The following is a 57671-nucleotide window of genomic DNA, read 5'->3' as shown; positions in this document are numbered from 1 at the left end:
TCCAATGGCTGCAGGATAAGCTTGGTCAACCAGTCTTTATTGATAATGATGTCCGGGTTAATCTATATGGCGAAATGGCGTTTGGTGCTGGAAGAGGTCATCGAAACGTTGCTTTGGTCACGATTGGTACCGGGCTCGGGGTAGCTGTCCTGATTAATGGTGAAGTATTATATGGTGCATCCAACAGTGTTGGCGAGATCGGTCACATGAACATGTATCGTCACGGTCGCCCCTGTGCCTGTGGTAGTACCGGTTGTCTGGGGCGTTACGTTTCCGCCCGTGGGATCGTCAAAACCATGCAGGAAAAATTGGCTGACGGAAAAAGCAGCATAGTGGGTGATTGGATGGCCCAAGGGCAGAAATTGACCACCAAATTGATTTCGGAAGCGGTGGCAAAAGGAGATCTCACCGCTATTGAAGTTTTCAAAGAAACTGGAGAGTTGCTTGGATTTTGTTTGGGCAACGTGATTAATCTGTATAATCCGGATACTTTAATCTTGGGTGGTGGCGTTTCGGTTGCTGGAGAACCACTCTTTAAATATACGCGAGAAACCTTGGCGCATCATTCACTACCCGTCGCGCGTGAAGCCTGTGAAATGACGATGGCACAGCTGGGAGATGAAGCTGGAATGGTTGGAGCTGCGGTGTATGCGGGGCAAGGTCTGAGTGCGAAGAGACCCGGGAAGCACGGTTTCTAAGAATAGTATAAATTAGGAATCGATATCGGCTTATTCGGTTGTCTGAAAAACACGTTTGTTAGGCTTTTTTGAGGTTCCTTCTGCTTTGAAAATACGTTCCGACGACCCAGGACCCGGCCACATAAGCAAAAAAATTCAACGATGAACGGTCTTCGTTCATCGTTGAATTTTTTTGCTTATGTTCTGGGTCCTAACCGGGTCTTGTCACGCTCTCACTTCTACCAAATTTTGACCCGATCTTCAGGCTTCAAATACATCCCATCGCCATCTTTAACATCAAACGTCGAATAGAAATCATCCAAATTCTTCACCTGAACATTGGCTCGTAATTCCGCCGGAGCATGAACATCGATATTCAACAGCAGTTGCTTATACTGTTCTGTGGCCTTCATTCGCCATACTTTAGCCCAGTTGATGAAGAAGTCATACAAGTTGTAATCATCCTCATTCTTAGCGGCTTCATTTGCACAGCTCAAGCCACCGCCGTCAGCGATGTTTTCCGAAACTGTTAATTTACCATTTACTTTGCCGCCAGCGTAGGGGATGCCGTCAAATTCGTTAATCATTTTGTCGGCCAGCTTGGAGAAATGGTCATGATCTTCCTTAGTCCACCAGTTGTTCAAGTTTCCTAATTCATCGAATAACGAACCGTTGTTATCAAACGCATGCGAAATTTCATGCGCAATGACAGCGCCAATTCCACCGTAATTCTGGCTGGAAGTCTGCTTCAAGCTATAGAACGGTGCTTGAAGGATTGCTGCCGGAAAGACGATGATGTTCTTAAATGGTTCATAGTAGGCGTTGACGGTCGCTGCACTCATTTCCCACTTGGTTCGATCAACTGGTTTACCCAATTTCTCGAAGGTATCTTGGACGGTGATTGCCCCAAATTTGGACATATTGTCGAATAAGGTTCCACCTTCGTTTTCGGGGGTCACCTTGAATTTGTATTCCAGTTCGTCAATATGGTCTGGATAACCCACTTGAAGCTCCAGCTTATCCAGCTTGAGAATTGCCTTCTCACGAGTATCTTTGCCCAGCCAAGTGTTATTGCTTAAGCGATTCTTGTAAACATTGATCATGTTTTTGACCATGTGTTCAACGTCGGCCTTGGCTTTAGGGCCGAAATATTTCTTGGCGTAATAGTCACCAATCGTTTGGCCGAAGGTTCCTTCTGCGAGATAGAAGGCCGACTTCTTTTGTGGCGTTGCTTCTTTCTTACCGGATAGGGCACGGCTGAAGACGGAACCGGTCTGACGGAATTCTTCTGATAAGTAACTGGATGCGGAGCGCACCATGTTGACCAGCATCCAGTTTTTCATGTCTTTGAAGCTATCACTATTAACCAAGCCGTCAAAGCGTTCGTAGAATTTCGGCTCAGTGACGATTATTTGATCTGGTGCCTTGCCAAACAAAGCGTCCGCCAGATTAACAAAGTCAAGATGAGAACTTGATTCTGAGAAGTAAGCAAACTTCTGGGGGTTGTACATTTTGCTATAGTCTGCTGACTCTTCGGCCGATTTAACGTTGGGGGCAATTTTGGCGTCGAAGCGTTTGGCTGATTCGACAATCTCGTCAGCTTCATTACTGCTGTAATCTGCTAATACCAACAGCTGGCTGGCCATCTTGGTGAAGACCGGCATTAATTGTTTGTAGGCTGGATTATTATTTTCGTAGTAAGTTCGATCGGGCAAAAACAAGCCCGGAACACTGGCAAACAAGGCATTAACCTGAGTATTTTTCATGTCAGGTTCGACCCAGAAACCAAATGGGAGTGGGTAGCCTTCCTTAACTAGCTCAGGCAAAAGTTTATTCAAATCATCAAAATTGGTGATGTTTTCAATTTTTTCCAAATATGGCTTGAGTGGTTCGCCACCATCCGCATCCCGCTTCTTATAGTTGCGAGCTAGTTCGTATAACTTCAAGAATTCGGAGAATGGTGCCTCGTGGGGCTGGTTTTTCTTGATGATATCATCGAGGTCACTCATTAATTGTTTGTCGATATTGTCATTGAGATCCATGAAGCCACCCGTTGATGAATGATAGGCCGGAATCTTGGCCGTCTTTTCCCAACGGCCGTTGACGGCTTTGTACAGATCGTCCTTTAATAATGACTTGTCGATTGAATCATCAGTCGGTTGGTCGGATTGACCACCAGTAGTTGCGTTTGCTTGTAGTAAGTTCAAATTAAAGTCCTCCTTCAAAGAGCGTTGATAGATGTTTCAAGGCGCCACAAAACAGCATTATATGAAACTAATTCTATGTAATCTAGTATACTCAATATGAGAAATAAATGTGGGAAATCAACATTCTCTTAGTTATTTTTCTGGGATTTAAGCTATTATAAAGTTGTTACTAATGATTCCTTAGGGGGCAACACTATGCACGAGAAGAAAATTTTTGACCGTGAGAAATCTTTTCGATACAACGGGGATCGGGATCTAAAAATTGAAAAGATCCCAACTTCCGCCACCGTTGAAGATTTGAACAAGGATGACATCAAGGCACGCATCGAAAAAAACATTGCGACACTTCAGGATCTGCAGGGAAAGTTATATGCACAAAACCACTTTGGCGTACTGGTGATTTTTCAAGGAATGGACGGCTCGGGTAAAGATAGTATGATTCGCCACATTCTAAGCGGCGTCAATCCACAAGGAATTGAGGTTACCAGCTTTAAGTCGCCAACCTCAATTGAGTTAAGCCACGATTATCTGTGGCGGATTCATCGACATGTGCCAGAACACGGCATTATTGGGATTTTCAACCGCTCTTACTACGAGGACGTCCTGATTAGCCGGGTTCACCCGGAGATGATCGTTAACGCCAAGATTGGCGCCATCACCAAGCTGGATCAGGTTGATAACAAATTCTTCGATGGGCGATTCAAGGATATTAATTTCTTTGAGGACTATTTAACCCGAAATGGCTTTATGGTGTTGAAATTCTTCCTCCACATGTCGGCCGATGAGCAGCGGGACCGGTTCAAACGGCGAATTGAGCTGCCCGATCATAATTGGAAATTTGCCTCAGCTGATATTAAAGAGCGCCGTTACTTCAACGACTATCAAAAGGCCTATGAAGATGCGATTGAGCATACGGCCAACAAGACCAATCCATGGTACATTATCCCTTCAGACGATAAATGGTACTCCAGACTGTGTGTTTCGGATATTATTGATCGCCGGATGAAAGAATTACCATTGAAATACCCTGACCTGCCCGAATCAGAGAAGGCTGAATTGGAAAAGGCGCTGGCCGAATTGGAAAAGGTGCCGGAAAAAGCAAAAAAGCGAAAGTAAAATTGAAAACGTTGTCAGAATGTTAATGTCACAAATTGCATTCTGGCAACGTTTTCATCGTCTTTTAGCTTGCACAATGCGATCTACGAGCTAAAATGAAAATTAGTAGATGATTAATCAAGACCATTTACAGAAATAAATGTGCGTTGTTATTTGATTAGACACAATTTTGAGAGAAAGGGAGTCTTACGATGACAGTCGCAACTCAAACACAATTTAAAGAAGCACTGAGTTCAAAAGAGAAGTTCAATGATTTTATTTCGGACTACTTTGCCACTCACAAGTTTTTGTCCGGTAGTTATGATGATGGGATCTACTTTGAAAACTACCAAGTTCATTTGGACAGCAAGAATGGCTTGGTTATCACGCTGGTAACCGGTTCGTATACCGGTCAGGCATTTCCAATCAAAGATACTGAAAATATCTCGGTTGAAGATTTCCGTCAGTTGATTTTGAACAAGAAGTTTGCTGACAAGACAACTTCACTTTCGGATGTTTTCCATATGACTGCGGATACGATTGACCGGTAAGTTTGTTTTTTCCAAAGGTACCATTTTCCCTAATGAAGCGATCCTGCCATTTGGTGGTAGGGTCGCTTTTTGTTTTGGTACTAAAAATGTTTATTACTATCTTCTTGATCCTTTGAATACTTTGAAAAGAAGTAAAGAATTCCAATTAGTGCAATGACGACGATTAACAACTGCAGCCACCAAATGATGCTGTATTCGACCGCGTTGCCAAGAAAAATTGACATCAAGCCAACCGCAACGGCACAGACACTCAGCCAAAACGCCGGCTCTCGATAGAAGTTCTTATTGTATGACATGGTTGCCATCTCCCTCAAAAAGACAAACAGACAGCTTATTAGTTCGCTTTAATTATAACCTGTTTGTTATTCATGAGGGGGAATGATCACCTGGAAATTCACTGCTTGTTCTGGGATTGGTTGCGCTCTTTTAGTGTCTTGTTAATTCGGGTAATTTTGATATTACCTGAGAGGAAGACAATCAGCCAGGCAACTGCATAGATGATCAGAAATTCAATCAAGAATTCAACCCAAAACAGTGGGTTTATCCACTCGACCCAGCCGTTGAAGGCCATCATTGCTAGGACCGCCAAAAAAGTGACCATAAAATGAATGGGCAATTCAAGTCGGAGGCTATCGAGACTGAACAGGCCACTGAAGATGCCAATCACGCCAGCCATCAGCATGATGCTGAGGATATTTTTGGCAGTTGGGGAACTGGGTTGGACGCCCACTGCCAGTAAAAGTAAGTAAATGACTGATCCAGTTTTGATTCCTGATAGGAAAAGCTTGCCGATTAATTGTGCCTGTTTTTTCATGATTTCACCCTCATAATCCGAGTCGGTGTTCCAAGTCGCCAAGATATTTGCGACTGATATCCGTCTTTAATTTACCGGTTAAAATGGCCGTCATTCCCCCCGTAAAGCTGGCCTCCAATGACTGAAGGTGATTGATGTTTACGGCAGCGTGCTTGGATACCTGAATAAAGTTGGGATTTTTCAACCTATCAATGAGTGCGTACAAACGCCCCTTGGTGGGAATGACTCTTTCTGGCGTATAGACGTTTAGATCGTTTCCAGACACGTCAATTAATATGATATTGTCTGGGTTGATCAAATACACATGATCATCTGATTTGAATGGCATGACCGCTGGGGGCATTGAACGGTAATTCTTGAGGTATTCAATGAGTTCGTCAATCTCGAGGGAACGTGTCTTAGCCGAAAGGGTGATTTCAGTTTCGCCATCCTTCAAATGTTCATTTTGTTGAAAATGGATTTCCATTCAAACCGCTCCCTCATCGTTAATTGGTCATTGTGACTGCAGCGTGGCTTTTCCTTATCAATTCTGTCACGAAGATGAGCAAAATGCCAGCTAAAAATATCCAACCAATGACTTGGTAGGTTTGATTAATGTCGAGTAAGTGAGTCCAATCCAACTGGACACCCATTTGCTGGTTAAAGACTGTCAGTGAATGACCAGTGCCAAAAATCGAATGGGTTTGGTCGTTCATCATAATCTGGCGGTACAGGGATGACACGTATGCGCCGGGAGTGAGCTTGATAATGACTTGAGCAAAATGGGGAAGCACACCGATTGGAATATAGGTGCCGACTAGGAAACCAGCGGCCGCACTAATCACTGAATCGATTGCATTCATTGTTTCTACTCTGTGGACAAATTGCACAATGAGCATGTTGACTGCGACGGAAACTAAAGCGCTGATCAGCGCTAAGATGACCAGTGGCACTGTCTTTGGCCAGAGAATTGCCAGGCCATCGGCAAGGGCAAAGTAGCCGAGCATGACAGCAAGCATCATCATCTGCATCATAAAACCAATCATGGCTGCGCTTAACATGTAGCTGATTTTAATTTTAAAACGAGAAACATCAGTCAAGTAAAAGTCATTCAAGACGCCCCTTGATTCGTCGATGATCATTCGCCCCAGAGTTGTTAAGGTAGTTGTAATCGCAGTGACGGAAAGCGTGCCGCCGATTAGCCACAAGTCCATCATTTTAATGGAATCCGGCATGTGATGCCACTCTTGGACCATGTTTTGTTTCAGAAAGACAACGAAGAGAATAAATGAGATCATGGCGCCGAGCAAAGAGAAGAAAACGCTGGTTTTATTTTTAAAGTAGAGTAATAAATTTCTACTGCAAAGTGATCGCATGTTAACGCATCTCCCTTCCTGTAAGTTTAAGGAACGCATCATTCATGGTTCCGTTTCGATACTCAAAGTTTGTGATATCACTTTTAACTGATTCCAATAGTTTGAGTGCTTGAAGATAATCTTTGGGCCAGCAAATAATTTGTCCCTTGGATACCTGACAGGTCGTTGATGCCGATATCAGGTGGCTGATTTGTTCGGGATGGTTGGTCTCGATCATTAATTTATTGTAGGCGTATTGCCGTTTAATTGTTGCTGCTGAGCCTTCTGCAATTACCCTGCCATGGTCAATGATGTAGATTTCATCTGCATGATCGGCCTCTTCAAGATAATGAGTGGTCAAGATGATTGTCAGTTGCTGCGCTTTTTGAAGTGTGTGTAGTAAGTGCCAAATAGCTTGTCGGGTTTGAATGTCCAATCCGGTTGTTGGTTCATCTAAAAATAAGATGTCGGGCTGGTTGATCAGTGCCCGGGCAATATCCACCCGTCGGCGTTGACCACCGGATAAGCTACCATAATTTTGATTTAGTAGCTTGGAGAGTTCAACTTGGTCAATCAGCCTATCTAGTCTGTTATTAGCAGCATTGCGGTATAATCCCTGGCGAATTCGCAAGTTTTCTTCAACCGTCAAATTGTCATCCAGGATGCTTTGCTGAAAAACCATACTAACCTTGGTATGCCTGGCCATTTCAATTGAGCCAGAAGATGGTGTTAGCAGGCCCGTCAGCATTGACATGACCGTCGTTTTGCCAGCCCCATTTGGTCCCAGAATCGCTGTGAGAGTGCCTTTATTAACCGAAATATTCAAGTGATTGACGGCAATTTGGTTGCCAAACGTTTTAGTTAGTTCCTTAGTTTGAATCAGCATGGTGCTCATCTCCTTTTGATAGGCCCATGATAGTCTGTTTGAGATGAATTGTGAGTGAAATTTGGATGAGTAGTTCAAATCTGGCCATAAGTTGCAAAATTCGCCCAATGAAAGCCAAGTGCGCTAAAATAAACGTAGAGTTGACGCTTAGAACACACGTTCGTATAATGGGCATATACATAGTAGTTTCACTTGTCAGGAGGTGCATCATGAAACAGGAATCTTTATTTGCTGGCAAACAGGACGGCAATCAGCCCTTAGCCAGTCGGGTCCGGCCAAAGGCACTGGACCAATTTGTCGGCCAGCATCAGCTGGTTGGCAAAGGCAAGGTCCTGAGAGAAATTATTGAAAGTGACCAGTTGCCCTCAATTATTTTCTGGGGACCGCCTGGTGTCGGGAAGACAACCTTGGCAGAGATTGTTGCCAGAAAAACCCAGGCCAAGTTTATCACCTTTAGCGCCGTTACCAGCGGTATTAAAGAAATCAGAGATATCATGAAAGATGCTGAGGCCAACCGGGAGATGGGCGGCAAAACCATTGTGTTCGTGGATGAAATTCACCGGTTCAATAAGGCCCAGCAGGATGCCTTCCTGCCATTCGTGGAGCGGGGCAGCATTACGCTGATCGGAGCGACCACGGAAAATCCCTCGTTTGAGATCAATTCAGCTTTGCTATCGCGGTGTAAGGTATTCGTGCTCCAACCTTTGGAAACTGACGATATCATTCAGCTGATTCACCAGACCTTAAAAAATCCAGCAGCCTTTCCAAAAGAAACAATTGAGATCGATGACCAAGCCGTTAAAGAAGTCGCCAAATTTGCCAATGGCGATGCCAGAGTTGCCCTGAACACCCTGGAAATGGCTGTTAATAACAGTCAAAACGAGAATGGCGAGGTGACGGTATCGACGGATAATTTGCACCAATTGATGAATACCAAGTCATTTCTGTATGATAAACACGGCGAGGAACATTACAACATCATTTCTGCGCTGCACAAGTCAATGCGAAATAGTGACCCGGACGCTGCCGTTTATTGGCTGACTCGGATGCTGAGCGGTGGCGAAGATCCCTTGTACATTGCTCGGCGGATGGTTCGGTTTGCCAGCGAGGATATCGGGCTGGCAGACACCAATGCTTTGAACGTTGCAATCAACGTTTTTCAGGCCTGCCAGTTTTTGGGGATGCCGGAGTGTAACGTTCACTTAACTGAGTGCGCAATTTATCTGTCGCTGGCACCCAAATCTAACGCCGCTTATAAAGCAACCATAGGAGCGGAAACGGATGTTAAGCACTCGATTAACGAGCCGGTTCCACTTCAGCTGCGGAACGCGCCGACCTCGTTAATGTCCAAGCTGGGCTATGGGAAGGGATACCAGTATGCCCACGAATTTAAAGATAAACTGACCAACATGCAGACAATGCCGGATTCACTGATCGGCCACACGTATTACGAGCCGACTGAACAAGGCAATGAAGTTCGCTTTAAAAAACGGTTGGAACAAATTAAAGCATGGGAAAAAGCCCATAGAAAGTGATGTGGTTATATGGCACAATTTAGGCTCATTAAAGGAGACATCACAACAATGCACGTTGATGCCATCGTTAACGCCGCTAATACGGCTCTGAGTGGCGGTGGCGGGGTCGATGGGACAATCCATCGGGCTGCTGGTCCAGAACTTGATGAGGCCTGCAGGAAGCTCAACGGCTGTCCAACTGGTGAAGCTAAAGTAACACCAGGGTTTAGACTCCCAGCTAAGTTTGTGATTCACACCCCAGGGCCAATCTGGCGTGGTGGGGACAACAATGAACCGCAATTACTGAGAAATTCGTACGTTAATAGTCTCAAACGGGCAGTTGAAAACCATTGCCAAACGGTGGCCTTTCCTTCGATTAGCACGGGAGTCTATGATTTTCCGCTTGATAAAGCCACTAAGATTGCGATTGACGCCATTCGAACGTTTGATGCACCGCTTGATGTGACGATGGTGTGTTTTGATACCGGAACGTATGAGGCCTATCAAAGCGCACTGGCTAACTAGTAAAATCCTGAAATTCAGTTATTATGCTGAATTTCAGGATTTTATTATCTAAATATCATTGACTTTAAATTAGAACGCCATTAAAAATTTACTAATACTACTAAGTTACATCCGCATGTAACAACGAAGGAGTGTGTTAAATGAATGGTGATTTGACTGTTTCCGCCGCTTCAAAGGATACGTTGCCAACGGTATTTGGATACATAGGAATTGGGGTCGCTTTCGGGATTGTCGGCAAGGCCGCTGGATTAAGTCCACTATTGGTTACGTTGATGTCGATTATTACATATGCTGGGTCGGCACAGTTTGTCATTGTCAGTATGCTGGTGACCCACAGTCCCATCTTTTCAATTATATTTTCTGTATTTTTAGTTAATTCACGGATGATTTTGATGAGTACGACGTTGGCGTCTTATTTTAAACGTGAAAGCATGGTCAAGAATATTTTGGTGGGTACCCTGCTAACAGATGAAAGTTTTGCGCTAGGAATGAATAAGCTGAATTATTCGGATAACCACCTGAACTTCGCTTGGTTCAACACCGCTAATGTTATTTCTTACATGACATGGATCCTTTCGTCACTGGTCGGTGCCGTTTTGGGGAATTTTATCAGTAACCCTGAAAAATTCGGATTGGATTTTGCCCTGGTTGCGATGTTCATTGGCCTGCTGTATCTGCAGTTGATTAGCGATAAATCAATCAACTTTAATTTACAGCTGATCGTGGTTGGTTTTGTTCTAGTAGCGATCTACTTTGGCTTGATTTTCATTCCAAGCAGTTTATTAATTTTGCTGGTGACCCTTGTGGCCTGCAGCTTTGGGGTGGTGATGAAACATGCCTTCTTTTAATTTTGTTCTGCTGACCATTGTCGGCACCGGTGTGGTGACCTGGCTGTCTCGAATCACCCCATTTGTGTTATTGAAGAAGTTCCAACTGTCTAAGGGTGTCGTGGAATTTCTGAGCTTTGTTCCAATCGCCATTATGTCAGCGCTGTGGTTTGAAAACCTATTTGTTCAACATATTGGTCATCTGCCGTCGATTGATTGGGCAAACTTGCTGGCATCACTCCCGACCGTCCTTTCAGCGGTGATTTCCAAAAACCTATTGGTGATCGTGGTGGTGGGCGTTATCTCGCTTGGCGTGACTCGATTGATGATGGGAATGTAAGTTGCTTTCAGATACCAGATAATAAACGGATCAATGAATTGGGAGTACTCCCTTTTGCATTGGTCCGTTTATGGTGTCCTGAGACAATTTATTTGCCACGGCCTTCCTGACAGGATTCCCATCCTTCGCTGGCAATAAAATAGACTAGAATCAAGGCAGCAACGGAATCCGCCCACCACCAATTAAGCAGGGCAGTTAACAAGGCACCGATTAAGACGGTGGCCGCCATATAGGCACAGGTAATGTTGCACATGCCATCTTCAACTAGTGCATCGGATTGCAGCGCTTTTCCTAAGGACCGTTTCCGAAATGTCAAAATGGGCATTAGGAAAACGGATGCGATGGCGATCGCGATTCCAGAGTAGCTGGTGTCCGCTGCTGCGTGGGTGAATAAATTAAACAGTGACACGGCGGTGACATAAACCGCCAATAATAGCAGGACGATACCAACGATTAATGAGGATCGTTTTTCTGCCCGTTCAATTTCTGCAGGACTGGCACCGGTATTTTCTTTTCTCAAGCGCCAAATTAAGGTACTTCCAGAAATGATCTCCAAAAAGCTGTCTAAACCAAACGCAATTAAAAGAATTGAGCCAGCCTTAAGACCTGAATAGAATCCGACGATGAATTCAAAAGCCATCCAAGCGGTCGAAAAGTATTCAGTGTGTAGGCTGCGGTTAACGAGTGTTTGTGAATCTGTATTACTGGCCATGTTTTTTACCCCTTATAACGTGATCGGCATGCTCGAGCATCTCGTTGATGACGTCGAGGATGTGGGGATCATCTAATTGATAGTAATTTGATTTGCCTTCGCGGTGGGATGACACCAGCTGATGTTTTCTTAATAATGCTAATTGGTGGGAAACATAGGACTGTTCCAGACCAAGCAAATGTCCCAGCTCACTGACGTTAAGTTCCTGCTGCTCTAGGACTTTAAGCATCTGGAGTCGGTTTGGGTTGCTAAGTAATTTAAAAATACGTTCTGATTCCGATAAGTGTCGATTATCAATGAGAATGGTTTGTTTGGTGGAAACTGAGCGTTCAGCCATATATGTCATTCCTTTCATATGAAAATTATAACATATGTTTTCGCTGATGGATTGAATTTCTGTTTGATATTTTTTTAGAGAATTGAACAACTTCTCCAACTAAGAAAGAGAATGGGACATAACTCTTTTGCGTTTGTAATGGCAACTTTGATCCCCACTTTTATCTTGCCAAAAGCTGCGACAAACGGCAGATCCCTTCCGCTTAACGAGAAAGTGCAACCATTCCAAAACCAGAAATGGTTGCACTTTCTCGTTAAACTCTGGGATCTAAACGCCTATTGCCCCAGTCTCTTTCAATTTTTTGTTAACTTGATTGATGCTTAAAGGGAGGGATCAATCACAATCTTAACCTGCGATTTATCGGCCGCGAGGGCTTTAATTCCGTCTTCCAATGCGTTATCCAAACTAACCTTCTTAGTGACAACTTTCTTGAACAAATCTTTATGGTTATCAATAATGCCTAATACATTTGGGAATGAGTTGTTGTAGCAGAGGGTGGTAATCACGTCTTTACCCTGCATAATCAGGTCATCAGTCATATTCATGGTAACTGGTTTTGCATAGAGAGCAACAACCTGGATGATTCCGGTTCGTTTAGTGACCTTCAAAGCTGAATCAAAGGTTGCCTGCACGCCGGCACATTCGAAAGTAATGTCCACACCGTTTGGCAGATCTTGCTTGATGATCTTTTCCACATCGTCATGGGTTGGATCAAGGACATGCTCAATGCCTAATTCCTTGGCTTTGTCCAAACGCACCTTGGAAACATCAACGATATATACGTGGTTGGCACCAGCGATTTTTGCTAAGACCGCTTCCAGCAAACCAATTGGGCCAGCTCCCATGACAGCAACATTTTGGCCTTCACGTAAATGACTCTTCTTGATAGCCTCATACACAACGGCGGTTGGTTCTGCCAAAGCGCCTAATTCAAAGTCCATATCTTTTGGCATCTTGTGGGTGAAGACACCCTGAACGTTTGCAAACTCGGCCATCCCACCATCTTCTGAGAAGCCTAGGAAGTTACCGGCACCATCAGTTGACACGGCACGGTTACAGAAATTGTAGTTGCCGGCACGACAGTTTTCACATTTGCCACATGCCAACAGCGGTTCAACAGCTACATGGTCACCAACTTGTAAGTCGTCAACGTCTTTGCCGACCTTGACAATCTCACCTGAAAATTCGTGGCCTAAGGTGATTGGAACGGTTTTGCCGGTCAGTGGATATGGAACGGTTGGCAGCCCCCCAGCCTTCGAGGTAAGCGTGTAAATCGCTGCCACAAATCCCACAATATTTAACTTTGATTTGAACTTGATCATCTTTTGGTTCTGGAATCTCAACGTCTTCAACCCGGATATCCTTTTCACCATAAATACGTACTGCTTTCATGTTATGACCTCCTAGAATGAAAAAAAATCTTATCATCAACACCCTAAGTTTACACCTATGTGAAACCGCTTACAATAAGGAGCTGAATAATTTAATATTTTGTTCACAATCCAATTCTCGGCTACTCAAAAAGCTTGCTATTATAGGCATGAAAAGGTTATCATGGTATGTGTCCATTTTATTAGCAAGTGACGACAAATCCGTTGATTTTGGAGGGAATTATCATCGAAACGATCAAGTGCTCAGACACCAGGGCAATTCATGAAAGCTATGTGTTTCCTGCCCAACTAAACAACAGTCGAATTCAATTTGGCGGCGAAACTTTGCGGATTTTAGACGCCAATGCCGGCCTTTCCGGTGTGAAATTTCTACCGGGAAATCTGTCATTCGTGACCGCTGGGTATGACCACGTCCAGTTTTTGTCACCCGCCCGTCCTAACGATATTTTGACGTGTATTTCTTATGTGACCGGCAGCAACAAACGTGCTGTTGAGGTTTTTACCAAGTTTTTGACCACTGATACCAAGACTAAAGACGTTGAAGTGGCCTTTATAGCATTTTGCACTTTGATTGTGACCAATGAAATCAGCGAGATTCATTTTCCCGAGTTGGTTGGGGAATCAGCAGAAGAAAAGTTTCTGCTTGCCACTTACCATGACCGGCTGAAGGAACGTCACACCGAATTGGCAGATAACAAAACAATTATTTCTCATTTGAACTTGGCCTAGCTATCGCCAGACTAGATTTCTGTTTATTCCATCACACAATGGTATGATTAATTTAGATAGTCAAATTTGGAGGTGCTTGCGATGTATGACACAATTTTGGTTCCAGTTGATGGTAGTGACAATGCGATGAGGGCGGTTGAAGAAGCCGCTGACTTGGCTAAATCCCTTGACGCGACTTTGCAGATTGTCTCGGTTGCCAGTGACCAGCGTTACGTTCAGTACGGTGTCACCTTAGGCCAGGACGTGATGGAATCGTTCCGTGATCGGGCAGAAGAGATCTTAGATGATGCCAGAGACATTGCCGCGAAGAAGGGTGCTAAGGTCGAAACCCACTTTGTTGTTGGCGTTCCAAAAATTCAAATTGCTAAAGAATTACCTGAAAAATACGATGCATCCTTGATTGTGATTGGAAAGTCAGGGGTCAATGGCATCTCCAGAGCAATTCTGGGGTCGACAACTGCTTACGTGGTCCGTCACTCGACGGTTAACGTGATGGTAGTCGATTATAAAAAATAGTCCGTAAAGTGGTGCGAAAAAGCCAAGCAAACAGCTAGTGATGAAGGGGTTATCCTTGTCACTAGCTGTTTTTATGAATCCAGGGAATCCTTTCACTTTCCTAACGATTCTAAATAAATCCACGCTTTCATTTCCGCAGATGTTACAATAATTTTAAAATAATCTGAAAAGATGTGCAATATGAACGATAAACTAACGAGTAAAATGACGTGGCTTCAGATTGCTCTGGTCGTTGCCTTTTGTTTTTTAGCCGCCTTTTTTTGTCAGCATAATGACGGCTTGTATCAGCAAACCATCTATCAAGTGAATCAAGTTCAAAACGGCAAGGCAACCAAAATGACCGATGAGTTTCAAAACGTTGACCACTACCATAATCAGCGATTTTTCGGGACAATCACAAACGGAAAGTATGCCGGTCATCATTTAAGCATTAAAAATGCCTATTCAGATTCTCACGCAATGGATCATCAATACACCAAGGGCCAGAAACTTTTCATTACGTTACATACCCAGCCTAAACTCCACGCAACGGTGAAGGATATTAAACGGGATGCGCCAATCGCCTTTCTACTTGCGATTGCCATTAGTCTACTATTTGTCATTCTCAAATTGCGGGGGGTGACGGTGATTTCCAGTATCTTGATTAATACAATTCTGTTCTGGGTAGCTGTCAAGCTTGACCACAATAATAATGGGGCCGCCGTTATCTGGATCTTTAGCGTTTTGGCAGTTGTTTTTTGCTTTGTGACCTTACTACTGGTCATGGGCTGGAGTAAGAAAATGCTGGTGACCTTGTCCGCGGTGCTGTGTGCGACGGCAGCAACCATTTTGATTACGTTAATTGTCTTCGGACTTACCAATGAGCGGGGTATTTATTATGAATCGATGCAGTACGTCACTCAGTTGCCCAAACCGCTATTCATCGCCGAGGTCTTGATTGGCGTTCTGGGAGCCGTCATGGACGAGGCCACCGATATCGTGGCTTCTTTGGCGACTCTGAAGCAGGAGCGGCCGGAGTTGTCGTCAATGGCGATTTTTAAATCAGGCCGTGCGATTGGCAAGTCAATTATGGGGCCTCTGATTAATGTCCTGTTCTTCATTTTTATGGCTGAAACGCTGGCGATGACCTTACTTTACTTAAAGAATGGCAATACCTGGCACTATTCGTTTTCGATGAACATGTCGCTGGGGATGACTTCCAGTCTAATTAGCGGCATTGGGATCGTCTTGACGGTGATTTTATCAAGTGCCTTTGCTGGGCTTTGGATTAAGGGGGATGAGCGCTAATGGGAGCAATTACAGCCTTAGGGATCGTCTTGCTGGTTTTGATGATCATTGTCGGTGGCAAACAGGGAATTACCTCGTTTCTCAGCTTGGTGGTTAATTTTGGTATTCTGTTCTTCACCATTGTGTTGATTGCCTTTCATCTCCCGCCCATCATTGTCACGATTGTCGCCAGCGTGATTTTACTGTCAATTACAATTTTCTGGAGTAGCGCCAGCGATAATGCTTCAACAACGGCTTTTCAGGCTTCAGTGATTGTCCTGATCTTGATTGTGATCATTATTATTCCGATTGAATATTGGGCCCAAGTAGGCGGTTTTGGTTTGGAAGACAGCGAAGAGCTTGAGGGCTTATCAACGTATGTTGGCATTGATTTCACAAAAGTTGCAATTGCGACAGCCATCCTGAGTTCATTAGGAGCGGTGGCCGAGGCTGCGATTGCGATTGCCTCTGGCTTAGACGAAATTATTTTGCAACACCAGGCCATTAAAAGTGATCAACTTTTTTTGGATGGGACTGTGATTGGCAAACAAATTATTGGAACGGCCGTCAATACCCTGTTCTTTGGCTTCTTTGGCAGCTCATTGGCCTTGTTTATTTGGTTCTATGGATTGAACTATTCGTTCGGCGACATTCTTAACGATAAAGTATTTGCGGCTGAGCTGATTGCCATTGTGGTTTCCTTAATCGGAGTGGTCACAACGATTCCGGTCACGACCTGGTTAATGAGTTTTAAGCTTAAACGGCTGCATAAGGCGCAATTGAAGCGGTGAGTTGTGTTCGATTGTCAAAATGAGTATAATTAAAACACCATGGATTTTACGGGGTGAACGACATTGATTGAATTTACGAGTGTTTCCAAAAAGTTTGACGGCCAATTCGCCTTAAAAGATTTAAATCTCACCATTGACGATGGTGAGCTTTTTGTGTTGGTCGGACCTTCCGGGAGCGGTAAGACAACCCTTCTAAAGACGATTAACCGTTTAGTGGTGCCAACAAGCGGGACGGTCAAGATTGACGGGGAGGACGTCGCCGACAGTCACTTACAAAAATTACGCCGCCACATTGGTTACGTGCTTCAAACGGGCGCATTGTTCCCAAACATGACCGTTGAACAAAATGCCACCATTCAACTTGATAACCTGGGGTGGGCCCCTCAAGAAAAGCACGACCGGATTGTCGAATTGATGACCAAAGTCAATTTGGATCCGGACCAATTTCTTAACCGGATGCCTGATGAGTTATCCGGTGGAGAATCCCAGCGTGTCGGGATTGTCCGGGCACTGGCGGCGAGGCCCAAATTAGTCCTGATGGATGAACCCTTCAGCGCGCTTGATCCGGTATCCCGTCGACAAATTCAGAAGATTATTTTGAACCTCCATCAACAAATTGACACCACGATTGTTTTTGTGACTCATGACATGCACGAGGCTTTTTTACTCGCTGATCGACTGGCGGTTATTCATAACGGGGTGCTCCTGCAGGTGGGTAAGCCGGATTATTTGATGGCTAACCCCGCTGATGAGTTTGTCAAACGCTTTTTTGACGTTGATAATTCTGGCACCAGACTGTTAAAACAAGTTCTGAATGCAGGTTTGGGCCGTCCGGTTGGTAAAAGTGACCACCCGATTACATTACAGAATAGCCAGACGGTCTACGAGTGGGCAGGTCTACTGGAAAAAAATCCCGGTCAATTAGTGTTAGTTGACGGGGAAATTCTCACGCAAAGTGACTTAATTGCCTATGTCGCCGATTTGGGAAAGGGGCCGACAAATGATTGATGAAGTCATGGCTTACGTCGATAAAAATGCCAGTGCCATCAGTCAAGCACTTTGGCAGCATATCGAAATCTCACTGATTGCAATCTTAATTACGATTGCCATTGCGATTCCTTTAGCAATTGGGTTGGTGAACCGGCCAAAAATTGGTGAACTGATTTCACAAATTGCCGGGGTGATTCAGACAATTCCCAGCTTGGCCGTTTTGGGAATTTTAATTCCCTTTGTTGGCATTGGGACGGTTCCGGCAGTGATTGCACTGGTGCTGTACGCAATTATGCCAATTTTTCAAAATACGTATGCCGGTCTTACTCACATCGATCCGGTCTTGTTGGAAGCCGCCGATGCGTTGGGCGTAACCAAGCGATTCAAATTATTTCGAATTGAGCTGCCATTAGCGATGCCCATGATCCTTTCTGGCATTCGAATTGCCACCGTTCTAGTGATCGGGACTGCCACTTTGGCTGCGTTGATTGGCGGTGGCGGCCTGGGAACTTACATTCTGTTAGGAATTCAGACCAACAACAATGCCGCGTTAATCGTCGGGGCAGTTTTATCAGCTATCTTGGCATTAGTGGCGAGTTGGTTAATTAAAGTGTTATCTCAATTCTCTTTCAAAAAGCTGGGAATTGGTGTCCTAGTGGTGCTGGTCCTTGGTGGCGCCGGCCTAGGCTGGTCACTATTCAATAAGCCGGCTCAAACAATCACAATTGCTGGAAAGATGGGCGGTGAGCCTGAGATTTTGGTGAATATGTATAGGGACCTGGTGAAACACGATAATCCCAGGACAAAAATCCAGCTCAAGCCTAACTTTGGCGGAACCAGCTTTCTCTTCAAAGCATTGCAGAATGGCCAAATTGACATTTATCCTGAATTTACCGGTACGGTTCTCCAATCCTTGGTTCACTCACCCAAAAAGATGAACGCACAACCGAAGCAGGCTTACCAGGATGCTAAAACCGCACTAAGTCAAAAATTCCATATGCGTTATCTACAACCTATGGCCTATCAAAATGGTTATGCGATCACCGTTCGCAAAGCAACTGCCAAGAAGTATCACTTACACACAATTGCAGATTTGCAAAAGGCTGGCAAGCAGTTGCGGGGAGCCTTTGATCCCGACTTCTATCAGCAGACTGACGGTTATCCGGGACTGCGAAAAGCTTATCATTTCCAATTGAAATCTGTTCGAACAATGGAACCCTCTTTGCGCTACGTTGCCCTGGCAGATGGGCGGGTTGACATCACTGACGCCTATACAACTGATCCCCAAATCAGGGAGCATCATTTAGTGGTACTGAAAGATTCCAAACAGTTCTTCCCACCTTATCAGGGAGCACCATTGATGACCGACCAATTTGCGAAATCCCACCCGGAAGTGGTTCACTCTCTCAGTCGATTGGCGGACAAAATTACGACTCGCGACATGCAGGAAATGAACTATCAAGTGACGGTTAAGCATCGTTCTGCAGCAGCTGTGGCTAAGGCGTATCTGATACAGCATCATCTGCTAAAGTAAGTTATGTGAGCTTAAAGAAGACCGGACGTCAGGATTTGCCTGTGCTCCGGTCTTCTTTGTGTGACGTATTAAATTGAACGTTAGTGTTTCTTGGACTTTTGCTTGTCGTCTTTGGCTATCAACCGAATTACTTTCTGACTTGCCCATTGCCCCGAATGACATATTTGGTGGTCGTCAATTCGTTCAAACCCATTGGGCCTCTCGCATGGAGCTTTTGAGTACTAATCCCGATTTCTGCGCCAAATCCAAACTCGAAGCCGTCGGTGAATCGAGTGGAGGCATTCACGTAGACACAGGCGGAGTCGATTTTATTCAAGAATTCCTGACCGCTTTGATAGTTATCAGAAATAATCACTTCGGAATGTCCCGTAGAGTACTCGTTGATGTGGTCAATGGCTTGCTGCTCGTCGTCAACCACTTTAACGGCCATGATTAAATCATTGTATTCGGTTGACCAGTCTTCTTGGGTAGCCGGGGTGATTGAGGAGACAATTTTTCGGCTGGCCTCATCACCGCGAAGAATAACGCCGTGATCTTCCAGTGCCTGAGCGATTGCCGGCAGCATCGTTTCGGCCACGTCCCGGTGGATTAACAGCTTTTCGGCAGCGTTGCAGACGGATGGTCGTTGAACTTTGGCATTGACGACGATGTCGATCGCCATTTGTAGTTCAGCATCCCGATCAACGTACACGTGACAGTTGCCGGCACCAGTTTCAATCACGGGAACTGTCGAATTTTTAACAACGGCGTTAATCAGACCAGCACCGCCACGCGGAATTAAAACGTCGACGTATTTGTTTAGATGCATCAAATCGTTGGCCGTTTCATGGCTGGTATCGTGAAGAATCTGAATGGCATTTTCGTCTAATTGATTCGCTTTTAGGACCTGGCGGAGAACTTGAGCAAGTGCCAGGTTGGTGTTAATTGCTTCCTTGCCACCTCGTAAGATAACGGCGTTACCACTCTTAAATGTCAGGGCAGAAGCATCGACAGTGACGTTGGGGCGGGCTTCAAAAATCATTGCGATGACGCCTAAGGGCACCCGCTTTTTCTCAATGTTTAAGCCGGCATCGTTCTCCCAACCCTTATCGATATCACCGATTGGATCGGCAAGAGCAGCCACCTGGCGCAAACCTTCAGCCATATCAGCAATCCGTTGTTGGGTCAGCTTTAATCGGTCGGTAAATTTGCTGGGCATATCGGTGGCATCGGCCAAGTCTTGTTGGTTGGCGGTAAGGATGGTCCCAGTGTTCTCAGTTAAAGCGTTGGCAAATTCATTGAGAATCCGATTCTTGGTCACGGTGTCCAGCAGGTTTAGTTTGTAAGCAGCAGCTTTGGCATTCTTGCCAATTTCGATTAGTTTGTCATTCATGAGCTACACTCTCCTTTTGAAAGATCGTTCCCACGTCGTTACCGGCTAAAATTTTAAAAATAATTCGCGGATCGGATCCGTTGGCCAAAACCATGACCCGGTCTTCATCAAGCATTCGTTTGGCGGCAAGTAGTTTGGTCTGCATGCCACCGGTACCAAAGCGGCTGCCCGTGCCGCCGGCAACACCAAATTCGGTTTCATCCACCTGATTGACCGTGCTGATGAGCTTGGCGTCAGCAACTTGATTAGGATTTTGATCATAGAAGCCGTCGACATCCGACAAGACGATCAGCAAGTCTGCATCCACGTGACTGGCCACAATTGCGGAAAGTTGATCGTTGTCGCCAAACGTGGTCTTGTGATCCAACTCGTCCGTTGCGACCGTATCATTTTCGTTAACAATCGGGATGACGTTGTCCCGCAACAGGCAATTGAAGGTATTCATAACGAATTGATTGCTCTTTGGATAATCAAAAATGTCGTGGGTCAAGAGCACCTGCGCAATGTCTGTCAGGTAGTGGTCAAAGCGTTGGGTAAACAGCGTCATCAACTCCGATTGACCAATTGCAGCCAAAGCCTGTTGCGCACCAATTTCTGTCGGCCGCCTTTTGAGTTGCATTTTGTTTAGGCCAACCCCAATCGCTCCGGAAGAAACCAGAACGAGTTGCTTGCCTTGATTATTCAGTGCACTTAAGGTGTATGCCAATTCGTCAAACGTCTTTAAGTTGACAGCGCCACTTGGATGGATCAGGCTGCTGGTCCCGACCTTGACCACGATTCGATTTGCGTTAATAATGCGTTTGTCCATCTGCTCACCCCATATTTTTGTATAAAAAAAGCCTACTTTAAAATTGAGACACCCACAACGGGCGGTACCATTCTCATTCAAAGCTAGGCTTCACACTTTTGATTTATAACGGAAAAATCCGTGCCTGATTAGGGCAATCGTATTGAAGATAGGATTCGTGTTCTTAAATGTCTTTCAGCCAGCGACATTTTCTCTGTTGGCACACTACTTGGTCTTCTAAATTGACATCATCATATATTAATTCAGAAATGATGTCAATTGATTAGGTCAAGGGCTTTTTCGTAGACCCAGTATTTTTTTGCACCGCTATCAGTTGAGAAGGTAATGCGATACCAGTCGTGACCGTTTGATTTAGTCCCGATGTTATCAATATGAACCTGCTTACCAACAGAAGCATCTACTGATGACCACGAATATGACTTGATCCCTGATCGTGAATTTTTGACGTGATTGTACAATTTGTATGACTTGTAGCTGTCTCCTAATGACGCCTGTGTATCTGCTTTGGCGTATGTGACCTTGTCATACGCTGTTTTTGCTGACGAAGCGGTTAACGACCCATGAGCTGCGCCATCGGCTGCCAAATTATTGTAGGTTGTTTTAACCAATTGATAGAATTGGGCAAACGTATAGCTGGCGCCGAAATATTTCTTTCCTGCAGACGCATAGTAGCCGGCTGGATCGGTGTGATTGGTACCGCCCAGATATTTGGAGACACCCCCGTGAGACCAAACAGTTCCCTTGCCATCATAGGCTGCATCATTTGGGGTCAACCCATATTTATCCAAAATATAAGCCGTGTAGTAAGCCGCGTTGGCAATTTCGTGGGCAAAGGCGGACTTACTATGAACCTCAACCTGCTCGAATTGAACAAAACGGGCATTGGCTGGATAACCGGCACCCCAAGCCAAGTAATTGGTGTTGGCAATGTTGATAATGCGGCTGGCGTCAACGAAAGAATGAACGAATGCATTATTGTAATTCTTCTTCATGTAGGCAATTTCGTTATAAATGGTTGAGTTGGGGTTGGCAGTTTCATGAACCACAACGCCCTCGGGCTTGCCGGTTCCTTTACGGTAGGCGTTCTTTGGAAAGCCACTCCAAACCGATGATGTAACACTGGCATGGCCGATGTTGTTATTGGCAATGTAGTCGTTAACACTGCTAGCCCCCGCAGTGTTGCTTAGTCCAAACATGCCGATTGCCGCCAGTGTCAGCGAGCAAAGGGCAGTTACAATCGCTCTTTTTTTCAAATTAATTATTCCCTTCAGAAGTGTTTATGGCAATTTTTTTAAAGTTTCGTTTTAAATGTTTATTTTATTTTTACATAGTAGTAATTAGCTACGACCACTAATATATACGATTTGCATGATACAATTCAACCAGATAAAAAGCCCGCGGATAGCGATTTAACGCGTACCCGTGGGCTTTGTGGTACTAATTGTCAATCATATTAAGAGTTCTTGACAAAAGTTTTAAATTGTTGGACAAATGACTGATATATCAATGCTTTGACCCTGTAATAATCATTTGTTGGCTAGCTTGGCCAGGTGTAGTTTCCGCTGACAATCCGGACAGATTCCGGTGACCTCTAATTGGGTACCGGTCACTAAAAAATCCGTTTTTTCTCTGGTCCTCTGTTGTACGTGTTTGACCAACTCAGGATAGTCGTCGTCGAAAATATCGATAATTTTACCGCAATTTTCACAAATGGCATGGTAGTGGGGAACGCCGAAGTAGTCGTAGCGAATGCCACCATCGTTATTGGGTAATTCAATGACTAGGCCATTGTCGACCAGCATTTTAAGGGTGTTGTAAATGGTTGCAACGCTGAGGTTGGGTAATTTGTCCTCGATGCCGTCACGAATCGTTTCAACATCCGGGTGATTATGATGGGTGATCAAATAGTCCAAGATCACTTCTCGTTGGGGCGTAATTCTGACCCCCTGCTTTTTAAGTTGACCCAGGGAACGTTTCAAAGTTGTGTTTGTCATTAGGTGACACCTCCATGAGGAGCATTCAATTATTCAATATTATTATAATCCATTCAGCACTTTAGAACAATTCTAATATGCTTGGATGAGATATGCAACAATTCTGAATCAGAAGAGATTGCTGGGATTCTCTAATTTAAAATTGGTTTAAAGTTGAATGGTAAACGTGTTTGCTTGGTTACTTTCAAAACCAAGCCCACCGAGTTCTTTGTTGGTTTGTGCAGACGCATCACTAAATGTGATAGAAAGCTGACTGAATGCAAAATGATCCTGGGAGAACCGGACTGCTCTTTCGACAACTTCTGCCAGGTCCGCACGATAATTCTGGTCAATGATGAATTCAATCGATCCAGAGGGGGACCTGTCTTCAAAGCCGCGGAGGCTGATGATACCGACAAAAGCGTCTGAATTTGAGTCAGTAATTCCCCAGGTTAACTCTTTGTCATTCATGACGCGGCCCATGATGTGATTGATGGCCTTAACGGTGTCCAGAATTTGCGTGGGCATTTTTTCAGCTTTGGCCGTTGTAATGGTCGGCTTGGAAAACAGGTCGTCAATGGCTTTAACTGGCGTCTGGGTCAGCCAATCAAGGGTTAAATGGGCGGTCAGGACGGGATGAAATTTTTCAAAAGATGTCATAAAGTTCGTTCCTTTCGTGAAAAAGCTTTCAAAGGTGTTTTGGTTGGGTTTTATCTGTGGCATAATGAAGACATAAACTTTTATTGGAGGGAAAATTTTGATAGAAAAATACTTGCTTGGAACCTATACCAGAAGAATTAGTAAAGGCGTTTATCAATTAGAACTCGACACTGAAAACCAAAAATTACAAAACTTAACGTTTGTCGGCAGTGCGATTGACCCGACCTACGTTGCAGAATCAACTCAAAAGCGTATCTACGCCATTACCAAAGTCAAAGATGACAAGGGAAACGTCACTGGTGGCTTCGTTGAATGGGACGGTACAAGTAATGACTTCCCACTGAAGCCAATTGCTTCAGTTCACGATCAGGAAACATCACCGGCCTATATTGCGGTTGATGAAGACAAGCAGCTGGTGTTCACGGCGAACTATCATGCCGGTACGGTCAACACCTACCGAATTGCCGATGATGGGTCAATCTCGAAGGCTGATCGGATCATGGATAAGGGAACTTTGGGCTTTCGTAAAGAACAGCAGGACGGTCCCCATCCGCATTATATCAACTTAACCCCAGAAGGCCGAATTGTTGCCGTTGATTTGGGCGTCGACAAAGTCTTTATCTATGACTTGGAAGACAGTGGCAAATTAGTGCCGGTTAGCGAATTACAGATGCAGGATGGTTATGGCCCACGGCACATTTACTTTGATGCCAAGAAGAAGGTTGCCTACCTGGTCGGCGAATTAAGCAGCAACGTTGCCGTGTTGGACTACGATGCCGACAAAGGCGTTCTATCACTAAGAGACATTCACTCAACGATTCCAGATGACTGGACCGAACATAATGGGGCAGCAGCCATCAGGGTGTCTAAAGACGGGCGCTTCGTGTACGTTTCTAATCGTGGAAACAACTCAATTGCCGTCTTCAGTTCGGATGAGTCAGGCAATTTATCATTGGTTCAGCGGATTTCAACCGACGGCGATTTTCCGCGTGACTTTAATCTGAGTGACGATGAATCCTTTGTGATCGCTTTGAACCAAAATTCTGACAACGCAACATTGTACACGCGTGACTCTGAATCTGGCAAGTTGACGATGATTCAAAAGGACTTTATGGTACCGGAAGGCGTTTCGATATTACGGAAGAAGTAGTCGTTCGTTAAATAAGTTGTAACTAAAATTAACAAAGCTGAAGCTAAATCACAACGATTTAGCTTCAGCTTTATTTGTACCATTAGTGTTATTTGGACACCAAACTAAATTAGTTGACCTTCGTCTCAATTGTTCCCAGCCCATCAATTTCACTGGTAAACACATCGCCAGACTTCAAGAAGACTTGGGGATCCCGGCCTACGCCAGTACCACTCGGGGTCCCGGTAAAGATTAGGTCGCCGGGATAGAGCTCAATGACACCGGAAATGTATGAAATCAGCGTTTGAATGTCAAAAATCATTTTATCAATGGTTGCCTGCTGCATGACGTCACCATTAACCTTGGTGATGACGTTTTTAGAAACGATATCGTCCACGTCGGCGATGGTGGTTATGTAAGGGCCAACTGGTGAATAATTCTTGTAGGATTTTCCGAGGTCGAACTGGGTGCTGGGACCATCGATTGATTGAACGGTTCGATCGGAAATATCTTGGCCGACCATGTAGCCGGAAATCGCGTCTTCAGCATCTTCACGACTAATGTTTCTGCCGCCGCGGCCGATGACCACAACCAGCTCGGATTCCCAGTCAACGGTGTCGCCGCTCAAATGAATCGAGTTCTGAGGGCCGGCCAATGAACTGACAAATTTGTTAAAAATATTGGGCCGCTTGGGTTTGACAATGTCCATTTCTTTCATATGGTCGAGATAATTGAACCCGACGGCAGGCAGTTGTCTGGGATTTCGAACGGGCTGCTCAAAATGAGTTGGATCAAGTTGGGCGGCATCGTCGTTGTCGATGATTTTGTCGTCATTAATATTAATGAGTACGTTAGCCAAAAAGTTCTGCCAATCGTTTAAAATATCGTCGATTGAGTCGTAACCAGTAATTGGAATGCCCCAAAACTGACCGTTTTGCAGCGCCACAAATGTTGGCTGATGATTATACATTGCTAATTTCAAGATTACCCCTCCTGGCTTTAATTCGATTAACGAACAGCGTTATTAGTATACACCCATTCGCTTTTTTTGGCACGAGAACACTTAATGATTGCCGTTTCGCCAAAAGTTTTGCAGTGCATCGCTTAATTGGGCTGAATTATTGGTGACTTTAATATTCGTCCAATTTTTAGGAAAAATTTGGCGATAACGGGCCTGATTGAAACGTTGATCCATTAACACGATCACACCCTTGTCCTCGTCGGTGCGAATGACCCGTCCCGCCGCTTGGCTGACGTTGTTGAAGCCTGGCAGCTGGTAGGCAAACGAGAATCCTTGCCCGTTCAACGAATCGAAATAGTCCCTGATGAGATCGGATTCCTTGTTCATGCCGGGAAGGCCAACGCTCACGATCCCAACGCCAATCAGCTGATCATTTTTTAGATCAATGCCTTCGGAAAAAATTCCGCCAAGCAAGGCGAAACCAACTTTTGTCTGGTGATCTTGCGTACGAAAGGTATCCAGAAATGCTGTCCGTGCCGTATTATCCATTTCTGGCTGCTGGTGAATGACGTCAACGTCTGGATACAGCTCGACAAATTTACTCAACGTCACATTTAAGTAAGCCATTGAGGGGAAAAACATCATGTAGTGACCCATTTTTTGACGAATCATTGTGTAAATATTCTCACAGATGGGCTGCAGACTTTTTTCCCGGTTCGCGTACCGTGTATTGATATTATTTGCGATGATGACCTGACAATTTTGCGGCGGAAATGACGAGTGTGAAATCATTCCCAAACTGTCTTCTTCATTACCCAACACTTGCCGATAATATGCCATCGGACTCAACGTGGCCGAAAACAGAATTGCTGCGCGACCAAGGTCTAGACAGGCTTTAAGCTGCTTACTGGGATCCATACAGAACTGGCGGAAAATGATGGTGTGATCGTCAATGATGATCCGCATGCGGTAGGTTTCATCATAAAAAGTGCTGATGAGGTAGTAACGCCGGCATTGTAGATAATAGTCGACCACCGCATCGACAGTATCACTGGGAGTCTGAGTGGCCAGCCACTGGTGGATCGTTTCGATTAGGTTCTCCAGGGTATTATTGAAATTATTCAGTGGTGCCAATTGAGCAATCTGCTTATCGGCCGTCTCTGAAGCTGGCTTGCTATACCGTTTAAATGAGCGCTTCAAGGATTCAAGCCGTTTGATGACTTTTTGATTAGCGGCCTTTTTCTTGACCAACTGTTCCAACAACGGATTGATCGGTGCTGATTCCAAAGTTGCCGAATACATCTCCCGCGAGCGCTGAACGAGGTTATGAACTTCATCAACTAAGAAACAGTTGGTTGGGTCGGGGAACGAAAAGAAGCGCTGCAGGTGAACCTGGGGATCAAATAAATAATTGTAGTCACAAATGATGACATCACAAAATAAGCTGACGTCGAGTGAAAATTCGAAAGGGTCAACTTTGTGTTTCTCTGCGTATTCTTGAATGGTGTCTTTGGTGATTTGATTTTCGTGTTGGATAATATCTTTAATTGCCGGTCGAACCCGGTCATAGTAGCCGACCATATAGGGATTGTTCTCCGGGGGAAGTGTCTTTTCTACTGGAAAGGTAATCTTGTCTTTGGCGGTTAACGTGATACTTTTTAATTTCAATCCCTGTTGTGCCATGATTGAAATCGTGTTTTCAGCTACATGGCGGGTACTCTGTTTGGCAGTGAAATAAAAGATGCGATTAATCAGCTGTTCACCCATCGATTTAATTGCCGGAAAGAGCGTCGAAATGGTCTTACCGGTCCCAGTCGGGGCTTCAACGAATAAATGCTTTTCCAGTAGGATGGTCTTATAGACATTGGCTGCTAATTTGTGTTGGCCTGGTCGGTAATCTGCGAAAGGAAATGTGAGTTTTTTCGCTGAACTGATGCGGTTTTCGTCCAGTTCATGACGGAGTTTAATCCATTGTTCAAATTCAGTGACCAAGGCGGTGAAGAAGAGCTCTGATTCGGTCTTGGTGATTGTCTGGGTTTTTGTCGTGATTTTTTCATCAGGGGTCTGAACGTAGGTTAATTGCAGGTCGACTGCGCGAACGTCAGCCTGGTGCATAACGATGTACGAGTAGACTTTAACCTGGCCCCAATAAAGCTCAAGGGTCGACTTTGGCACCGAATTGAATTCCAAGTCTGAGGTTTTAATTTCTTCGATCAGCGGCTTACCGTCGCGGTCGTCGATTCCATCGGCCCGACCGCTGATGACGTACTCATCGTCCAGATACTGGATTGAAGTTTTGAGCGCCACTTCGGACTGGTAGGAGGATGGCCTGCTTCGTTGGATTTTCCGATGGATGCGGCTGCCTTCTTGAGCGGTATTCTCGCTGCTGATGACGGGACTCAAGTCGCCGGTCCGCAATAAAAATTCCACTAGTTCTCGAATGCCGACTTGATGTACGGCCATGTTTACCCCTCCATTTCACTTTGATTCATCTATGCTCTATTATACAAAATTATTGAACGTACGTTTGGAAAATGCTGACTTTGAAAAATTGGTCAAGTAAAGTAGAATGGTGCCTATGAACGATAGCGAAGGGATGTGGTGATGTGACACCAAAATTTGGTGAGATTTATCGAACAAAGCAGGCGACTTATTTTGTAATCGGCGAAGTGGTCACCCACAATCCACAATTAATCTTAGATAACGTCAATTATATTGGCAAAAAGAATTTTGTCATCCACATCAAATTTGGCCAGGGAATTACCCGAAAAGCGATTCTGTTGGTTAAAATGACTGGTGGCCAGCTGCCGAGCTATTTGGAACGGACTGACAGCCAAGAATTTGAGGTCGCGGTTAAAAACGGCGCGCTTGAACTGATCAACCTCGATGCACCCGAGTTAAACAATTACCGGTTGGTTGAAGAACTGGAAATTGAAGATCCAAAAGACGAAAAGATTGCAGAGATTGCCAGTCTTCGTGAAAATACGATTCAGTTGGTAGAGCGCTATTTAAGCAAGTTGCAGGTTAAGATTGATAAGTTGTCGCAACGCAAAGCCAATCATTATTTCTCAAGCAAGTCGCATTATGAAGATGTTAAGGATTTCTTGTTGGTGGGGGCGCCTTACTTGGACCTGCGGGTTAAGTTGAATCAGGTACGTCAAGATGAATGGCGACTAAAGCTGCGGCTGGGAGGTCAGTGAATGTTAAACGAGGACAACCTGCAGGCAATCGTTAACACGTTTGCTAAATATAACGTTCAAATTCAAGTCAATGGCATGCAGATTGTTGCGATTAACGGACGGCCGGCAGACTTTGATGCAACAGCCTTCATGCAGGATCAGTTGATTGAGATGATTTGTAAGGTGTTGTCCAATCAATTAATTCACCAGGTATGGGTTAATGAACAAACAAAAAAATGATCCAGCAGAAAATCTGCTGAATCATTTTTTTGTTATTTAACTAGTTGGTTCCTCAAACTTTCCACAAATTTCAGGTATGCTGGCTGTTCACCAGTTTCTGTCACTTGGGCGTGATCTAGGTCGTTGGCATGCAGATCAGCTTCAGGAATTTCAATTTTGTGGGTGAAAGTCGCGTTACCGATCAAGTCGATTGAGAAGGTGTCTTCACGGCTGTGAACCCTGGTCTTAACCATGCCGCCGGGATTGTAAACTGAGATCAGTTCGTCAAAATCGGCCATTTCTGGATGGTTCAGGCAAAATGCCAAGCTGGTTGCCGACATGCCGGTTCCACAGGCATTGGTAAAACCAACGCCACGTTCGTAAGTTCGAACAAACAGTGTGTTGTGGTCGAGAATCTGAGCAAAACTGACGTTAACACCATCTGGAAAATATGGATTTGGGTCATTGAGCATCTTGCCCAGTCGCCCTAAAGTCTTTGAGTGCATCGTTTCCTCGTCCACAAAACTGATTAAATGGGGATTAGGAACGCTAATAGCGGTAAATTTAAGACCGGGGGCAAAGGCTGGAACTGCCTGGTTGATTAATGTATCGGTGCCTAAATTGTCGAAAGGCAGTGTTTCTTTGGCGAAGGTCACCGGAGAAATTTCCACACTGAAGGTTGGCACGTTGGCAGCCAGATTTGCTTCACGGTGAACGTGTAAATCACTATCCATGGTTTCAACCTTGAACTGGTCTTCGCCAAATTTGTCTGACAGGTAACGGGAAACGGTTCGCAGCCCGTTGCCACACATGGAAGCAATGCTGCCATCGGTATTGATGACCTGCATGCTGCCCAAAGTGTCTGGATGATCGGAATCATCAACGACTAACAGACCGTCGGCACCATCAAGAAGCCCGCTTTCAGGTTCAGTAATGTGTTTGGCTAGTGCCACCAATTCGGGCTGACTTAATTTAGTTTGTAAAGCTGTTTGGTCTAAAATAAAGAACTTATTTTGTGATCCATGAACTTTGAGTAATTGAACCATCACGCGCCTCCTCTACACTTCCGCCTGGTATTCAAGTTGGTTAACGGAAGGATCTTCTTTAAAAAAATGTTGATAAATATACTTTACTGCTGCATCGGCATCGGATTGGCGAGTGCCCAGCATAATGGAAATTCGTGACGCACCTTGGTTAATCATGTGAACGGAAATGTCGTGTTCAGCCAATGGCCGGATGATATTTTCAATAGTACCAACTCTTGCCCGCATGCCTTCGCCGACCACCATGATAATGGCGTAGTCATCGATCCAATCTAAAGTGTCTGGATTCAGTTCGATCTGAATGTCGTGACACATTTTTTTAATTGTATCATGGTCCAGCTGACTGCGGTCAAATATGATCGTCAAGTCGTCAATTCCTGATGGCATGTGTTCGTATGAAACGTCGTATTTATACAGAATTTGGAGAATCTTTAGGGTAAAACCGACTTCTTTGTTCAGCAGGTATCTGTGGAGATAGAGGGCTGAGAATCGGTTGGATGCGGCAATGCCAGTCACCGGCTTTTTTGAAGTAAAATCTTTTTCGGGAACAATTAGGGTTCCAGGGAGATTGGGATTGTTAGTGTTCTTAACGTTAATGGGTACTTGGCCTTGGATGGCTGGAATGATCGCTTCGTCGTTGAACACGGAAAAGCCGGCGTATGAAAGTTCACGCATTTCTCTGAAAGTCATTTTGTGAATTGGTTGGGCATCTGGTACAATTTTGGGATTGGCGGAGAAAATGGCGTCGACGTCGGTGAAGTTTTCATAGAGATCAGCATTCAAGCCACGTGCCAAAATGGATCCGGTAATATCAGATCCACCACGGGCAAAGGTCGCAATATTACCATCAAGCGTGAAACCAAAGAAGCCGGGAAAAACCAGCCTTTCTTCGCCATAGCTCAAATTAGCCAAATTGGCGTAGGTTTGTTCCAGAACGGTGGCCCCATTGGGATTATCACTTAATAAGATGCCGGCTTCACTTGGATCAATGAAACGTGCTTTGGTACCGCTCTCAGTTAAGCAGGCCGCAAATAGTTCTGCGTTTAACCGTTCACCATGAGCTTTGAATGCTGCCATCAGGTAGTCATCGTTAGGGTACGATTGGGTCGGTAAAGCAATCAACTTGGCTTTAATGTCATCGAGGACACTTTTTGGGACGTCAAAACCACTGCCGATTTGCTGGTAACGATCAAAAATCGTTTCAACAGTGGTTGAGGCCTCCGATCCGTTGATGATTGCATTGGCATACTTGATTAAGAGATCGGTCACTTTAACATCTTCGGCAAATCGTTTGCCCGGTGCGGATGTGACAATTACTTTTCGTTCGGGATCGCTTTGAACGATTTGAATGACCTTTTGAACGTGGGCGGCATCGGCTAACGAACTGCCCCCAAACTTAACGACTTTCATAACTTTCATTCACTCCCTGGATATTCCCATTAATTAACAATTCGGTTAGAGATTGTTAAATCGAATTTTAGCAGTTTTGAATTAATTTGCAAGAGTCACCAGTTTATTGCACAGGGTTTGCATGAATTTGCAACTAGACTCATAAAAGTGGTTGACACTTTATGAGAATCATTATAAAATTATGTCAATTAAATCATTAGAGGTTGCAACCAACATCAGTAATTAGTGGAGTTCCTACCTGAACTTTGAAGCTAATGAAAGGGGCGGTTGCCGAAGCACCATGTGAGGTAGCACTTGGCGCGCTGGGACTTAGCTTAACAGGCTATGGACTGTCGCGGCGGATAAGTCGGCTGCGGGGCGCTAACGACAATTGATACGGAATATGAGTTTAAAATTCTGAATCTCTTTGTTTGGCGAACGCCGAATGAGGAGATTTTTTTATTGGAGAGCGCGACGAGGGCTGGGAGATGCGGTGTGTAAGGGCGGGATGATTAAAATCCCGAACTTGGATTTAAATCATCCCGCCCTTACACGTTAGCATCTGGCTCCCGGAGCGCCGAAAGCTCTCAGCATCACCATTTATAAAAAAGATATTTTCGGAGGAGAAGACATGACTAATCAAATCGACCAGTTATCAACAAACCAAGCGGGACACCTGGAAATCGGGGGAGTGGATTCACTAGATCTGGTTAAGCAATATAAAACACCCTTAGTGGTCTACGACGTTAAAGCCATCCGCGACCAGATCCACCATTTTCAAAAGGTGTTTCAAGATAATGGCGTCGATTTCGCGGTCAGTTATGCCAGTAAAGCATTTGCGTGCATCGCGATGTTTCAGCTGATTAATCAAGAAAAGGGCCATATCGATGTTGTTTCCGGCGGCGAATTATACACGGCCATTAAAGCTGGATTTCCAATGGAGCGTGTCAGTTTCCATGGCAACGATAAATCCCGTGAAGAATTGGAAATGGCGGTTGAACATCAAATTGGCGTCATCATTTTGGATAACTTCCACGAAATTGACTTATTAAAAGCGGTTTTGGAAGATAAACAATCACATATTAACGTCATGCTCCGAGTAACACCGGGCGTTTTTGCCCACACCCACGAGTACGATCAGACCGGTCAAGTCGACAGCAAGTTTGGCTTCGACATTCAAAGTGGGCAGGCTAGAAAAGCACTGGGGTTGGTTCTTGAAGATGATCGCATTAATATGTTGGGGATTCACTGCCACATTGGGTCACAAATCTTTGAAGTAAATGGCTTCGAAATGGCGGCAGTTAAGTTGATCGATACGTTAGCAGAATGGAACAAGGAAATCGGTTATGTTGCCAAGGTGGTCAACGTCGGTGGCGGTTTTGGAATTAAATACACGGAAGATGATGACCCCATTGCTCCGGAAATGTTTGTCGACGCAATTGTTAAGGCGATCAAGAAGCGTACTGAAGAAGTCGATCTGCCAATGCCGGCAGTTTGGATTGAGCCGGGTCGTTCAATTGCAGGTCCGGCTGGCTACAATTTATACACAGTTGGCAGTCGCAAGGACGTACCGGGTATTCGCTCATACGTGACGGTTGATGGTGGGATGGGTGATAACATTCGTCCAGCTCTGTACCAAGCCAAGTACGAAGCAGTTTTGGCTAAAGATCCCAGTGCGCCAATCAAGGAAACCGTTCGAGTTGCTGGAAAGTATTGTGAGTCTGGCGACATCCTGATTCAAAAGCAGGATTTACCTGCAACTCAACCTGGGGATGTCTTGGCAATGCTTGATACCGGCGCCTATGGATACGCAATGGCGTCTAATTATAACCGTAATCCCCGCCCGGCTGTTGTGTTTGTTGAAAATGGCCAATCACAAATTGCAATTAAGCGAGAAACTTTTGAAAATTTGACCTCATTAGATGAACCACTAGATTAGATTAGAGCGCGGAGGGAGCCGGGAGATGCGGTTTCTAAGGCAATCATGATTTAAGCCCTGAACTTGGGCTTAAGTCATGAATGGCTTAGAAGTTAGCATCTGGCTCCCGGAGCGTATTTTCAAGGCAGAAGGGACTTCAAAAGAGCCTAACAAACGTGTATTTGGACGAGGGAGCCGGGAGATGCGGTTTCTAAGGCAATCATGATTTAAGCCCTGAACTTGGGCTTAAGTCATGAATGGCTTAGAAGTTAGCATCTGGTTCCCGGAGCGCAATTTCAAGATAGAAGGGAGCGCGTAAAAGACTAACAAGCGTGCTTCTCGAATGAGGTCGAGTGACACGGTTTCCGGTACCTTGAAATAAAAGTTAAATTGAAAATGCATACAAAAGAACTCACTAAAGGAGAATCATAATGGAACAACTAAGCGCACGAGAAATCATTGATTTTATTGGCAATGCTAAGAAAAAAACGCCAGTTAAGGCTTACCTAAAAGGGTCAATTAAGGAAATCAAGTTTCCAAAATCAATTAAGGCATTTGCTGAAAAGCACACTGCCACTCTGTTTGGCGACTGGGAAGATGTTAAACATTTTCTCAAGAAAAACAAAGCGGCCATTGATGATTACGAAATCGAAGCCGATTCAAGAAATTCTGCTGTTCCACTATTAGATATCAAGGATATCAACGCTCGAATCGAACCGGGCGCCATCATTCGTGATCACGTTACAATAGGAAACAACGCAGTTATCATGATGGGGGCCATCATCAACATTGGCGCTGAAATCGGTGATGACACCATGATTGACATGGGCGTTGTCATGGGCGGCCGTGCAATCGTTGGCAAGCATTCCCATATTGGCGCTGGTGCTGTTCTAGCAGGTGTCGTTGAACCAGCATCTGCCAAACCGGTGCGAGTTGACGATAACGTCTTAGTCGGTGCAAATGCCGTTGTCATTGAAGGCGTTCACGTTGGTGAAGGGGCTGTAGTTGCGGCTGGCTCCATTGTCACTAAGGATGTTGCCCCACGCACTGTGGTTGCCGGCGTTCCAGCGCGAAAGGTTAAAGACGTCGATGAAAAGACAACTTCAGAAACTAGTTTGGAAGACGATTTAAGAAAGTTGTGATTCAATGAGTCAACTAACAAAGGAAGACTTGATTGGAATTCGCAGACATTTACATGAATATCCTGAGCTGGCAATGCATGAAAGAACCACTCATGATTACCTGCTGAAAACCATTCAGTCTTTCAATCAACAATACATTGAAATAAGAGAAATCTCCAAGTTACCGACGGCTCTCTTGGTGTACGTGAACGGATCTGATCCCAAACGAACGATTGGCTACCGCACCGACATCGATGCCCTGCCGGTTAGTGAGAAGACCGGATTGCCATTTTCATCCAAGAACCCCGGTGTGATGCACGCTTGCGGTCATGACATTCATATGACCGTGGCACTAGGGGTTCTCAATTGGTTCTCCGAGCATCAGCCGGTTGACAACATGGTTTTCTTCTTCCAACCGGCTGAAGAAAGCGAAAACGGTGGCAAGGTTGCATACGAGTTAGGTGTCTTTGAAGGAAAGTGGCGGCTTGATGAATTTTATGGACTGCACGACAACCCGGATTTGCCGGCTGGTGCAATTGGCTGTCGAATGGGAACCTTGTTTGCTGGAACGACCGAGGTCAACGTCGATCTGATTGGTAAAAGCGGTCATGCGGCATATCCACAGAATGCTAACGACATGGTGGTTGCTGCAGCCGAATTCATCGGCCAAGTCCAGACGATTGTATCAAGAAGTGTCAATCCAATCGAAGGCGGCGTGATTACTTTCGGCAAACTGGATGCCGGAACCATTCGAAACGTGATTGCCGGGCAAGCCAGAATTGAAGGAACCATCCGTGGTTTAACCCAGAAGATGATTGAACACATCGTTGACCGGCTGAAAATGGTCGCCAATGGCGTGGCAGTGAGCTATGGTGCAGAAGTCAATATTCACTTTAATCAGGGTGGTTACTTACCGGTCGAAAACAACGACGATCTCACTCGACGATTTATTGAATTTGCCAAGCAGGATCCTGAAACCGACTTTGTGGAAACTCAGCCGGCGATGACCGGCGAAGATTTTGGTTACCTATTATCTAAGATTCCCGGCACCATGTTTTGGCTGGGCGTCGATGATGATTCACAGCTTCATTCAGCAACCTTGAAACCCAAAGAATCATCGATTCCAAGGGGTATCAGTTCAATTACCAGATTTCTTGAATACAGAATGACTCGTTAAATAATAAAAGAAAGTAGGGATTTATGATGATTAGTGCAGATATTATGACAGCAATTGTGACCCCATTTGGTGAAGACGGCAGCATCAACTTTGATGGTTTGGAAAAATTAACCAATCATTTACTTGATACGGGCAGTCGCGGATTTGTGATTGGCGGAACGACCGGTGAAACACCAACGTTGAGCCATGATGAAAAAATTGACTTGTATACCCGGTTTGCTCAAATCGTGAATGGCCGCGGCACGATCATTGCCGGAACGGGTAGTAACAATACCGCCGAAACGGTAAGCTTAACGGCTGAAGTTGGCAATATTCCCGGGATTGATTACGCCCTGGTGGTTGTGCCATACTATAACAAACCAAATCAACGCGGGATGATCGCCCACTTCACGGCGGTTGCTGAGCAGTCACCGGTTCCATTGATCATTTACAACATTCCAGGTCGAACCGGCGTGACAATGGCTAACGATACGGTTGTCGAATTATCACATAACCCAAACATTGCCGGAGTTAAGCAGTGTACATCGTTGGAAGACTTGGAGTATCTGGTTCAAAACACGCCGGATGATTTCAACGTTTACACCGGTGAAGATGCACAGGCGTTGTCTGCGAAAGCAGTTGGGGGAAACGGTGTCATTTCAGTTACCAGCCATATTTACGGCCGGGAGATGCGGAAGATGTACGATGCACTTGAATCAGGGGATGTCGAGACTGCTGGGGACATGATGCGTTTCTTAACGCCTAAAGTTCAAGCACTCTTCATGTACCCATCACCATCATGCGTCAAGGCCATTTTGAATGTTCAAGGATTTGGAGCCGGCGATTGCCGTTTGCCGATCCTGTCATTAAACGATGAAGAAAAGACGACCTTGGCAGCTAAATTAGGCGTTGGCCGACTGGAAGATATTCCAGTTGACGGTACCGAAATAGCCCGCAGCTAAATTGATTTGGCGATCGTTAAACACAGATAGACAAGGGAGTTTTTTCAATGATTAAAGTTTTAGTAGCTGGTTTCATGGGCTCAATGGGTCAAAAGACGGTTCAAATGGTCAACAAAAACGCTGATTTTGAATTAGTCGGTGCCTACAATCCCGGAATTGACACCGTTCATCTTAAAGGAATGGGAATGGATGACAACGTTCAGCTGTTTGCCAGTTTGGACGAAATCGACACCGACGCTGATGTTTGGATCGATTTTACCGTTCCAGCCGCGGCGTTTGATAATGCCAAGTTTGCCATTGAACACGGCATCCATCCAGTCATTGGGACGTCCGGGATGAGCGATGAGCAAGTTGAGCAGCTCAAAAAGTTGGCACAGCAAACCAACGTCGGTGGGATCCTGGCACCCAACTTTGGTATCTCCGCGGTGCTCTTAATGAAGTTTGCCAAAGAAGCTGCCAAATATATGCCAGGTGTTGAAATCATTGAGATGCACCACGATGATAAGCTGGACGCCCCATCAGGAACAGCCCTTGCGACCGCTAAAATGATTGATGAAGTTCGTGGAAAGCCGGATGCTCCGGCAACCGAGGAAACCTTAAAGGGCGTTCGTGGTGGCGATTACGATGGGATTAAGATTCATTCCGTTCGTCTGCCAGGCTATGTGGCCCATGAGCAGGTGCTCTTCGGCAGCCAGGGCGAGGCCTTAACTATCCGCCAAGACTCGTTTGACCGTGGCTCTTTCATGAGTGGCGTCAAACTGGCCGTGCCGGCAGCTGCTAAAGCGACAAAGTTAATCGTCGGCTTAGAAAATATTATGTAAGTTAATCAGGAGGAAAATATGCCACAGTTAGACAGCAAACTTTCAGAAGTTGTTAATCAAAATGTCAATGCAGTTGGACCTTCAGGTATTCGGGAATTTGATCAGGAGATTTCATCTATCCCAGGCATCGTCAAATTGACAATTGGCGAACCGGACTTCGATGTTCCGGAACACGCCAAACAGGCTGCAATCAAGAGTATTGAAGAAAATAAATCTCATTACTCCGCCCAAAAGGGAATCCCTGGACTTCGCGACGGCATCAGCAATTATCTTAAGGGCCGGACGGGTGTTTACTATGATCCGGCGACTGAAATTGTCGTGACAGTGGGTGCCACTGAGGCCATCTATTCAGCGTTGACTTCAATTTTGAATCCAGGCGACAAGGTGATTGTGCCAACACCGGCTTTTGCCCTGTATTTTCCAATTATTAAAGTGGCCGGAGCTGAATTGATTACCATTGACACTTCTGATGATGGGTTTGTCTTAACTCCGGATAAACTGCAAAAAGTTCTTGATGAAAATGGCGATAGCGTCAAAGCCATTATTTTGAACTATCCTTCCAATCCGACTGGTGTCGAATACTCAGAGAGCCAGTTGAAAGCATTGGCTGATATTATTTCACAACACAAGATGTACGTTCTTGCTGATGAGATTTATAGTGAGTTGACTTATGGCGTCAAGCATCACTCAATTGCCGCTATGATTCCCGGCCAGACAATTTTGATTAACGGCCTGTCAAAATCCCATGCCATGACTGGTTACCGAATTGGCTATATTGCCGCACCAAAGGATTTCGTCACCAACGCATCTAAAATGCATGCCTTTGTGGTGACGGCACCTTCCAATCCCGCTCAGTATGCGGCGGCCGAAGCATTGACCAATGGCCTTGAAGATCCGGTGCCAATGCGGGCTGCCTATCACAAGCGGCGTGATTATATTGCTGATCGACTTGAAAAAATGGGGATGTATATTGTCATGCCCCAAGGCGCATTTTACATTTTTGCCAAGATTCCTGATACAATAAACGAAACATCAGTTGAATTTGCGACCCACTTGGCAAAAGACGCCAAAGTCGGCGTTACCCCGGGTTCGGCATTTGGCCCCGGCGGTGAAGGCTGGATTCGGATGTCATATGCCGCTTCTGATGAAGACATCACACTCGCAATGGATCGAATGAATGATTATTTACTTGCTTTAACAAAATAGAGAAAAGGGGATTTACTAGGATGAAAGAGTTCAACGTTGCAATTTTAGGTGCTACGGGTGCGGTTGGTACTCGTATGATTCAACAATTAGAGCAGTCGACAATTCCGGTGAAGAGCGTCAAATTACTGGCCTCATCACGTTCTGATGGGAAGGTGCTTCAATTCCGTGGTCAAGATATCACCGTTGAAGAAACCACCCCAGACTCATTTAACGGAATTGATCTGGTATTGTCCTCTGCCGGCGGCTCAACATCCAAAAAATTCCTGCCGGAAGCTGTTAAACGTGGGGCGGTTTGTGTGGATAACACCAGTGCCTTTCGAATGGAAAAAGAAGTTCCGTTGGTCATTCCTGAAGTTAACGAAAAGGCACTTTACGATCATCGTGGGATTATTGCCAACCCGAATTGCTCAACGATTCAAATGGTGGTCTGCCTTGAGCCGATATACAAAAAGTATGGTTTGAAGCAAGTCATTGTTTCCACGTATCAGGCGGTTTCTGGTGCCGGTCAATCGGCATTAAACGAGCTGATGGAAGAATCTCAACAGGTCTTGAACGGCGAACCAACCGATCCTAAAATCCTGCCTACCAAGGGAGACAAGTTGCATTATCAGATGGCTTTTAACCTGCTGCCACAAATTGACGTCTTCGAATCAGACGGCTACTACACTCATGAAGAGTGGAAGATGATCCACGAAACCAAGAAGATCATGTTGGACGACATGGACGCTAAGGACATCAAGGTCACGGCAACCTGTGTCCGAGTACCAATCCGGATTGCCCATGGCGAATCAGTTTACTTTGAAGTTGCTGATAAGACTGCCACTGCAGATCAAATCAAAGCCGCCTTAGATGGTGCTGATGGGGTTGTCTTACAAGATGACACTGCACATCAATTTTACCCGCAGTCAATCGAGGCTGAAGGCAAACGGGAAATCTTTGTCGGCCGGGTTCGTCCAGACTTCGAAAACGAAGGCGCATTTAACATGTGGGTCGTTTCCGATAACCTCTTGAAGGGAGCTGCATGGAACGCGGTTCAGATTGCTGAACGCTTGGTTGCTGACGATTTGGTTCGGGTGCCTGAAAATCCTTATCTTGGCGAGAATTAGTTTGTCAAGAGGGTGTTTTGATTGACTATTTGGCCAAGTATAGTAAGAATACCAACTATCCAGAATCAATCGGTTCACGCGCGGTTCACGCGCGCTTCAGCTAATTATTATTGGTGATGAAAGCCTTTAGCATAAATTCACTTTAGAAAAGATCCGCACCATTCCAGATTTGGAGTGATGCGGATCTTTTACTATCTTCTAGTATCGAAGCATTATTTAAAGCCAATCACCAATTGTTTATGAGCGCCATCAGCAATCTTTTGTAAGTTTTTGATCGTAATGTTACCATGGCCGGTCTCCCAACGGGCAATTGTTGGTTGAGGAACACCAATTCTATCGGCAAATTGTTGTTGGGTTAGGCCCAGTTCTTTTCTTAAATCGATAATCGCAAATGCGTAACTGAGTTGTTCATCATAGTGAGCAATTTTATCTTTTAAATTGGGATGGGTTTTACTGAGGTCGTTGATCAGGTTCTCGGTTTCTGTCATTATATTTCCTCCTGCGATGTCGAGCCTTCTTTAACTCGGATTGGGGCGTTTTCTGTGATTCCTTGATAAATGAATTGCTGATTACATAATGGCCGTCAATCGCTCTGAAGTAGATTGATCGGCTAATGCCATGCGATAAATGAATCCTAATTTCGAACAGGTTTGCTTCCAGTTTCTTGACGACTTGATAGTTCATCGACTGGATGATACCAAGCTTTTCAACTTGACCAATCATTGAGATGATGGCAGCCATGTCATCTTCTGAAAGCGTGTCAAGAAACTTGCGAAATTCTGGATAATCGTAATAGTGGAATTTCAATAGAGGAGTCCTTTCTTCTCACTTCTTATATCATATATGATATAAGAAGTGAGTTCAATAAATTTGCTTTTTCACTATGACTAATAACTACGTAATTGTTTCACTGGGACTTTTCATAAAATGCTCTGTCAAAGAAGGGACTAGTATTATTGTATCTGTCAACCTGGAAGCTACCATGATCTATACATTGTTCCGGGCTCATTATCTGCAACCAGCTTTTGAGTGGCCAACCGCAACATCATATTTATATCAAATGGGCTTAATATAAACTTTGTCTATATCAAAATTAAATACCTCAATCTTCAAACCATTGAATTGTCGGTAATCAAGGCCTACAGTGAACTTGTAATTTGATTTGGGCCGGTTCAATAATCGAATTGGTAATGACATTGCTGTTACATTCAGGAGGTTATTAATATGACGAACTTTGATTCCGATGAATACCTGCAAAAGGTCAATCTGTACTGGAAAGCCGCCAATTATTTGTCAGTTGGTCAACTATTTCTCAGAGACAATCCGTTACTCCAACGCGATCTGGTTGCTTATGATGTTAAAATTAAGCCAATCGGTCACTGGGGCACGATCGCCTCACAAAACTTTATGTACGCCCATTTAAACCGTGTGATTAAAAAATATCACTTGAATATGTTCTATATTGAGGGATCTGGCCATGGCGGTCAGGTAATGGTTTCTAATTCCTATCTTGATGGTAGTTACAGTGAAATTTATCCAAAAATTGCCCAGAACGAAACGGGAATGCAGCGCCTCTTCAAACAATTCTCATTTCCAGGTGGCGTGGCTTCCCATGCAGCTCCTGAAACACCCGGTTCAATGCACGAAGGCGGCGAATTGGGTTACTCAATCGCCCACGGTACCGGTGCAATTTTGGACAACCCTGACGTTATTGCCGCGGTTGAAATTGGTGATGGGGAAGCCGAAACCGGCCCATTAGCTGCCTCATGGTTCTCGAACAAATTCATCAACCCAATCCATGACGGTGCCATTTTGCCAATGCTGAACCTGAACGGATTCAAAATTTCCAATCCAACCATTCTTTCCCGGATGAGCGATGCCGACTTGACCAAGTATTTCGAAGGCATGGGCTGGAAACCATACTTTGTTGAAACTAAGGGGGACCCTGAAGACTACACCCGCGTTCACCAGACGATGGCTAAGACCATGGATGCGATCATTACTGAAATCAAGGGCATTCAAAAGCATGCTCGTGAGAACAATGACGATACTTTGCCACACTGGCCAATGTTAATTCTGCGTTCACCAAAGGGCTGGACAGGTCCTAAGCATGACCTGGACGGCAATCCAATTGCGGGTTCATTCCGTGCACATCAGGTACCAATTCCTGTCAATGCCGGTCAAATGGATCATAAAGATTTGTTAATCAACTGGCTGAAGTCATATGAACCAGAAAAACTGTTTAATAACAATGGTTCACTTAAAGCTGAAATTAAAGCAACAGTTCCTGAAGGTGACCAACGAATGGCGATGAATCCGATTGTCAATGGCGGGATCAACCCAACGAAATTGGATATGCCTGATCCAGCTGATTATGCCTTGAAGATTGGCAAGCCTGGGGACCTTGAAGCTCAGGATACAGAAGTATTATCCAACTTCTACACCGAGATTATGAAGCGTAACGGCAAGTCATTTAGAGTATTTGGCCCCGATGAAACCAAGTCTAATAAGTTCTTCTCAATGCTGGATTACGGTAAGCGTCAGTGGGAGGAGCCAATAAAGACACCTAATGATGAAAACATGGCACCTGAAGGTCGAGTGATTGATTCACAGCTTTCAGAACATCAAGCTGAAGGCTGGCTTGAAGGCTACGTCTTAAGTGGCCGTCACGGCTTCTTTGCCTCATATGAAGCCTTTACCCGAGTGAATGATTCAATGCTGACCCAGCACTACAAGTGGCTCAGAAAGGCGAGTGAACAATCGTGGCGTCATGATTATCCGTCACTGAACATCATGAACGTTTCCCACGCCTTCCAGCAGGATCATAATGGCTATACCCACCAAGATCCCGGCATGCTCGGTCATTTAGCGGAAAAGGGTCATGAGCTGGTTAATGAATATGTTCCGGCTGACGCCAACTCGCTGCTGGCGGTGATGAATACTGCTCTGCAGACCCGTGAGAAGATCAACTTGATTGTTGCTTCCAAACACCCACGGCCACAGTGGTTCTCAATGGATGAAGCCACTAAGCTGGTCAATGATGGTTTAGGGATTATTCCGTGGGCTTCAAATGATGAAGGTGATCCGGATGTGATCTTCGCGACTGCCGGAACCGAAGCCACAATGGAAAGTTTGGCTGCCATTGATATGCTGCACGAGGCTTTCCCTCAGTTGAAGATTCGGTTTATCAACATCATCGATGTCTTGAGACTGCGCCCAAGCAATGAAGACCAAGACAGCCGTGGCTTAACTCAAGCTGAGTTTGACAAGTACTTCACCACTGACACACCGGTCATCTTTGCCTTTCATGGTTTTGAGAACACATTCCGCGGCCTGGTTTACAATCGCCATAATCACAATATAAGTTTCCATGGCTATCGCGAAAATGGTGATATTACGACACCGTTTGACATGCGGGTACTCAATGAATTGGATCGTTACCATTTGGTTAAGGATGCAGTTTCTCGAACTAAGTTTGCCGCTTCTGCAGATGATTTTGAAGCTAAGATGGACAAAATGCTACAGAAACATCATGACTACATTCGTGCATATGGCACTGATATTCCGGAAGTTCAAAACTGGAAATGGTCCGGTAATTTAACCAACAAACTCACCACTGAATAATCTGTTAAATGTTCAACTTCTTCGATAACAAATAAGCTCACAATCCCGCGCAATAAAGAGTTGTGGGCTTATTGATTTACAATCTTGATGTGCTGCGATGAATGCTTGATGCAACCCAATACTATAATATTCCCGAGGTGACTAATATGACAAAGAGCACTAACAATAAGAAATTAATTCAAGTTGAAGTTGATAAAGCACTGTATGAAGACTCAAAACGGGTCTTGGATGACATTGGGATTCCGATGCCAGTTCTCATTAATGCGCTACTGAAAAGGATTGTTGCACAAGGGCGGGTGCCTTTTGATTTGGCCCAACCGGAGGGTCAACAATCAAACTCGGTACCTAAAGGAAAGTCTCGCCACAAATTCACTAAAGAATTAGCCAAGATCCCATTCTACGTTGATCATGATGGGGCCAAAGCAACCGTTTACTGGCAGAAACGTAACGAAATGTTGATTAAAGCGGGTGCTGTGATGAAAGCTGATCCTAAGTTGAATAAGGATGGCTCGCTGGGCTTTTCGGCCAAGTTTGCTCAGAAATTAAGATCTGAGCATACCGATAGTTTCCAGAATTTTGTGACCACTAAGGATATTATTTTAAAATCAGTGAATGAAGTTGGGCTCTTCCTATACTTTGCCGGCACGAACAGTTGGCTGGTCTTGAAGGACAAGAATGGCAAATCAATTAATGCGTGGTCCGTTGTAGTTGAATAAATGGTTAGAATCGATCACAGGCTTTGTGGTCGATTCTTAAAATTTTTGTTCACCAAAAGCAGTGTGGAATATATTATAATATTCTTAACAACAATCTTATTTTTATAAAAGGAAAGGTGATACATTTAATGTCAGACAATATGAACGAGGTTCCTCCAGCTGAAAAGCTGTGGCAGAGCACTACAGCTGAGCTGGTTAAAACATATCAAACTGACGCCGACAATGGTATTAGTGAAAAAGAGGCGGCTAAGCGACTAGCTCGAGATGGCTATAATGAGTTAACAGCTAAGAAAAAAAGTAAGCTTTTACAATTTATCCTTCAGTTTAACAACAGTATCATTTACATTTTGATTGCTGCGGCTATCATCACGCTGTTCATGCACCATTACTCAGATTCAGCTGTTATTGGGATTGTTATTATTGCCAACGCATTTATTGGATTCTTCCAAGAGATGCAGGCTGACAATGCATTAAGTAAGATTAAGGAACTACTGGTTAGTCAGAACTATGTCATTCGTGATGGTCACAAAATTGAGGTGCCTGCGCGAGAATTAGTGGTTGGTGACTTGGTTAATTTGGAAGCCGGGGATGCTGTGCCAGCTGATTTGCGGCTTATTTCAGCCGATAATATGCGGGCCCAAGAGTCGACGTTAACCGGTGAAAGTAACTCGGTGGAAAAGACCGAGGATCCAATTAACAAAGATTCGGTTCCACTGGCCGAACGATCCAACATGGCCTTTGCTTCAACAGCCGTTACACAGGGTTCAGGGGTTGGAATTGTGATTGCAACCGGAATTGAGACGCAAATTGGTCAGATTCAACAAAGTGTCGCTGAAGTTAAATCTCAAGTGACACCACTGATGAAAAACCTCAATAAATTGGGCGTTAATTTGTCGGTATTCATCGTGGCGATTGCTGTCTTATTGTTCGTTCTTGGGTTATACACTAAAATCTATAGCTTACCAACGTTGACCATTGCTATTATTACCATGGTCGTCGGCTCCATTCCAGAAGGACTTCCGGCCTCTACGTCCGTTGTATTAGCTCGTGGCGTTCAGGTAATGACCAGGAAAGGGGCCATTGTTAAGACGCTGCCGGCTGTTGAAACGCTGGGTGCGGTTGATATTGTTGATACCGATAAGACAGGTACTTTAACCAAGAACGAAATGACCGTGACCGACGTTATTACCGATGAACATCACTACCAGGTTACCGGAATTGGTTTCGTAGAGGGTGATAAGGGTGTCGATGGCGACGTCTTGTTGGATGGCAAAAAATATAATTGGCAAGACGACCAACATTTCCGTGACTTGGTGGACATTGCTGGAACCACTACTGATGCCGAATTGGTCCAAACAGATGGTGAATGGCAATTAAATGGTGAACCAACTGACGGCGCTTTGACAACGTTGTTCCACAAATTGATCGGCCGCGAACCTGAAGTTGATGAGGTTGACACATTACCATTTGATTCGGCGTACCGTTACAGTGCCCGTTTGATTAAAGAATCTGACCATCATGAATTGATGGTTAAGGGTGCTCCGGGAACTATTTTTGATATGGTCAAACAGTCCAACCCAAGTTTTGATGACAAAGTTTGGTATAACAGAGTTGCACAACTAACTGAACAAGGGTTACGTGTCGTCGCCTTAGGATTTAAATCCGTTTCAAGTGACATCACTCAGATTGATCAGGACAAGATTGCTGATGGTATTCAATTAAGCGGGGTCGTCGGGATTATTGATCCACCTCGTGAAGAAGTGATTCCATCAATCCGAAGTCTTCGTCGTGCCGGGGTTAAGGTTAATATGATTACCGGAGATCATCCAGATACCGCATCGGCAATCGCCCGCAAACTGGACTTGGATGAAAGCATCCATGCAATTACTGGTCCAGAAGTTGACGAGATGTCTGATGAGGACTTGATTAAGAATATTGGCCGTTACAATGTTTTTGCCAGAACAACTCCTGCTAATAAGCTGAGAATTGTCAAGGCTCAGCAAGCCAACAGTAAAATTGTTGCCATGACCGGTGACGGGGTGAACGATGCCGCAGCTCTTAAGCAGGCAAATATTGGAATTGCAATGGGGATTAAAGGAACTGATGTTGCCAAAGAGGCCGCCGACATGGTGTTGGTTAATGACAGCTTTACAACAATCGTTGATGCTGTTGCAGAAGGCCGTCACGTTTTTGATAACATTCAAAAGACCATTCGCTTCCTGTTGCCAACCAGTTTTGCTGAAGGCCTGGTTGTTCTGCTCAGTATGATTATGGGCCAAGAGTTACCATTGTTCCCAACCCAATTACTGTGGATTAATACCGTTTCAGCGTTGACCATTCAGTTTGCATTCATTTTTGAGCCTGCGGAAGAGTCGATCATGATCCGTGGACCAAGAAACGTTGCCAAAGGAATCTTAGGAAAAATGGATGTTTTTGAAATCGTCTATGTTTCCATTCTAATTTCTGCCCTAGGTATCTTTACCTTTGATCGATTTGTCGATTCTGGTGTCTTGACAGCTGTTCTGGGCAGTACGATGGCCGTCAACATCATCATCTTTGGTAAGATTTTCTATCTGTTCAATATTCGCAACTCGTATCCAATTATTTCCAAGCATTTCTTCGAGAACAAGATGGCGTTTATCATTATCGGAATTTTGCTGGTTCTTCAAGCAGCCATGTTCTATATTCCGTTCATGCAAGACGTTTTCCACACTGGCAGCATCGATTTCTTCTATGGCTGGGTTGTGCCAACCATTGCCGGATTTATCGTGCTGGTTGTGACGGAGATTATCAAGCTGGGACGAATTGAATACCGAAAACGTAAGGGACAGGCAACGACACTTAAGTAATTAATCAATTTAAAGCACAAAAAGGGACTGCTGACAAATTGTGATGTTTGATCAGCAGTCCCTTTTGAATGGATCTGGTGATTAAAAAAGATTAATTATTACAATGATAACAGGGATGGCGACTAATGAAACGAGTCCCATCACCAAATATTTCATTTCAAAGATCTGTTCTGTTATTCGAATATCACTTTTACGGTCAATTGTGTTGAAAGACCCTGGTGAGCTACTTAAGATCACCTGGCCGAATTGAACGTCCCTGCATGATTGATAATACCCAAGCACCGAGGATGATGACCAGCGATACTGCAAAGGCAATGTGCATGCCAAAAATAAACACTTCTGGTTGCGTTGGCAGGTAGTTGGTAACGTGGAAGCCGGCTTTGATACTCATGGCGATGAATAGGGAACTTGTTGACAAAGCGGTACCGGAAATCATTCCGACATTTCGTGCCAAGGCGTTGAGACTACCGGCACTACCTAGAGAGTCCTTTGGCACCACCGACATGACAATATCGCTGTTTGGTGATTGAAAAAGTCCGGTTCCAAAGGCCATGATGATGGTAATAATCACGTAGACCCACATTGGGCTGGTTAGGGTCAAAAAGTAGTACATTGCTTGGGCAATGGCGACAATCAACAGACCGCCAGTCGCAATCCTAGCCGGAGAGAAGTGATCAGCCAGCCAGCCGCCGAATGGCCCGGCAAATACCATGACAATCGGGAAGATAATCAAGAGGGCTCCGGCTTGACCAGCTGAAAGTTTCCTGGCATCTTCCAAATAAAATGGCACAATGACGACGGTGAAGAAGTTGGACAGAAAGATTAAGACGGCCGCGCCAAGTCCAAAGGTAAATGGCTTAATTTTGAATAGGCCGAGTGGCATTAACGGATTGGCCGCTCGTTTTTCAGTGTGGAAAAATCCCCATAAGGTAATGAGTCCTAATGCAAATAGTGCCAGCACAATGGGGGAACCATAGCCAATTTCTTGGCCGATAAAGACGCCGAGGAATAGACCGATAATCATCAGTGAAAAATTAATGAATCCCACCCAATCGATGGTTCCGGGAACCGTTTGGTAAGCCTTTGGCATCACAATTGCGCCGAGAATGACGGCAATAATTCCAATGGGTAAGTTAACCCAAAAGATGTAGCCCCAAGACAGCCTTGAAAGAATTAGGCCACCAAGCCCAGGCCCAGCGATTGCCCCCAACGCCACGAAGGTTCCAACAAAGCCCATTGCCCGACCACGTTCCTTAATCCCAAAAGTGGACGTCGTAATGCCATAAGTGTTGGACAGGGTCATTGCCGCACCGGTTCCTTGAATGAAGCGACCGACCAGCAGGAACGGAAAATTAATTTGCAGCCCCGATAGAAAGGACCCAAGTAAAAAGACGATTGTTCCAATCCGAAAGACTTTGATTTTGCCATAGATATCGCCTAATTTACCGAAGAACAGTAGTAACGCGGTTAAGACGATTAAGTATGAGGAAACCACCCATTCGATTTGATTCATTGGAACATGCAGCTGTTTCGCCATGATGGGCATGGCAATGTTGACGATACTCGAATCCAGGTTCGACATGAAGGCAAACATGCCGATGGAAACCAGAATCCACCAACCATTCTTTTGCGTCGTTGATTGTGCAGGTGTGTTGTTCATTTTGAGCCCTTCCCCCAGAAATTTCATGTTTTTGATTAGGTCTATTATGACGCAAAGCTTGGGGAAATTGATGGAAAAAGCTTGCGGACGTTCTTTTGGGGTGCAATGGAATTTTTCGGAGGGTTTATTTTCTCGTTTTATACTTGGAAAGAATTAATGGTATGGTGGGGTACGTTTGTTATGCTTTTTTGAGCTCCCTCCGGCCTTTAAAAAACGCTCCGACGGCCGTATGGAAACGGCTTAGCCTACTTGGTGGGTCCTAACCGGGTCTCGTCGCGCTCTGTCGCGTTTGTTATGCTTTTTTGAGCTCCCTTCGACTTTGAAAATACGCTCCGACGACCCTGACCCCGGCCACATAAGACAAAAAATCCAGTAGCGAACAAGAACCGTTCGCTACTGGATTTTCTGCGTTATGTTCTGGGGTTAAACCGGGTCTCGTCGCGCTCTAGTCTGTTCTCCATCTCTCAAAAAAGTCCGTGTGCTTTCCCAAGTAATCGATGGCTTCTTGGGCTAATTGGTCGGCTTGCTTTTCCGCTTCTTCGGCGTCCAAGTTTTGGGCATCTCTCAGATAGCCTCGGCCGATATTGATAAATTTGTTTTTACGGCCAAATCCTTGGTCGTGGAACAGGTCGTCCCACTTTGTGATATCTTCTTTTGCTGTGTTATATACCAACTCGGAAAGGTTCTGGTTCGGATCCAAGAGGGTTGCTGCGTATGTGACGATAAATTCGTCCATATCAATGATGATTTCTTGTCGCATGTTTTTCTTTGCCATTATTATTTTCACCTCGTTATCAGTTTAATGCATTTGGCGGTTAAAGACCAATTAAGAATTTAATGGTGCATCTTAAATTCCAAATACAAGTCGTTGTACTCCTGGACCTTCTGCGGACTCAGGTTACTGTAAACCTGTAGTCGGTCGATCAGGTTTTGGGTTGGATAGAACTGTTTGTCATCTTGCGTTGCTTTTGGCAGCAGCTTGAAGGCGGACATGTTCGGTGTTGAATAGCCGATGTACTCTGCGTTTTGGGCAGCGTTTTTTGGCTGGTTCATAAAATTCAGGAACGCATAAATCGCCTTGAAGTGTTTAGCGGTCTTTGGAATGACCAAATTGTCAAACCACATGTTACTGCCCTCGGTTGGCACGACGTAGTGGAGATGCGAATTCTGGGACATCATTTCCGATGCCTCACCGGACCAGTCAACGGCGACCGGCGCTTCTCCCTCAGCCATATACATTTTAATTTCGTCTGCCCCCACTGCTTTGACGTTTGGTGATAAACGATTGAGTTTATCCTTTGCTCTAATCAGTTCAGCTGAATTGGTTGTGTTGACCGATTGGCCCATTGAGATGAGCGAGAAGCCCAGAATATCCCGTGCCGAATCAATCATCATGATATCGTTGCGATATTTCTTGCTCCAAAGCTGGTTCCAATGCTCCAAGGATCCTGGTTTGACATATTGATCGTTATAAATAATCCCCAACGTTCCCCAAAAGTAGGGAATGGAGTATTTGTTATGAGGGTCAAAGGACTTGTTGAGAAATGAATGACCGTAGTGATTCATGCCGACCAGTCGGGATTTATCCAAAGGAATCAGCATGTGGTCAGCCTTCATCTTTTCAACCATGTACTCGCTGGGAACAGTCAGATCATAACTGGTACCGCCCTGCTTGATTTTGGTGTACATCGCTTCGTTGCTATCAAAGGTTTCCACGTTGACGTGGTAGCCAGTTTCTTTTTGAAACTTGGTCAAAAGACTCGGATCGATGTAATCGCCCCAATTGTAGAGGTTAAGCACTTTGTTGCCGGTATCGCCAGTTGATTTGGTGAGCTGATCACTGCCGTAAGCCAAGCCAGCACACAGTGCCAAAATGGCGATTAATGCTGCAAGAAATTTTTTCATCGGTCACCCACCTCCACAATCGACTTTTTACCAGTTGTGGCCGTATTTCTGGTTTCAATCCAATAGTACACACCAACTAGGATGAGCGAGAAGATGAACATAATGCCAGCCAAAGCGTTGATCTCCAAGCTGATACCTTGGCGGGCCCGTGAGTAGATTTCCACTGACAGAGTGGTGAAACCATTACCAGTCACAAAGAAGGTGACCGCAAAATCATCTAGCGAATAGGTAATTGCCATGAAGAAGCCGGCAATAATTCCCGGTTGAATGTAAGGCAGGATAATTTTGCTTAAAGTCTGTGCCGGACTGGCACCAAGGTCCATCGCGGCATTGGTCATTGACGGGCTCATTTCATCCAGCCTTGGCAGAACCAGCAGCAGGACAATTGGAATTTCAAAGGCAATGTGGCTCAACAGCACCGACCAAAATCCCAATGGCAGCTTGAGTGCGGTGAAGAAGATTAGGAAGCTGGCACCAATGATGACATCAGGCGAAACCAGCAGAATACTGTTCAAAGACAACAAGGTTTCTCTTTCGTGACGACGCTTGGCATTGTGAACCGCCAACGCCCCCATGGTGCCGATAATGGTGGAGCAAACCGAAGACAAAAGGGCAATCAAGATCGTGTTCAAAAAGATTGCCAGCATCCGTTTGTCGTTAAACAATTCACCATAGTGTTTCAGTGAAAAGCCTTGGAAATTCGTCATGGTGGTGCCCTTACTGAATGAATAGAGAATTAAATAAACAATTGGGATATACAATAGCAAAAAGACAATGGTGATATAAATTTTACCAGTTCGTGAGGCCTTGTCATTCATGATGTCCGCCTCCTTTTACGCTTGGTGTTGGTTAAGAGCATCACGATGACCATTGAGATGATCAGAACCACACCAATCGTGGAACCCATCCCCCAGTTCATGGTTGTCAAAAAATGTTCCTCGACGGCGGTTCCGAGGGTAATCACCTTATTACCACCGATCAGCCGTGACAGCATGAAGAGTGACAATGAGGGAATAAAAACGATTTGGATGCCGGATTTGATTCCCGGCATGGTCATCGGAATAATCACCTTGGTCAGGGTCTGCCATTTGGTGGCTCCTAAATCACGACTGGCACGGATATAGGAATCGCTGATGTCAGTCAATGAGTTATAGATTGGCAGGATCATAAACGGAATTTGGATATAGGCGGCGACTAAAATGAAGCTGGCGTCGGTAAACAGCATGTGCTGGGCAGGGATGCCAAAGAACTGAAATAAGTCGTTCACCAACCCGTCATGGCTGAGCAAACCAATAAATGCGTATGCTTTCAGTAATAGATTAATCCACGTCGGCAGGATTACCAGCAAGATCCACAAGTCGCGGTGCTTTAGTTTGCTAATCACTAACGCCATTGGGTAACTGATCAAAATTGCAAATAGCGTGATTAAAAAGGCATAGAGCACCGAATTGGCAGTCATCGTTAAATACGTTCCTGATGAGAAAAATTCCTGGTAGTTGGCAAAGGTGAAATGGTGGTGAATGTTAAAGAAGGAATAATAGATGATTAAGGCGACCGGCGCGATGACAAACATTGCCAGCCACAAAACGTAGGGCGTGAAAAAAAGCCCCCGATAATTTCGCTTCATGTTCCGCCCCCCTAATCTTCGTAACTTTCAAGCCGGTGATTGAACTTGGCTTCAGTTTCGTTATACCGCATAATATGCATATCGTTTGGCCCAAACGTCAGGCCAACAATTGCGTCATCGGTACTGGCGTTGGTGGAATGGATCAGCCATTCGTTGCCGGCTTTATCATAAGCAAGAATTTCATAGTAATCACCACGGAACAACTGGGTGTCAACCTTTACCTGCAGTTTGCCTTGTTCTGGAGTGGTGATGACCAAGTCTTCAGGACGGATGACGACTTCAACCGGTTCATTGGGCCGCATGCCGGCGTCGGCACATTCAAATTGATGCCCTAAAAAGGCGACTTGGTAGTCCGCCACCATTTTGCCAGGGATAATATTACTTTCACCGATAAAATCCGCCACAAAATGGTTGATCGGTTCGTCATAAATATCAACCGGCGAACCGTTCTGGAGGATTTCTCCCTTGTTCATCACGAAAATTTCATCACTCATTGCCAACGCTTCTTCTTGGTCGTGAGTGACAAATAAAAAGGTGATGCCAAGATTTTGCTGAAGCTCCCGTAATTCATACTGCATATCCTTGCGTAATTTGGCATCTAAGGCCGACAGTGGCTCATCAAGTAATAATACCTTTGGCCGGTTAACAATCGCTCTGGCAATCGCAATTCGTTGTTGCTGGCCACCTGATAGTTCGCTGATTTCCCGGTTGGCATATTGCTCGAGCTGGACCATTTTGAGTGCGTCATGGACCCGAGTTTTTATCTCGTCCTTTTTGGCGTTGTGGACCACCAGGCCAAAGGCAACGTTGTCAAAAACGTTCATGTTTGGAAATAATGCGTAGTCTTGAAAGACAGTATTGAGCTGACGTTTGTTGGCAGGAATATCGTTAATTTTCTTGCCATCAAACAACACTTGGCCAGACGTGACTTCCGTAAAGCCGGCAATTGACTGGAGAATCGTTGTTTTCCCACAGCCGGAGGGGCCAAGAAGGGTGTAGAATTCGCCTTCCTGTAATTTGAAACTAATATTTTTGAGAGCTGTAAAGCCGTCGTCGTACTTTTTGTAGACGTTCTTTAATTCAACAATGGTTTTGCTCAACGGTCTTCCCCCTAATATGATTGATAAATTAATTATAACGATTGAGAGTGGGAAATGAAGCGGTTAGTTTCCAGAATATAAGCAAGAAAGTCGGATATCCCGGGCCGGGATATTTGGCTTTTTTGCTTATATCGCCGGAAACTGCTTCATTTCCCACGTTTCTGCAATGTAATAGTCGAAATTACAAAGAGAAAGTGTTAATGTCTTGAAGAACGGTGGGCGGATCCGCCATTCATCTTATGGACGTGGCGCTTGAACTTAGGCAGTGAATCATCGCTGACAAATTTGAAGTTCTTCATTTTGCCATTATAGGGATTGCCGGCCAGTCGGACCTTTAGCCAGCGTTCCATGGTGTTAATCATGGTGTTGATCGATTCAATTCGGGCAGGAATATTTTCTTGTTTGGCAGCGGTCATAATGTCAGTTTTCAGCCGATTAACCAAGTTCTGATGATAGTCCACAAGTTCTTGTGTGAGTGGGGCGTCCTTATATTTGTTAAATAATTTTTCGATCTGGCGCATAGCGTCCTTTGAATCTTGCGGCGTGTAATAACGGTCGGAATTTGGCATATCTGAAGCTTCTTTCTTGATTGATAGTTATCATGTTCCATTTTACGGTACAATGGTATAGATTAACAGGTTGATGGAGGATGAAATTCATGAAAACAATTCTTGCAATTCATACAGGCGGCACAATTTCGATGTCCCAAAACGAAAAGGGTGAAGTTGTTCCCAACGATGAGAACCCAATTGCCGAAGAACAAGTGATTTTAAAGGGTCAGATTAATTTAATAACCAATGAAATGTTTAATCTGCCATCACCTCACGTAACCCCTGAAGTGATGTTAAAAATTAAGCAGCGAATTATGAAAGCTATTGACGAAGGGGTTGATGGGGTTGTGATCACTCATGGAACCGACACGTTGGAAGAAACGGCCTATTTCCTGGACTTGACACTTCCGAACACGATTCCAGTTGTTGTTACTGGTGCCATGCGTTCATCCAATGAAATCGGCTCGGATGGTCTGTACAACTTTAGAAATGCCATCTTGGTTGCCGCGACTGACGAATCTTACGGCAAGGGCGTTGTCGTGGTCATGAATGATGAAATCCACACGGCGAGGTATGTCACCAAGACCCATACCACCAATGTGGCGACTTTTCGAACACCAACTTTTGGGCCAATTGGCATTGTAACCCAAAACAAGGCAAAATACTTCCAGGAATTAATTCAAACTGAGGTTTGTGACATTAACCAGGTGGTTGAAGGCGTCTATTTGATTAAGGCATATGCTGGCATGGACGGCACTTTGTTTGATGCTATCAACAACGAAAATACCAAAGGGTTGGTGCTGGAGGGATTAGGGGCGGGAAACGTTCCACCACAGACGCTGCCGGCAATCCAACGATTATTGGATAACAACATTCCAATCGTCTTAGTCTCAAGATGTTATAACGGTGTTGCCCAGGATATCTATGATTATGCCGGTGGCGGCATCCAACTAATGAAGATGGGAACGATTCTCTGTCAGGGATTGAACGGGCAAAAAGCAAGAATCAAGCTTTTAGTTGGATTGAGTGATAATATGTCCGGAGATGAGTTGAGGGAGTTTATGGGGAATGCAATTTCCTAGAGCGCGACGAGGGCCGGGAGAGGCGGTTTCTAAGGGTACTTTGATTGAAGTTCCTGGTCCTGGAACTTTAATCAAAGTACCCTTAGAAGTTAGCCTCTGGCCCGTCGGAGCGTATTTTGAAGGCCGGAGGGAGCACATAAGGACCTAACAAACGTGCTTCTGCTAAGGAAAGTCAAACCCTGAAACTCAAAACAACCTAAAAACGAAACCACAAACAAACACCGCAAGCTAACCCACAGAAATAACCAACCAGAAAGAAGTGACACCTTGAAAACCCTATATGATAAACTGCGCACCGCCCAAATTGATGAGCAGTTAATTAACGCCTTTCAAAATGACTCCGATATCGTTTACACCGGTGTCATCCAGTTTTTAAGCGACAAAGATTTCATTATGCTGACTTACAATGATTATGGCATTCAGGATGGTGAAGTTTATTTGAAGATTTCATCAGTTAAATCAATTGACACTGACAGCTACGATTTGGCCAATATGCAGGAGCGAATTGAGTTTGATGAGAAGCATCACCTTAATTCCCAGCCTTCTTTTGATTTGCCGATTAAGATGAGTGATTCATTATTTGACCGGGTCATCCAAACATTGCACGATGATCAAAAAGTTGGGCTGGTTATTACTGAACAGGCCGGCAAGCTCAAATATAATGAAGGGCTTATTTCGGAACTCCAAGATGACGGAATGGCCTTCACCAACATTAATAAATTTGATTTTTCCAAGCAGTCGATGTTCAACATTTCATTTGATGATATTCGGGGAATTGAGTTTGGCGGCACTGAACTGCAGTTGCTCCAAAACGTTCTAGATATGATTAAGCCGGAAAATCATGTGGAAAATGAGATCATTGATGATCCGAGTGCCTTTCGTGATCGGATTGAACAACTGCGTAACAGCGGGGATTGGGTCGTAATTGACACGAATGATGACCGCAAGTATTTTTATGTGGGCAAAATTATTTCCGGTAACGAAAAAGAATTTGTCATGATGGTTGTCGATATGAATGGCCGATTTGGCGGTTACGTCTGGATTCGGTATGATGATATTGGTAGAATTATTACGGACTCGGATTATTTACGAGTGATCGATAAATTCGTAATTGAGAATAAGCACAACAAGCATTTTGCCTTGCCGGTTCTGAATTCTGATCGGGCATTTGATAACGCTGACAACATCTTGATTCATATCATCATGCAATCGATTCAGTATCAAAAGGTGATTCGATTTGAGACCGTCGATGAGGACAACTTTGCTGGTTATCCAACTTCAATTGATCTACAAACCGGCGTCTTGAATGTAGAATTATTGGACGTTGATGACAATGGCGATCTGCCAACCAGACAGATTGGCATCGAAAGTATCCGCGAGATGGCCTTTGATTATTTCAAGGCTTTCCTGACTGAAAATGACATTGATTAGGGGGGATACAGGTGGCAAAGAAAACAGGATTTAAATTACCAAAGTGGCTGGTCAACACCCTGCAGGTGACTTTGATGGTCACAGTATTAATGGCGTTATATAATTTTCTTGGGCCAATGGTTTTCAAAAATGGGAGTTATTTTCCATGGTGGACATTTCCATACTCAGTGTTTGGTGCGCTGTTTTTAATTGGCGGCTGGAACTTTCTGTCTCATCGGTTGAATATCATGCACAATCAAATTGTTGCCGAAGACAAGGCCAAAAAAGAGCGGGAAGAACAGATTCGCCAAGCTGGTGCTGCTAAGGAACAGGTAGAAGCAGAAAAGCGCCGTCAAAGAAACGCCAATCGCAATCGAGGTCAGCAGCAATCGAGGTAAGCAAAATGGCAGAACAGAAATTTTCATTTTGTCCGTATTGCGGGGCAAAGTTGAAGCCGGATGATGTTGTATGTCCGAATTGCGGCAAAAAAATGCCAGTCGCCGATGATCAGCAGACGAGCACTAATTCGTGGTGGACTGGCCTGAACCGGCTGTTTGGTAATCCCTATAAGGAAGGGATGAGCCGGTATCGGGCGGAGAAGGGCAGTAAGCGTAAAAAATAGGATCGAAGCGGGGGGCTGTCTTTGGTCCTTTTAGTTTGTCGTTTTTTTATGGGCTGTGGGCTGGGTGAAAATTGGATGGTTTACTTGGCGTGAGGTGAACTGTTTTTCTCGTTTAGGGACACGATTGTTATGATCTTTTGAGTTCCCTTCGGCCTTGAAAATACGCTCCGACGACCCAGAGCCCGGCCTAGCCTACTGGGTGGATATTAACCTGGTCTCGTTCGGACGTGCACGGTTGTTATACTCTTTTGAGTTCCCTTCGGCCTTGAAAATACGCTCCGACGACCCTGACCCCGGCCACATAAGACAAAAAATGGTTCTACAATATCTGTTGTTGGTAATAGATTTTTATCTATTACTGATGACAGTTTTTTTATTTATCATTAGAATAAAAAAGCGGACATTTTGAGGTGTACCCCCAAAGTTAAAGTAAATATTTGCTTGTCTTTCCTAGGCGGCCCGGAGT

At 44.8% G+C, this 57671-nt stretch carries 55 protein-coding genes, 2 pseudogenes and 1 riboswitch (1 of these 58 running past the window's edge); of the genes and pseudogenes, 30 read left to right on the top strand and 27 right to left on the bottom strand.

The genetic code is table 11. The features are described from left to right. On the top strand, positions 1 to 698 hold the 3' portion of the coding sequence (locus tag LPKJCM_RS12435; protein ID WP_057961850.1) for an ROK family protein. 292 nt of this gene lie to the left of the window's left edge; 698 of the gene's 990 nt are visible here — the last part of the coding sequence; its start codon lies beyond the left edge, outside the window; it ends in the stop codon at positions 696 to 698. Between the two features lie 218 nt (positions 699 to 916). On the opposite strand, the gene LPKJCM_RS12430 is transcribed toward LPKJCM_RS12435, so the two are convergent. After that, positions 917 to 2884, bottom strand: coding sequence for a M13 family metallopeptidase (locus tag LPKJCM_RS12430; protein WP_057961849.1), 1968 nt, complete (start codon positions 2882 to 2884; stop codon positions 917 to 919). Between the two features lie 195 nt (positions 2885 to 3079). Between LPKJCM_RS12430 and LPKJCM_RS12425 the strand changes: the two genes are divergently transcribed. Together LPKJCM_RS12425 and LPKJCM_RS12420 are read left to right on the top strand one after the other, a co-directional pair. Further along, the gene (locus LPKJCM_RS12425) at positions 3080 to 4000 is read left to right on the top strand and encodes a PPK2 family polyphosphate kinase (RefSeq protein ID WP_057961848.1); all 921 of its coding nucleotides are present in this window, start codon (positions 3080 to 3082) and stop codon (positions 3998 to 4000) included. 191 nt (positions 4001 to 4191) lie between these two features. Further along, positions 4192 to 4530, top strand: coding sequence for a hypothetical protein (locus tag LPKJCM_RS12420; protein WP_057961847.1), 339 nt, complete (start codon positions 4192 to 4194; stop codon positions 4528 to 4530). Between the two features lie 80 nt (positions 4531 to 4610). Here LPKJCM_RS12420 and LPKJCM_RS12415 read toward each other — a convergent pair whose 3' ends face one another. The 5 genes from LPKJCM_RS12415 to LPKJCM_RS12395 form a co-directional block, all read right to left on the bottom strand. Beyond that, positions 4611 to 4826, bottom strand: coding sequence for a hypothetical protein (locus LPKJCM_RS12415; RefSeq protein ID WP_057961846.1), 216 nt, complete (start codon positions 4824 to 4826; stop codon positions 4611 to 4613). A 98-nt stretch (positions 4827 to 4924) separates the two neighbouring features. Beyond that, positions 4925 to 5344, bottom strand: a complete 420-nt coding sequence (locus tag LPKJCM_RS12410) for a DUF3021 domain-containing protein (RefSeq protein WP_057961845.1) — start codon at positions 5342 to 5344, stop codon at positions 4925 to 4927. 10 nt (positions 5345 to 5354) lie between these two features. Further along, the gene (locus LPKJCM_RS12405) at positions 5355 to 5810 is read right to left on the bottom strand and encodes a LytTR family DNA-binding domain-containing protein (RefSeq protein WP_057961844.1); all 456 of its coding nucleotides are present in this window, start codon (positions 5808 to 5810) and stop codon (positions 5355 to 5357) included. A 19-nt stretch (positions 5811 to 5829) separates the two neighbouring features. Beyond that, positions 5830 to 6699: an ABC transporter permease gene (locus LPKJCM_RS12400; RefSeq protein WP_057961843.1), complete on the bottom strand. Its 870-nt coding sequence runs from the start codon at positions 6697 to 6699 to the stop codon at positions 5830 to 5832. Position 6700: 1 nt separating this feature from the next. Beyond that, entirely contained in the window at positions 6701 to 7564 is an 864-nt protein-coding gene (locus LPKJCM_RS12395; RefSeq protein ID WP_057961842.1) for an ABC transporter ATP-binding protein, read from the bottom strand. Positions 7565 to 7773: 209 nt separating this feature from the next. Between LPKJCM_RS12395 and LPKJCM_RS12385 the strand changes: the two genes are divergently transcribed. The 4 genes from LPKJCM_RS12385 to LPKJCM_RS12370 all read left to right on the top strand — a co-directional run bounded on the left by LPKJCM_RS12385 (position 7774) and on the right by LPKJCM_RS12370 (position 10770). After that, positions 7774 to 9099, top strand: a complete 1326-nt coding sequence (locus LPKJCM_RS12385) for a replication-associated recombination protein A (protein ID WP_057961841.1) — start codon at positions 7774 to 7776, stop codon at positions 9097 to 9099. 9 nt (positions 9100 to 9108) lie between these two features. Continuing rightward, on the top strand, positions 9109 to 9603 hold the full coding sequence (locus tag LPKJCM_RS12380) for an O-acetyl-ADP-ribose deacetylase (RefSeq protein ID WP_057961840.1): 495 nt from the start codon (positions 9109 to 9111) through the stop codon (positions 9601 to 9603). Between the two features lie 140 nt (positions 9604 to 9743). Continuing rightward, positions 9744 to 10451: an AzlC family ABC transporter permease gene (locus LPKJCM_RS12375; RefSeq protein ID WP_057961839.1), complete on the top strand. Its 708-nt coding sequence runs from the start codon at positions 9744 to 9746 to the stop codon at positions 10449 to 10451. Beyond that, entirely contained in the window at positions 10438 to 10770 is a 333-nt protein-coding gene (locus LPKJCM_RS12370) for an AzlD domain-containing protein (RefSeq protein WP_057961838.1), read from the top strand. Before LPKJCM_RS12375 ends, LPKJCM_RS12370 begins: the two co-directional genes overlap by 14 nt. Before the next feature lie 88 nt (positions 10771 to 10858). Here the strand turns inward: LPKJCM_RS12370 and LPKJCM_RS12365 are convergent, their stop codons facing one another. The 3 genes and pseudogenes from LPKJCM_RS12365 to LPKJCM_RS13680 all read right to left on the bottom strand — a co-directional run bounded on the left by LPKJCM_RS12365 (position 10859) and on the right by LPKJCM_RS13680 (position 13211). Then, entirely contained in the window at positions 10859 to 11482 is a 624-nt protein-coding gene (locus LPKJCM_RS12365) for a cation efflux transmembrane domain-containing protein (protein WP_057961837.1), read from the bottom strand. Next, on the bottom strand, positions 11472 to 11819 hold the full coding sequence (locus LPKJCM_RS12360; protein ID WP_057961836.1) for an ArsR/SmtB family transcription factor: 348 nt from the start codon (positions 11817 to 11819) through the stop codon (positions 11472 to 11474). The genes LPKJCM_RS12365 and LPKJCM_RS12360 overlap by 11 nt, the downstream gene beginning before the upstream one ends. A gap of 320 nt (positions 11820 to 12139) precedes the next feature. Next, positions 12140 to 13211: pseudogene (locus LPKJCM_RS13680) on the bottom strand (2,3-butanediol dehydrogenase). A gap of 203 nt (positions 13212 to 13414) precedes the next feature. On the opposite strand from LPKJCM_RS13680, the gene LPKJCM_RS12345 reads away from it, so the two are divergent. The 6 genes from LPKJCM_RS12345 (at position 13415) to LPKJCM_RS12320 (ending at position 19036) form a co-directional block, all read left to right on the top strand. Further along, positions 13415 to 13939 carry a hypothetical protein gene (locus LPKJCM_RS12345; RefSeq protein WP_057961834.1) on the top strand — a complete coding sequence of 175 codons (525 nt, stop codon included), beginning with the start codon at positions 13415 to 13417 and terminating at the stop codon, positions 13937 to 13939. Positions 13940 to 14020: 81 nt separating this feature from the next. Then, the gene (locus LPKJCM_RS12340) at positions 14021 to 14455 is read left to right on the top strand and encodes a universal stress protein (RefSeq protein ID WP_057961833.1); all 435 of its coding nucleotides are present in this window, start codon (positions 14021 to 14023) and stop codon (positions 14453 to 14455) included. Positions 14456 to 14626: 171 nt separating this feature from the next. Beyond that, the gene (locus LPKJCM_RS12335; RefSeq protein ID WP_057961832.1) at positions 14627 to 15742 is read left to right on the top strand and encodes a YibE/F family protein; all 1116 of its coding nucleotides are present in this window, start codon (positions 14627 to 14629) and stop codon (positions 15740 to 15742) included. Next, positions 15742 to 16512, top strand: a complete 771-nt coding sequence (locus LPKJCM_RS12330; RefSeq protein WP_057961831.1) for a YibE/F family protein — start codon at positions 15742 to 15744, stop codon at positions 16510 to 16512. Before LPKJCM_RS12335 ends, LPKJCM_RS12330 begins: the two co-directional genes overlap by 1 nt. 63 nt (positions 16513 to 16575) lie before the next feature. Beyond that, a complete protein-coding gene (locus LPKJCM_RS12325; protein WP_057961830.1) occupies positions 16576 to 17520 on the top strand; it encodes an ABC transporter ATP-binding protein in 945 nt (314 codons plus the stop codon). Beyond that, entirely contained in the window at positions 17513 to 19036 is a 1524-nt protein-coding gene (locus LPKJCM_RS12320) for an ABC transporter permease/substrate-binding protein (protein WP_057961829.1), read from the top strand. The genes LPKJCM_RS12325 and LPKJCM_RS12320 overlap by 8 nt, the downstream gene beginning before the upstream one ends. 127 nt (positions 19037 to 19163) lie before the next feature. Here the strand turns inward: LPKJCM_RS12320 and LPKJCM_RS12315 are convergent, their stop codons facing one another. The 5 genes from LPKJCM_RS12315 to LPKJCM_RS12295 all read right to left on the bottom strand — a co-directional run bounded on the left by LPKJCM_RS12315 (position 19164) and on the right by LPKJCM_RS12295 (position 23849). Next, on the bottom strand, positions 19164 to 20408 hold the full coding sequence (locus tag LPKJCM_RS12315) for a glutamate-5-semialdehyde dehydrogenase (RefSeq protein ID WP_057961828.1): 1245 nt from the start codon (positions 20406 to 20408) through the stop codon (positions 19164 to 19166). Next, positions 20401 to 21216: a glutamate 5-kinase gene (gene proB / locus LPKJCM_RS12310; protein ID WP_057961827.1), complete on the bottom strand. Its 816-nt coding sequence runs from the start codon at positions 21214 to 21216 to the stop codon at positions 20401 to 20403. Before proB ends, LPKJCM_RS12315 begins: the two co-directional genes overlap by 8 nt. A gap of 254 nt (positions 21217 to 21470) precedes the next feature. Beyond that, entirely contained in the window at positions 21471 to 22469 is a 999-nt protein-coding gene (locus LPKJCM_RS12305) for a peptidoglycan recognition protein family protein (RefSeq protein ID WP_057961826.1), read from the bottom strand. 273 nt (positions 22470 to 22742) lie between these two features. Beyond that, the gene (locus LPKJCM_RS12300; protein WP_057961825.1) at positions 22743 to 23210 is read right to left on the bottom strand and encodes a Fur family transcriptional regulator; all 468 of its coding nucleotides are present in this window, start codon (positions 23208 to 23210) and stop codon (positions 22743 to 22745) included. Positions 23211 to 23357: 147 nt separating this feature from the next. After that, positions 23358 to 23849: a GNAT family N-acetyltransferase gene (locus LPKJCM_RS12295; protein ID WP_057961824.1), complete on the bottom strand. Its 492-nt coding sequence runs from the start codon at positions 23847 to 23849 to the stop codon at positions 23358 to 23360. A 97-nt stretch (positions 23850 to 23946) separates the two neighbouring features. Here LPKJCM_RS12295 and LPKJCM_RS12290 point away from each other — a divergent pair, with 97 nt between their 5' ends. Next, complete coding sequence (locus tag LPKJCM_RS12290; RefSeq protein ID WP_057961823.1) at positions 23947 to 24999, top strand: lactonase family protein; 1053 nt, start codon at positions 23947 to 23949, stop codon at positions 24997 to 24999. Between the two features lie 109 nt (positions 25000 to 25108). Here the strand turns inward: LPKJCM_RS12290 and LPKJCM_RS12285 are convergent, their stop codons facing one another. Further along, positions 25109 to 25960, bottom strand: coding sequence for a fumarylacetoacetate hydrolase family protein (locus LPKJCM_RS12285; protein WP_057961822.1), 852 nt, complete (start codon positions 25958 to 25960; stop codon positions 25109 to 25111). An 81-nt stretch (positions 25961 to 26041) separates the two neighbouring features. Then, positions 26042 to 28402 (bottom strand): ATP-dependent DNA helicase, encoded by a 2361-nt coding sequence (locus tag LPKJCM_RS12280; protein ID WP_057961821.1) that lies wholly within the window; start codon positions 28400 to 28402, stop codon positions 26042 to 26044. A 143-nt stretch (positions 28403 to 28545) separates the two neighbouring features. On the opposite strand from LPKJCM_RS12280, the gene LPKJCM_RS12275 reads away from it, so the two are divergent. Together LPKJCM_RS12275 and LPKJCM_RS12270 are read left to right on the top strand one after the other, a co-directional pair. Continuing rightward, positions 28546 to 29139: a hypothetical protein gene (locus tag LPKJCM_RS12275; protein ID WP_057961820.1), complete on the top strand. Its 594-nt coding sequence runs from the start codon at positions 28546 to 28548 to the stop codon at positions 29137 to 29139. Next, positions 29140 to 29358: a hypothetical protein gene (locus LPKJCM_RS12270; RefSeq protein ID WP_057961819.1), complete on the top strand. Its 219-nt coding sequence runs from the start codon at positions 29140 to 29142 to the stop codon at positions 29356 to 29358. Positions 29359 to 29390: 32 nt separating this feature from the next. On the opposite strand, the gene dapF is transcribed toward LPKJCM_RS12270, so the two are convergent. Together dapF and LPKJCM_RS12260 are read right to left on the bottom strand one after the other, a co-directional pair. Further along, positions 29391 to 30383: a diaminopimelate epimerase gene (gene dapF / locus LPKJCM_RS12265; RefSeq protein ID WP_057961818.1), complete on the bottom strand. Its 993-nt coding sequence runs from the start codon at positions 30381 to 30383 to the stop codon at positions 29391 to 29393. 12 nt (positions 30384 to 30395) lie between these two features. Further along, the gene (locus LPKJCM_RS12260; protein WP_057961817.1) at positions 30396 to 31790 is read right to left on the bottom strand and encodes an aspartate kinase; all 1395 of its coding nucleotides are present in this window, start codon (positions 31788 to 31790) and stop codon (positions 30396 to 30398) included. Between the two features lie 189 nt (positions 31791 to 31979). Then, positions 31980 to 32161, top strand: a riboswitch (Lysine riboswitch). 239 nt (positions 32162 to 32400) lie between these two features. Here LPKJCM_RS12260 and lysA point away from each other — a divergent pair. From lysA to LPKJCM_RS12225, 7 genes are all read left to right on the top strand, one after another. Then, positions 32401 to 33708, top strand: a complete 1308-nt coding sequence (gene lysA, locus LPKJCM_RS12255) for a diaminopimelate decarboxylase (RefSeq protein WP_057961816.1) — start codon at positions 32401 to 32403, stop codon at positions 33706 to 33708. Positions 33709 to 34118: 410 nt separating this feature from the next. Next, positions 34119 to 34829 carry a 2,3,4,5-tetrahydropyridine-2,6-dicarboxylate N-acetyltransferase gene (gene dapD, locus LPKJCM_RS12250; RefSeq protein WP_057961815.1) on the top strand — a complete coding sequence of 237 codons (711 nt, stop codon included), beginning with the start codon at positions 34119 to 34121 and terminating at the stop codon, positions 34827 to 34829. Between the two features lie 4 nt (positions 34830 to 34833). Further along, the gene (locus tag LPKJCM_RS12245) at positions 34834 to 35985 is read left to right on the top strand and encodes an N-acetyldiaminopimelate deacetylase (protein WP_057961814.1); all 1152 of its coding nucleotides are present in this window, start codon (positions 34834 to 34836) and stop codon (positions 35983 to 35985) included. 26 nt (positions 35986 to 36011) lie between these two features. Then, complete coding sequence (dapA, locus tag LPKJCM_RS12240; protein WP_057961902.1) at positions 36012 to 36926, top strand: 4-hydroxy-tetrahydrodipicolinate synthase; 915 nt, start codon at positions 36012 to 36014, stop codon at positions 36924 to 36926. Between the two features lie 47 nt (positions 36927 to 36973). Further along, positions 36974 to 37747, top strand: a complete 774-nt coding sequence (gene dapB / locus LPKJCM_RS12235; protein WP_057961813.1) for a 4-hydroxy-tetrahydrodipicolinate reductase — start codon at positions 36974 to 36976, stop codon at positions 37745 to 37747. Positions 37748 to 37765: 18 nt separating this feature from the next. Beyond that, positions 37766 to 38953, top strand: coding sequence for an aminotransferase class I/II-fold pyridoxal phosphate-dependent enzyme (locus tag LPKJCM_RS12230; RefSeq protein WP_057961812.1), 1188 nt, complete (start codon positions 37766 to 37768; stop codon positions 38951 to 38953). Positions 38954 to 38973: 20 nt separating this feature from the next. After that, a complete protein-coding gene (locus LPKJCM_RS12225; protein WP_057961811.1) occupies positions 38974 to 40059 on the top strand; it encodes an aspartate-semialdehyde dehydrogenase in 1086 nt (361 codons plus the stop codon). A 212-nt stretch (positions 40060 to 40271) separates the two neighbouring features. Here LPKJCM_RS12225 and LPKJCM_RS12220 read toward each other — a convergent pair whose 3' ends face one another. Next, positions 40272 to 40547, bottom strand: a complete 276-nt coding sequence (locus tag LPKJCM_RS12220) for a helix-turn-helix domain-containing protein (RefSeq protein ID WP_057961810.1) — start codon at positions 40545 to 40547, stop codon at positions 40272 to 40274. Beyond that, a complete protein-coding gene (locus tag LPKJCM_RS12215) occupies positions 40510 to 40866 on the bottom strand; it encodes a type II toxin-antitoxin system RelE/ParE family toxin (RefSeq protein WP_057961809.1) in 357 nt (118 codons plus the stop codon). The genes LPKJCM_RS12220 and LPKJCM_RS12215 overlap by 38 nt, the downstream gene beginning before the upstream one ends. Positions 40867 to 41283: 417 nt before the next feature. Between LPKJCM_RS12215 and LPKJCM_RS12210 the strand changes: the two genes are divergently transcribed. From LPKJCM_RS12210 to LPKJCM_RS12200, 3 genes and pseudogenes are all read left to right on the top strand, one after another. Then, entirely contained in the window at positions 41284 to 43683 is a 2400-nt protein-coding gene (locus LPKJCM_RS12210) for a phosphoketolase family protein (RefSeq protein ID WP_057961808.1), read from the top strand. 353 nt (positions 43684 to 44036) lie between these two features. Continuing rightward, positions 44037 to 44399: pseudogene (locus LPKJCM_RS13670) on the top strand (hypothetical protein); the annotation flags it as partial. Between the two features lie 128 nt (positions 44400 to 44527). Then, positions 44528 to 47248, top strand: coding sequence for an HAD-IC family P-type ATPase (locus LPKJCM_RS12200; RefSeq protein WP_057961807.1), 2721 nt, complete (start codon positions 44528 to 44530; stop codon positions 47246 to 47248). A 223-nt stretch (positions 47249 to 47471) separates the two neighbouring features. Here LPKJCM_RS12200 and LPKJCM_RS12195 read toward each other — a convergent pair whose 3' ends face one another. The 7 genes from LPKJCM_RS12195 to LPKJCM_RS12165 form a co-directional block, all read right to left on the bottom strand. Beyond that, the gene (locus LPKJCM_RS12195; protein ID WP_057961806.1) at positions 47472 to 48908 is read right to left on the bottom strand and encodes an MFS transporter; all 1437 of its coding nucleotides are present in this window, start codon (positions 48906 to 48908) and stop codon (positions 47472 to 47474) included. Positions 48909 to 49353: 445 nt separating this feature from the next. Continuing rightward, positions 49354 to 49683 (bottom strand): hypothetical protein, encoded by a 330-nt coding sequence (locus LPKJCM_RS12190; RefSeq protein WP_057961805.1) that lies wholly within the window; start codon positions 49681 to 49683, stop codon positions 49354 to 49356. 59 nt (positions 49684 to 49742) lie between these two features. Further along, positions 49743 to 50813 (bottom strand): ABC transporter substrate-binding protein, encoded by a 1071-nt coding sequence (locus tag LPKJCM_RS12185; RefSeq protein WP_057961804.1) that lies wholly within the window; start codon positions 50811 to 50813, stop codon positions 49743 to 49745. Then, positions 50810 to 51631, bottom strand: a complete 822-nt coding sequence (locus LPKJCM_RS12180) for an ABC transporter permease (RefSeq protein WP_057961803.1) — start codon at positions 51629 to 51631, stop codon at positions 50810 to 50812. Before LPKJCM_RS12180 ends, LPKJCM_RS12185 begins: the two co-directional genes overlap by 4 nt. Continuing rightward, positions 51628 to 52440 carry an ABC transporter permease gene (locus tag LPKJCM_RS12175; protein WP_057961802.1) on the bottom strand — a complete coding sequence of 271 codons (813 nt, stop codon included), beginning with the start codon at positions 52438 to 52440 and terminating at the stop codon, positions 51628 to 51630. The genes LPKJCM_RS12180 and LPKJCM_RS12175 overlap by 4 nt, the downstream gene beginning before the upstream one ends. Before the next feature lie 11 nt (positions 52441 to 52451). After that, entirely contained in the window at positions 52452 to 53540 is a 1089-nt protein-coding gene (locus LPKJCM_RS12170; RefSeq protein WP_057961801.1) for an ABC transporter ATP-binding protein, read from the bottom strand. A 197-nt stretch (positions 53541 to 53737) separates the two neighbouring features. Then, positions 53738 to 54109, bottom strand: coding sequence for a hypothetical protein (locus LPKJCM_RS12165; RefSeq protein ID WP_057961800.1), 372 nt, complete (start codon positions 54107 to 54109; stop codon positions 53738 to 53740). Positions 54110 to 54189: 80 nt separating this feature from the next. Between LPKJCM_RS12165 and LPKJCM_RS12160 the strand changes: the two genes are divergently transcribed. The 4 genes from LPKJCM_RS12160 (at position 54190) to LPKJCM_RS12145 (ending at position 57205) form a co-directional block, all read left to right on the top strand. Continuing rightward, on the top strand, positions 54190 to 55173 hold the full coding sequence (locus tag LPKJCM_RS12160; protein ID WP_275667837.1) for an asparaginase: 984 nt from the start codon (positions 54190 to 54192) through the stop codon (positions 55171 to 55173). Positions 55174 to 55440: 267 nt separating this feature from the next. After that, the gene (locus LPKJCM_RS12155) at positions 55441 to 56604 is read left to right on the top strand and encodes a hypothetical protein (RefSeq protein WP_057961798.1); all 1164 of its coding nucleotides are present in this window, start codon (positions 55441 to 55443) and stop codon (positions 56602 to 56604) included. 11 nt (positions 56605 to 56615) lie between these two features. After that, positions 56616 to 56981, top strand: coding sequence for a hypothetical protein (locus tag LPKJCM_RS12150; protein WP_057961797.1), 366 nt, complete (start codon positions 56616 to 56618; stop codon positions 56979 to 56981). 5 nt (positions 56982 to 56986) lie between these two features. Then, entirely contained in the window at positions 56987 to 57205 is a 219-nt protein-coding gene (locus tag LPKJCM_RS12145) for a zinc ribbon domain-containing protein (protein ID WP_057961796.1), read from the top strand. Positions 57206 to 57671 lie beyond the last annotated feature (466 nt).

Origin of the sequence: Lentilactobacillus parakefiri (assembly GCF_002157585.1) — a bacterium.
GTDB lineage: Bacteria > Bacillota > Bacilli > Lactobacillales > Lactobacillaceae > Lentilactobacillus > Lentilactobacillus parakefiri.
This window is presented reverse-complemented; position numbering and strand designations above follow the sequence as displayed.

What these genes read in the sequence shown, in the direction of transcription:
- LPKJCM_RS12180 (WP_057961803.1), bottom strand. Translation starts at nt 51,631, where the DNA reads ATGAATGACAAGGCCTCACGAACTGGTAAAATTTATATCACCATTGTC.
- LPKJCM_RS12320 (WP_057961829.1), top strand. Translation starts at nt 17,513, where the DNA reads ATGATTGATGAAGTCATGGCTTACGTCGATAAAAATGCCAGTGCCATC.
- lysA (WP_057961816.1), top strand. Translation starts at nt 32,401, where the DNA reads ATGACTAATCAAATCGACCAGTTATCAACAAACCAAGCGGGACACCTG.
- dapD (WP_057961815.1), top strand. Translation starts at nt 34,119, where the DNA reads ATGGAACAACTAAGCGCACGAGAAATCATTGATTTTATTGGCAATGCT.
- LPKJCM_RS12195 (WP_057961806.1), bottom strand. Translation starts at nt 48,908, where the DNA reads ATGAACAACACACCTGCACAATCAACGACGCAAAAGAATGGTTGGTGG.
- dapB (WP_057961813.1), top strand. Translation starts at nt 36,974, where the DNA reads ATGATTAAAGTTTTAGTAGCTGGTTTCATGGGCTCAATGGGTCAAAAG.
- LPKJCM_RS12225 (WP_057961811.1), top strand. Translation starts at nt 38,974, where the DNA reads ATGAAAGAGTTCAACGTTGCAATTTTAGGTGCTACGGGTGCGGTTGGT.
- proB (WP_057961827.1), bottom strand. Translation starts at nt 21,216, where the DNA reads ATGGACAAACGCATTATTAACGCAAATCGAATCGTGGTCAAGGTCGGG.
- LPKJCM_RS12185 (WP_057961804.1), bottom strand. Translation starts at nt 50,813, where the DNA reads ATGAAAAAATTTCTTGCAGCATTAATCGCCATTTTGGCACTGTGTGCT.
- LPKJCM_RS12410 (WP_057961845.1), bottom strand. Translation starts at nt 5,344, where the DNA reads ATGAAAAAACAGGCACAATTAATCGGCAAGCTTTTCCTATCAGGAATC.
- dapF (WP_057961818.1), bottom strand. Translation starts at nt 30,383, where the DNA reads ATGGTTCAATTACTCAAAGTTCATGGATCACAAAATAAGTTCTTTATT.
- dapA (WP_057961902.1), top strand. Translation starts at nt 36,012, where the DNA reads ATGATTAGTGCAGATATTATGACAGCAATTGTGACCCCATTTGGTGAA.
- LPKJCM_RS12245 (WP_057961814.1), top strand. Translation starts at nt 34,834, where the DNA reads ATGAGTCAACTAACAAAGGAAGACTTGATTGGAATTCGCAGACATTTA.
- LPKJCM_RS12160 (WP_275667837.1), top strand. Translation starts at nt 54,190, where the DNA reads ATGAAATTCATGAAAACAATTCTTGCAATTCATACAGGCGGCACAATT.
- LPKJCM_RS12200 (WP_057961807.1), top strand. Translation starts at nt 44,528, where the DNA reads ATGTCAGACAATATGAACGAGGTTCCTCCAGCTGAAAAGCTGTGGCAG.
- LPKJCM_RS12365 (WP_057961837.1), bottom strand. Translation starts at nt 11,482, where the DNA reads ATGGCCAGTAATACAGATTCACAAACACTCGTTAACCGCAGCCTACAC.
- LPKJCM_RS12420 (WP_057961847.1), top strand. Translation starts at nt 4,192, where the DNA reads ATGACAGTCGCAACTCAAACACAATTTAAAGAAGCACTGAGTTCAAAA.
- LPKJCM_RS12425 (WP_057961848.1), top strand. Translation starts at nt 3,080, where the DNA reads ATGCACGAGAAGAAAATTTTTGACCGTGAGAAATCTTTTCGATACAAC.
- LPKJCM_RS12330 (WP_057961831.1), top strand. Translation starts at nt 15,742, where the DNA reads ATGGGAGCAATTACAGCCTTAGGGATCGTCTTGCTGGTTTTGATGATC.
- LPKJCM_RS12270 (WP_057961819.1), top strand. Translation starts at nt 29,140, where the DNA reads ATGTTAAACGAGGACAACCTGCAGGCAATCGTTAACACGTTTGCTAAA.
- LPKJCM_RS12230 (WP_057961812.1), top strand. Translation starts at nt 37,766, where the DNA reads ATGCCACAGTTAGACAGCAAACTTTCAGAAGTTGTTAATCAAAATGTC.
- LPKJCM_RS12220 (WP_057961810.1), bottom strand. Translation starts at nt 40,547, where the DNA reads ATGACAGAAACCGAGAACCTGATCAACGACCTCAGTAAAACCCATCCC.
- LPKJCM_RS12360 (WP_057961836.1), bottom strand. Translation starts at nt 11,819, where the DNA reads ATGGCTGAACGCTCAGTTTCCACCAAACAAACCATTCTCATTGATAAT.
- LPKJCM_RS12375 (WP_057961839.1), top strand. Translation starts at nt 9,744, where the DNA reads ATGAATGGTGATTTGACTGTTTCCGCCGCTTCAAAGGATACGTTGCCA.
- LPKJCM_RS12190 (WP_057961805.1), bottom strand. Translation starts at nt 49,683, where the DNA reads ATGGCAAAGAAAAACATGCGACAAGAAATCATCATTGATATGGACGAA.
- LPKJCM_RS12335 (WP_057961832.1), top strand. Translation starts at nt 14,627, where the DNA reads ATGTGCAATATGAACGATAAACTAACGAGTAAAATGACGTGGCTTCAG.
- LPKJCM_RS12260 (WP_057961817.1), bottom strand. Translation starts at nt 31,790, where the DNA reads ATGAAAGTCGTTAAGTTTGGGGGCAGTTCGTTAGCCGATGCCGCCCAC.
- LPKJCM_RS12315 (WP_057961828.1), bottom strand. Translation starts at nt 20,408, where the DNA reads ATGAATGACAAACTAATCGAAATTGGCAAGAATGCCAAAGCTGCTGCT.
- LPKJCM_RS12370 (WP_057961838.1), top strand. Translation starts at nt 10,438, where the DNA reads ATGCCTTCTTTTAATTTTGTTCTGCTGACCATTGTCGGCACCGGTGTG.
- LPKJCM_RS12395 (WP_057961842.1), bottom strand. Translation starts at nt 7,564, where the DNA reads ATGCTGATTCAAACTAAGGAACTAACTAAAACGTTTGGCAACCAAATT.
- LPKJCM_RS12165 (WP_057961800.1), bottom strand. Translation starts at nt 54,109, where the DNA reads ATGCCAAATTCCGACCGTTATTACACGCCGCAAGATTCAAAGGACGCT.
- LPKJCM_RS12295 (WP_057961824.1), bottom strand. Translation starts at nt 23,849, where the DNA reads ATGACATCTTTTGAAAAATTTCATCCCGTCCTGACCGCCCATTTAACC.
- LPKJCM_RS12175 (WP_057961802.1), bottom strand. Translation starts at nt 52,440, where the DNA reads ATGAAGCGAAATTATCGGGGGCTTTTTTTCACGCCCTACGTTTTGTGG.
- LPKJCM_RS12385 (WP_057961841.1), top strand. Translation starts at nt 7,774, where the DNA reads ATGAAACAGGAATCTTTATTTGCTGGCAAACAGGACGGCAATCAGCCC.
- LPKJCM_RS12145 (WP_057961796.1), top strand. Translation starts at nt 56,987, where the DNA reads ATGGCAGAACAGAAATTTTCATTTTGTCCGTATTGCGGGGCAAAGTTG.
- LPKJCM_RS12405 (WP_057961844.1), bottom strand. Translation starts at nt 5,810, where the DNA reads ATGGAAATCCATTTTCAACAAAATGAACATTTGAAGGATGGCGAAACT.
- LPKJCM_RS12400 (WP_057961843.1), bottom strand. Translation starts at nt 6,699, where the DNA reads ATGCGATCACTTTGCAGTAGAAATTTATTACTCTACTTTAAAAATAAA.
- LPKJCM_RS12340 (WP_057961833.1), top strand. Translation starts at nt 14,021, where the DNA reads ATGTATGACACAATTTTGGTTCCAGTTGATGGTAGTGACAATGCGATG.
- LPKJCM_RS12280 (WP_057961821.1), bottom strand. Translation starts at nt 28,402, where the DNA reads ATGGCCGTACATCAAGTCGGCATTCGAGAACTAGTGGAATTTTTATTG.
- LPKJCM_RS12415 (WP_057961846.1), bottom strand. Translation starts at nt 4,826, where the DNA reads ATGTCATACAATAAGAACTTCTATCGAGAGCCGGCGTTTTGGCTGAGT.
- LPKJCM_RS12210 (WP_057961808.1), top strand. Translation starts at nt 41,284, where the DNA reads ATGACGAACTTTGATTCCGATGAATACCTGCAAAAGGTCAATCTGTAC.
- LPKJCM_RS12380 (WP_057961840.1), top strand. Translation starts at nt 9,109, where the DNA reads ATGGCACAATTTAGGCTCATTAAAGGAGACATCACAACAATGCACGTT.
- LPKJCM_RS12300 (WP_057961825.1), bottom strand. Translation starts at nt 23,210, where the DNA reads ATGACAAACACAACTTTGAAACGTTCCCTGGGTCAACTTAAAAAGCAG.